The sequence below is a fragment of the Streptomyces sp. NPDC096193 genome (assembly GCF_040302905.1).
Classification (GTDB): Bacteria; Actinomycetota; Actinomycetes; order Streptomycetales; family Streptomycetaceae; genus Streptomyces.
Map to the genome: position 1 here is coordinate 1 of NZ_JBEOSJ010000012.1, position 57671 is coordinate 57671.

The window sequence follows — 57671 nt, forward strand, 5'->3', positions numbered from 1 at the left end:
GGCTACCAGGACCCCACCGGCCTCTACCACTACGCGGCCCGCTACTACGACCCCAACATCGGCCGCTTCACCCAACCCGACCCCTCCGGCCAGGAGAAGAACCCCTACCTCTACGCCGAAGGCGACCCCGTCAACCGCATCGACCCCACAGGGCTCGCAGCGTGGGACGCCCTGGGCATGGTGGGCGACGCCATTCAAGGCGTAAGCCACCTGGTTGAAGGTGACACTCGGGCGCTCTGGGGCGACGTCGCAGGGTTCGTGGCAGGCGCCGCCGTTCTAGCCGTGTGCGAGAGCATCATGCTAGGTGGAGCTATTCCCACGGCCGGCGCATCGGCAGTGGCGGGGCAAGCGGTCTGCTTTGCGGGATCCTGGGGCGCCAGCACCTTTGTTTCCAACACAGTCGGCGGATAGATGAAATGCGAGTGGGAGGGTCTTCACCGATCCTCCCACCCCTCATAACCCTGGAGAGGACTACGATGAGTCGTCTGGGATGGACTGTTGAACAGGAAGCCGGAGTAAAGCGCTATTTCGCGATTGGCTCCTTCTTCACACTTCTCGGAATAATACTCTCCGTGGTGCTCATTGCCATGGGGAACATTGGAGGATGGGCACTCCTTGCGATCGTTGTCATCACATGGAGTGCTGGTTACCTGTTTCTCAAGACGACGCGCAAAAGCCAACCTTGACGCATGCGTCGCAATGCAACCGCGCTGGGCAGTGCCCATCGGGAGCTGCAGCTTGTCCAGTTGGTAGCGGCCGAGCGGGGTGGTGATCGCATGGGCTGCGACAGCTCAAGATGCCTCCAGCGTCAGGAGGTTGTTCAGGGGGCGCAGTGGCGTTGCCAGGCCACCGACCAGCCCCGCTCGCGGGTTTCCCAGTGCGGATGGACCGCCTCGGTCCAGCTCGGAGCGGGCCGTGCCCCCGGCGGACACATGGAAATCAGAGGGGGTGTCTACGGCGCGCCCGCTTGTGTGGCCAATGGTTGGGTATGCCTTCCGGGCAATGAGGCTCTGATGCCCCTGGGCGCCGTGGCCGTCGTTCACCGGCTGAAGATGGACACTGAGGCCGACCAGGACACCTCAACACCCGCAGCGCCGAGTACAACCGGATCACCGTGTGGAAGGCAGCCTGGGTTCCGGTTGTCTCCCACGGCGCGGCTGATCGCACCTCGGGCCTGTATCTGGATGCCACGACCGGCTACCTGAGCCGCTGGTCCCGCTACAACGAACGCCCCGGCAACTGGTCGGCGCGAAGTTGGTGTGGCTCAGCAGGCTCGACTTCGCGCTGGAAGACCGGTGGCAGCCGGCTCACCGGCTGACCACATACGAGAAGGGGACCAGCCATGTGGGCCGGTCCCCCTCCTGCTTCACCTACTGGCGCTCGAGCTACGTCAGCCGATCTTGCGCCACGTGCAGGTAGTTGCGGCCGACGTGCAGTGCCCGAACCCCGGAATGTTCACGAAGAACCCGTCGCTGTCCAGCATTCGCCAGTCCGGCGCGCCCGGAACCCGCTGAACGCCTTCTGGTTCTGCAAACTCGGGATGGCACCGCTCCCTACCTCTCGGCCCTTTCGTCGCCGTGCTTCGCGGGCTTCGCCGCAGGTCTGTAGCTGGTGTCCTGTGCGATGCTGCCGTCGCCCTGACGGCCGCACCGACCATGGGAACGTCCCTCGGTGCCACTGCTGGCTGCTACGCAATCTCTTGGAGCGCGAGTCAGATCGCACAGATGCCGTTCCAGTAACCGACATGCTCCGGGGATAGGGAGCTCTGCCCCCGAAGCACATCCACCGTGTCTAGAAAGGTATGGAGAATGGAGCAGGTGAGTGTTTCGCTGCAACGTAAGGCGCGCGTCAAGAGGCTGGTGACCATCCTGCGCGTGCTGATTGTGGTGAGTGTTGCTCTATCCGTCTACTTTATGACCGCCGGCATGGTTGCCGGCGGTGGGACGCTGCTCGTCATGATGGGCATCGCATGGGCCGTGTCAGAGATCGTGATGCGGAAAGCCAGTTCGTAAAGTCGCAAGTGCCTCAGACCCCCCGCAGACGGGTCTGAAGCACTTGCCTTCCCACAGGACCGCCGATGTGGGACGCCCTCGACCGTTCGGCGATGTGGTACAGGCTGATCGGCCATGGGCAACCCAGGATGGTGGGCCCTTCATGCGCTCCTACCCACCCTGACCCTTGACTGGCTGTTCTCTATCCGTTCGCGTTCTCGGTCGGCCTCGAACAGGACCCTGGAATAGCAGCAGGCGCCGCATTCGGGGCGGTATGCGCGGCCGGCACAGCGACCACGGCTACTGCTGCCGGTGTCCCGTTCCTCATTCCCCTGAGTACCGCTGGCTGCGCTATAGCTGGCGACACCGTCAGTATGTAACCGCCGGGGCAATGGAAGACTCCCTGTAAACACACAGAAAGGCGGTGGTGGTTCCAGTGCAGAACTCGACACCAGATGGCGGAGAAATGCTGCAATCTGGCGATCCTCCAGGCAGGGAAATTGCCTCCGTCGGCCTCTGGGTCGCCCTATTCGCCGGCGTAGCTCTCGTGGTCCTTGGATTCATCGCGATACTGATGAATTTGGGTCCAGGGATCTGGATCACCCTTGTCGGTGCCCTGTTCACCGCAGGTATCGGCATGGCAATTCGGTTCCGTTCGTAGGCGCTCATACCGGTTGCCGCCCACGCATCGAATTGTCAATCGCAGACCCTACCCGCCCTCGAGGATCTGGGGCGGGTAGTTCTGTGCTGTCCGCGATAGTCCTCTGCCGAGCTCGTGGCGTGCTACGTCGGTGCGGACGTCTGCGAGCTCGCGGCGGATGCAGGCGATGCCGGTCCACAGGCAGTGGCCCATGTTGGAGGCCAGCGCGTCGATGGGGCACTTGTCGCCGTCGAGGCCGACGGCGTAGCAGCCCCGCTCGGGCAACCAGAACCGCTCGTTGAAGGCTTCCTTCAGCGCGGCGGCTCGCCCGCGCCAGTGGTCGACCGCCTCGAGGTCACCGGCCTCGTGAGCAAAGTGCGACCGGACGACGTAGGCCGCGTAGACATAGCTCTGCACCTCGCACAAGGCGATCGGCGGCTCGGCCAGGCTGCCGTCGGCGAAGTTGACACCGTCGTAGGAGTCCTTCCATCCCTGATTCAGCAGACCGTTGCTGGTCATCCGCTGGTATTCGACGAAGCCGTCACCGTCTCGGTCGCCGTGCTTCTCGACCCACTCCAGCGCCCGGTCGGCGTGAGGGAGCAGGGACTCGACGGCCTCGGGGGGCTATCCCCCAGCGGCTGAGCTCGCCGAGGACGATCACGAACAGCGGCGTGGCGTCGGCGGTGCCGTAGTACACGCTGCCACCGCCGCGTGCCAGCGGGAAGTCCAGCCCGAAACGGGTCTCGTGCAGGATGCGTCCCGGCCCTTCCTCGGTGGCGGGATCGATCCTCCGGCCCTGGGAGCGCGCCAGGGTCTGCAGGGTTCCCAGGGCCAGGTTCTGGTCCAGTGACAGTGCCATGTAGGACGACAGCAGCGAGTCCCAGCCGAACAGAGCCATGAACCAGGGCGCACCGGCGGCCACTGCCGTGTCCTCCGGGTGCGCCGGATCGAAGATGCGCAGCGCGCCGAGATCCTCCAGGCTGCGCCGCAGCGTCCGGTGCAGCTCCGGGTCCTCGATCTCCGTGATGCGCGGAGCGCTTTCGCGCCAGGCACGCAGGCGGCGTGCCGGTCCGAAGTCGCCCGGCTCCGTGCCCATCGGGAAGACGCCGTCGGCGTGCTCCTGGTCGACACCGGGGCGCACTTGCACAGTCGTGCGCCACTGGCCGCGCGCGGGCACCTCGGCACGGAAGTCCAGGCCGTCCGGCCGGGCGCGTGCGTCCTGGCTCTCCACCCGTACGCCACGCCATGCGGAGCCGGCTACGGAGGTCGAGCTCCAGGACCGGACCTTCGGGTTTGGCCGTCACTTCGCCCTGTGGGCGTACCCGGCTCTCCTTGACGGCGAAGACGTCGGCGAAGTCGGCATTCGATGTCCAGGGAGATTGTCACGGTCATCGCCCGTGCGCTCAGGTTGCGCAGGCTGAGGTCCTCGCGCATCCCCTCACCCACGTAGCGCGTGCGTTGCGTTCCACCAGCAGTTCGCTCTGTGAGACGTGGGGTGGCACGCGGGACAGGAACGTCGTGCGGTAGGGGTCGTGGGACATGACGGTCAGGTGGTGCGGGCGCAGCCTGTCCACGCTGAGCCGCCAGTCGGAGATGACCCGCATGTCGCGGAAGAACAGACCCTGCGGTGCCGCGGCCTCCATGTCCCCGGAGGCGCCTGAGACGCAGAAGGTCGGCCCCTCGACCAAGGTGACGGTGGCCGGGGTGAGTACGGCCGGTTCGCTTTCCTCGACGACCCGTCCGACCTCGTCAATCATGTCGCCTTCCTATCCCCTGGCGCCGGCGAGTTCGGCGAACTCCGAGGGCAGTTGGGCCAGTACGTGACGGAACTCGCCGTCGCTGACCGCGTCGCGCAGGGTGCTGAGTTCCGCACGCACTCCCTCGCGGGTCTTGTCCGGACTCATGCCGGAACGCCGACTCACCCTGTCGACGAACTCGTCCAGTCCGAAGCCCTCCGCTTCCGGGGTCGGGGCGATGAGGGCTGTCTTCAGCGGCTTGGGCAGCTCCGAGGCGAGATCATCCGCCTCGCCCCGGGTGAGCCGCTCGGCGAGCGTCTCCAGTGTGGCGTGCGTAAGGGCCTCAGCCTTGTCCGGTGGAACCCCGGACCGCCGGGACACCGTGTCGATGAAGGTCTCGTAATCCATGAGTTCTCTCCTCGTGCTTCTTCTCGAGCCCCAGTCCTGAACGGGGATTTGGTGCGAGCCGATGACCGCGCGGACGTCGCGGCGGGTTGGAGACAGCGGCCAGGCGGCCGACCGGGTCACGCTCGGGCCACGTCCCGATAGAGGGACGTCTGTTGCAGAAGCTGACGGTCGTCCAGGAAGCCCTCCCGGACACGGCGTCGGGCACCGGCCCCCAGTGCGTTCGCCAGGTACCGATCAGCGACCGGGCTGCTGGTCTGCGCGGCGAAGGACGCTCCGTCACGAGGATCGTCGAGCAGAATGCCGTGCAGTCCGTGCTCCATCTGGTCACGGATGCCACCGCCAGCGCTGGCGATGACCGGGCGTCCTTTCCACATGGCTTCCGTCACGGTCAGGCCGAATCCCTCCGCCAGGCTTTTCTGCGACACCACCGCCGCCGAACGCTGCACGGCATTGACGATCATCGCGTTCTCCTCGGCATCGGCCATCGGCAGGCAGGCCAGGTGCGCTCGAATGCGCACCCGATCGGCCAGCCGGTGCCACAGCGCCGCACATTCCGCGAAGACCCGCCCGCTTTCCGGGTCGTCGACGACGCCGTGGACATCCGGGCCCACCAGGGCCAGGTGGGTGCTGTCCAGCCCGCCGCCTGCATCCGCGAAGGACGTGAGCACGCCGGCCATGTCCTTCAGCGGATCCCAGCGGGAGACCTGCACGATGAGCGGCGCATCGGCAGGGGGCAGTGAAGCACTGCACACGCAGGTCGGGTCCCGCTGTATCCGGCCCATCGAACCGTCACCGCGTCGGTAGATCGCCGGGCCGTCCCGGTCCGCGGGCGCACGCAGCCCGATGCGGCTCAGGATCGCCGACGCCGTCGATGGGGCAAGGGGGCGGTTCCTGGCCGACAGCGGATCGATCGACGGCCGGATCACGGCAACGGGGCGTCCGGCGAGCCAGCCGGGAACATATTGCGCCCGAGAGAACACGTAGGCATCCGCCGTCTCCAGCCAGGGCCGCAGAAATGCCCATGCCCGCTCCGTGTACCCGTTGCGGGCGTCCGTGCCGACATGACACCGCCAGATCACCCGCGCCCCGGCCCGCTGCAGATGGGTGACGAGTCCAGCGGCCTGCGGATCGTGCAGGGTAACCACGTCTCCCGGCCGAACCGCAGACAGCAGGGTGCGCGCATTGGCCTCGCAGACCGCCGCGTAATGCCGGGCTCCGGCCCCGGTCGAGTGGTGGCCCGGAGGCGTCAGCTCCGTGCAGGAAGTGGTGCAACTGCTTGGTCAAGGCGAAGAAGGCGGGATCGCCCTGCATGGTGAACCACCGTGCGTCCAGCCCCGCCCCACGGTCGTATCGCTGCAGCCGATGCAACATCTCGGCCACACCGCCACCGTTCATCGTCGAGTTCACGTCGATGAGCCGGCGGCCGGAGAGTGCTTCTCTCACGCCGCGGAAGGCGGTGGCCAGCTCGGCGGCCCGGGCGGGCCCGATCATGTTGCCCAGAAGGATGGGATCGGCGCCCATGACGTGGGCTTCCTGGGGAACCGGTGACACGGCAACCGGTGGCTGAGGGAAGGCTGCCAGTGGCTGTGCGGTGCTGGTGTATGCCATCGTGCTGCCGCCTGCGCATCTGGTGGAACGTTCAGAAATTCGACGCTGTCCAGGTTCCGGTCACGAGCACCGCTCCTTCCTCCGCCCGGCACTACCAAAATCGAAGAACGCGCTGGACCCGCCAGGACAAGCGGCAGCCCGTTTCAGCGCGGCGAGCCGGCGTTCCAGGTCCGGTGGGTACCCGGGATCCGCAGGTGGCGACGGGCGCGGGGGCGGCAACCCGGGGCACGATGCAGATCAGATGCCCGGTGCGACGTTCCGTGCTGGTTCACCTAGACGTGCCTCGCTCCCCCCTCCCTGCTCTTCGGTGGCGCGGAACGGGTACGGACCCGGGAAGCCGGTTGCTGCGGGCAAAAATTTCTGCGGCCTGGGCGTCGGTGGTGCAGCACTCGAACCACCAGGCACAGATGCTTTCGCAATCGCTGGCTTTCCGCGCACCTCTTGTCCGGCGACAACCGCGTCACGCGGGCCGTGTGAGTTCGTGTGGCCGGCCAGGTCGGCTCGGGCTGCGCCGCGGCCTTCGCCGCTGGAATCAGCCCCTCCCGCCGTGGGGTCTGTGCTCGCAGCCTCGGCGGCCGAAGGGAACCCGCTTCCGGTCGGTGACCACTGGTTTCACTCGGCCTGGAGTAGCCCGAGCCCGCGCTGCTCTGCTCATGCATCTGCCTGCGTGAGTCTCGTGTGCTTGAAGTCGATACGGGTACGCGCAGCGCGTGACCAACGAGAGTGGAGCGCGTGACCAATGTGAGTGAGGAGTGTTTTCCATGGCACACGCGACAGTCGAAGAAGTGCTGGGGGCTCTGAAGAATGTCGACTTCCCGGCAGACAAGAACCAGCTGTTGGACGAGGCCCGTTCCACCGGCGCCTCTGACGAGGTGATCTCCGCCCTGCGCGGCATCCCACCGGAGACCTACGACAACCGTGAGGAAATCGCCCGTTCCGTCCGGACCGATCCTGACTCGGACCTGGGGCTCAGTCCGGGACAACGCGGCGAGCAGGCACGCCAGGGCGGCAAGCCCGGCATGTCGCAGCACCTGCGTGAGGTGCCCAAGCCGCCGGTGGAAGAAGAGCTGGACCGCTGATACCGGGGTGGCTGGGTAACTGGCCGAGCCGGGCGGGACAGCAGTGAGCATCGGCCGCCGAGCGACCGGTAAGTCCGGCGGCCGGCGTGAAAGCCCTGCACGTCTGACGTACTCGTGGAGCTCCAGGCGTCCGGCACGTCAGTCCCACCACCCGTGTCCGCCAAGGCCCAGCGAACTGGTCAGAAAGACCTTCTCCTGCGTGCAGCACCGGCGCGAGCACGAACGACAGATGCGGCTGGCGGACGAGGCACTCGACGCGGGGATACCCGGGAGATCGCTGGGGATGACGACACCAATCCCCTCCCGGGGCCATACCGCAGTGCTTGCCGGGTTCCATGGAACGCAATGCCTGCGGGCCGGGCGTACACGCCACCGTCAAGCGGTGCGCCGTTCGACGGCTTACGGGTTCGACACCGTTCTCGACGTACGGTTCGAGGGCCGCAACGGATTCCGTGTCCCGCCGACGCCGAACGGTTCGTGCCTCATGAGCGCCGCAAAGCCTGTGACGCCCCGGCGATCACACAGGACCGCCACGGACCGCGATGCCCGCTGGAAGCGCCAAGTCCGCGCCTTGCCGAGCCGGCCGGGTCAGACGGGCCGGATGTTCTCCGCCTGAGGACCCTTCTGGCCCTGAGTGACGTCGAACTCGACCGTCTGGCCCTCCTGCAGCTCGCGGTAGCCCTGACTGGCGATGTTCGAGTAGTGGGCGAACACGTCAGGACCGCCGCCCTCCTGCTCGATGAAGCCGAAGCCCTTCTCGCTGTTGAACCACTTGACCGTGCCCCTGGCCATGACTCTCTCCTTCGAGCGGACCGGGCCCGCGTCTTCGGCGCCCGGCAGGAGCCGCCTTGGTCCGAAGAGACGCTGAACAGCGAAAACGCCCGTGTGTGCGATCACGGGCGAATGACTTCGGAACCACGACTGCTCAACTTCGACGCTACACCCGCGGAGCCCGGGGCGCATCGGCGACAAGGTGGTCACGAGGCTCGCCTCACACCCCCTGTGGCTGGGCCTCGGCACGTCTGACGGAGACCGGTGCGGTGGTCGCCGGATGCGAGGATGGTGCGGATGACGATCTCCGATGCCGTGTACGCCGCCATAGGGGTGGGTGCCCTCGCCGCCGCCGTGCTGCCGCGGCTGGTGTTCCGTAGACCACTGTCGATGCCGATGGTGTTCCTGGCCGCGGGGACGGCCGTCGCGCTTCTGCCGCTCCCGCTGCCCGTGGTCGATCCAATGGGCCAACGGTTGTGGGTGGAGCACGCGACAGAAGTCTGCGTGATCATCTCGCTGATGGGAGCCGGCCTGGCCCTCAACCGCCCATTCGGCCTGAGGCGGTGGGCCGGTCCGTGGCGGTTGCTGGGCCTGGCGATGCCGCTGACGATCGCCGCGACCACGCTGCTCGCCATAACGCTGCTCGGGTGGCCGCCGGCTGCCGCGCTGTTGGTGGCCGCAGTGCTCGCTCCCACCGACCCGGTCCTCGCCGCCGAAGTCCGTGTCGGCGAGCCTGCTGATTCCGAGGAGGACGACGACGAGGTCCGCTTCAGCCTGACCGCTGAGGCCGGGCTCAATGACGGCCTGGCTTTCCCGTTCGTCCTCGCAGCCATCGCCCTGGCGGCAGTAGCCGGCGGTGGCTGGTCCGCCGGCTGGATCGGGCCCTGGGTTCTCGGCGACCTCCTCGCCAAAACGGCGATCGGGGTCCTCACCGGACTGGCGACCGGCCGTCTCCTGGGATGGATGTTCTTCCGCGCCAGGCCTTCCGCCGTGCGCCTGTCCGAGCACCTCGAAGGGTTCGTCGCCCTCGGCGCTACCTTCCTGGCCTACGGCATCGCCGAACTCGCCCACGGTTACGGCTTCCTCGCCGTGTTCGTCACCGCCTGCTCGATCCGGGCCGCCGAACGCACCCACGGCTACCACAAGGTCCTTCACGAGTTCACCGAACAGATCGAGCGCCTCCTGACGGCCTTCCTGCTCTTCCTCCTCGGCACCTACCTGGCCAACGGCGGCCTGAGCAGCCTCAGCTGGCCCGCCGCCTTCCTCGGGCTCCTGCTGATCCTGGCCGTCCGCCCGATCACCGCCTGGATCTCCCAGGCCCGCCTGCCGATCGGCCCCCGTGAAAGGATCGTCACCTCCGCATTCGGCATCCGCGGAATCGGCTCGCTGTTCTACTTGTCCTACGCGCTGGGACAGACCGACGCTTTCGCCGCCCTCGGCGACCAGATGTGGTCACTCGTCGCCTTCACGGTCCTCATCTCGGTCGTGGTCCACGGCACTGCCGCGGCACCCACCATCATCCGTCTGGACCGACTCCGCGGCAGAACCAACCAGCCACCCTGACACATCATGCGCGACACCCTCTCGTTCACCTGGCTGAGCCACCCGCTCACCCCGGCAGTCCGGCGTACCCGCTCTCTGCTGCGCACGGTGCCACATGACACGGCATCGGCGCGGGCCTTCGCCCAAGCGGCGGCGGGCCTGCCCTGGGTGCCCGACAACGCGAACCCGTTCCACGCGACTGGAGAACAGACCGAGCAAACTCGAGGACGCGCAACGACATTCCACGGCGCGCCTAGACATCGGCTGATCACAGCGCCCACAGTCTCCACCGGCGTCGTCGCCCAGCGCTCGCCGCACCGGAGCGCAACAGCCGCACGGTAACGCGGCCGAAGGCATGTGCTGCCGGCGACCGAGCAGCGGAGCAGTTGGATGGTGCCGACGGGTGTTTGCGCTCGGCCATGTGGGGAGGTCTGCGGCCAGTCGGAGACGTCATGTGACGCGGGTGGCGTCGCATGTGTGCGGATCAGTCCGTCTTCGCCTGGAGAACGATGTCCCTCATCATGGAGATTGCCGTCGGCCAAGGCGACCTGGTCGCGGCACGCATGCAGATGGCGCTGTCGCTGGGCTGGCACATCGTGCTGGCATGTCTGGGCGTCGGCATGCCGGCGATCACCCTCATCGCTGAGTGGCGCGGCCACCGCACCGGCGATGTGCACTATCGCCTTCTGGCGCGCCGCTGGGCACGTGCGATGGGCGTGTTGTTCGCGGTGGGGGCGGTCTCGGGCACCATCCTGTCGTTCGAGATGGGACTGCTGTGGCCAGGACTGATGGGGACCTACGGCCAGGTCATCGGGCTGCCCTTCTCGCTGGAGGGCATCGCATTCTTCATCGAGGCGATTTTCCTCGGCATCTATCTCTACGCCTGGGACCGGATGCCACCCGTGCCGCACATGTTGTCCGGTATCCCGATCGTCGTGGCCGGGGTTGCGAGCGCCTTCTTCGTGGTGACCGCCAACGCATGGATGCAGGTGCCCACCGGCTTCGAGGAAGTCGACGGCCAGATTGTGTCTGTTGACCCGTGGGCAGCGATGTTCAACCCGGCCACCCCGCCGCAGACCGTGCACATGATCCTCGCGGCGTTCATGGTGGCCGGCTTCCTGATGGCGAGTGTGTATGCGGTGGCGATGCTCCGCGGCCGCCGGGATCGCTACCACCGACTCGGCTTCCTGATCCCCTTCACCCTCGCCGCCCTGGTCACGCCCGTTCAGATCGGCGTCGGCGACTGGGCCGCGCACTTCGTCGCGGCGAACCAGCCCGTGAAACTCGCCGCTATGGAAGGCGTGTTCCACACCGAGCGCGGTGCGCCGCTGCACCTGGGTGGGGTCGCGGTCGACGGCGAGCTGCGCTATGCGCTGGAAATCCCCAACGGGCTCTCGCTCCTCGCGCACTGGTCCCCGAACTCGGAGATCGCCGGGCTGGAGAACGTGGCCGAGGCAGACCGCCCACCGGTCAACATCACACACTGGGCATTCCAGATCATGGTCGCTATGGGCTTCGCGTTGCTCGCGTTGTCGCTCTGGATGGCCCTCGCGTGGAAGCGACGGCGGGATCTGCCGGGCTCACCGTGGTTCTTACGCGCGGCGGCGCTGTCCGGAGTGGCCGCCGTCCTGGCGCTGGAAGCCGGCTGGACGGTCACAGAGGTGGGACGCCAACCGTGGATCGTCTACGGGGTGATGCGCACCTCGGAGGCAGTCAACCCCGCACCGGGTCTCGTCTGGGGATTCGTCCTGGTCTCACTGGTCTACGCGGCGCTGACCGTCGCCACCGTGTATGTACTGCGCAGGTTGGCCCGTGACCAGCCCGTGCCGGTCGCCCCGCAGGAACGCGACGTCGCCGATTACAAAGTCATCTGAGGTTCCCATGGATCTACCGGGCATCATGCTGATCGTGTTGTGGATCGGGCTGACAGCATATGTGCTGTTCGGCGGCGCTGACTTCGGGGGCGGGGTATGGGACCTGCTCGCCGGCAGCGCAGAGCGCGGTCGAGACCAGCGAGCTCTTGTCGAGCACTCGATCGGGCCGGTGTGGGAGGCGAACCACGTCTGGCTGATCTTCGTGATCGTCCTGACCTGGACCGGCGTCCCCGAGGTGTTCGCCGCCATCTGCTCCACGCTCTACATTCCGCTGACCGCCGTCGCGCTCGGCATCATCGCGCGTGGTGCGGCGTTCGCATTCCGCAAGGTCAGCGTCGGATTGTGGCGACAGAGACTGTTCGGCGCCACATTCGCGTTCTCCTCGCTGGTCACACCGTTCTTCCTCGGTACGGTCGCCGGCGCGATCGCGTCCGGGCGGGTACCGCCGGGTATCGGGGCCGGCGATCTCGTCACCAGCTGGGTCAATCCCACCTCTGTGGTCACCGGTCTGCTGGCGGTCGGTATCGCGGCGTATCTGGCCGCCGTGTATCTCACCCGCGACGCTCAGCGCACCGGCGACGAGGCACTCACCGCGCTGTTCCGGCGGCGTGCACTGGGCACCGGCATGGTCGTCGGGGTGCTGTCTGCTGTCGGTCTGGTCGTGCTGCACGCCGATGCCAGTCCCCTGTTCGACGAGCTGACGTCTGGCGCCGCGCTGCCGTTCACCATGCTGTCGGTGGCGGCCGGCGTGCTGTCCCTGGTGCTGCTGGCGTGGGGCCGCTGGTACCTGACCGTGCGTCTCACGGCCGCGCTTGCCGTGACCGGCCTGCTGTGGGGATGGGGTATCGGGCAGTACCCCCAGCTGCTGCCTGGCCTGAACCTTGAGGAGGCGGCCGCGACGGACACCGTACTCGCCGCCAGTCTGGGCGCGCTGGCCGTCGGTGCCGTACTGCTGCTGCCTTCTTTGTGGTGGCTCTACACGACATTCCAACGCGACCGTACGCGATACGAATGACACCAACTGATGTACGTGGTTGTCGAGTCGCTGCGTAAGCGCCGCAGGCGTTCATCGACCACCGGGTTCATGCGCTCACTCCTCGCGGCTCGCCAAGAACGAATGCGAATCGATGGGGGAAGGCGAGGACCGATCCGGGTGGGCGGAGGCGCTGGACCGCGTCCCCCACATCGGGGTTGTTCGTGTCACGCCTGATGCGGTGCGTGATGCTCTGTCAGTCCCGCGTGCCAGGGTGTGCGTATGGCTCTCATCACTCTGGATCTCCCCACCCCTGCTCAACTCCGTCCGCGCTGGGCCGCTTTCGCCGCGGTGGTCGCGGCACGCGGCTGGGGGGATGGCTGCCGCGCCGACGACGCCCGCTGGCACTACGACGACGCGGGCGGCAACTGGCTCGACCTGCACCACTTCGAGGACGGTCGGGCCCTGTTCGTCGGCCACGACCACGAGTACAGCAACACCTACTACGGCCCCGCCGCCGAGTACTTCCAGGAACAGGAGACGGACCTCCTGGCCGGCGCGCCCGCCTGGTGGGAGCCGCCAGTACGCGCCGTGCAGGAGGCCGGGCAGTGGGTGGGCTTCGTCTACGGCTTCGAGGACGGTCGCTGGCAGTGCGCAGAGTACGAGCCCGACGACGGCTTCGACAGCGTGGGACTGCCCGCACTCAGCGCGGAGATGACGGTGGAGTCCGTCACCGAATACACCAAGGACTCACCAGGCATGCAGACACCACCGCCGACAGCGGCGATCGAAGCGCTCGTCGCAGCGGACTGCCTGATCACGGAAGACCTGCTGACCGCCGTCATCGGCCCCCAACCCGCCACACCCCCAGCATGGAACCCATCAGCCGGAGTAGCCGCAGCACACGCCTTCCGCGCATGGCCACGCCACAGACAGTAACCAGCGGCCAGTCGCGCACCAGCACGCAAGTCAAGGTCCCCACCCGGCCGTAGAAGGCGACCGCCCCGGCCCACCCGTTCAAAGAGGCCGCCCCGAAGGCGTCCCCGTATCGGCGCTCCCAGCACGACTGGTGTCACAGGCACGTGGGCCTGGCTCAGGTGGAGACAGGCGCCGGGGACAGGGCGGTGCGCAGAGCGAAGACGCCGAGCAGGCCGCCTGCCGTGAACCGTTGGGCGGTCATGACGCGGGGCCGGGCCGCCAGAAACCCCGACACGCGAGCTGCGCCCAGCACGATCAAAGCGTTCACGGAGATCCCCACGATGATCTGCACGCCACCGAGTTGGAGCAATTGTCCCCAGGCCGGACCGGCCTGCGGGTCCAGAAACTGGGGCAGTAGGGCGGCATACACAAGAGCGATCTTGGGGTTGAGCAGGTTGGTCAGCAACCCCATCGAGAACAGGCGGGCGTCGGAGACCGGAGGCAGGTCCTGAGCCGGGGCGAAGAGCGAGCGGCCGCCGGGCTTGAGCATGCCCCAGGCGAGGTAGGCCAGGTAGGCGGCCCCGGCAAGCTTGACCACCGTGAACGCCACCGGCACGGCAGCGAACAACGCGGACAGGCCCGCAGCCGCGGCCAGCAGATAGCACACGAATCCCACGGCTGTCCCACTGAGGCTGACCAGGCCCGCTCTGCGGCCTTGGGTGATCGCGCGGGAGGCGAGGTGGATCATGTTCGGTCCCGGAGTCAGGGCCATGCCCAGTTCGACCAGGGCCACTCCCCCGACTGCTGCCAGAGTGATCACCGGTCAACCTCCTGGTCGTTCATCGAGCCCCTGATGCGGAATGGGGCCGCCCGGTTGCGACGGACGGCTACGACACATCAGCAGCGCTGTCTCGCTCTCTGGAGAATACGGCCTTGCCGTTCGGTGCCTTCATGCGCCCCCGACCCCGTTCCTCCCCGCCGACGACATCGACGACAGCCGACTCTCCACCCCCGTTTTCCTCTCGTTCAGCAACCTGCTGAATGAGAGGTGTTCGGCTCGCGGCTGAAGCGCCGACGCCCTGGATGGCGGCAGCCTTGATGCCCGCAGCGCCGTTTGAGGCAGTCGAACGGAACCGCAGTGCCCGGGGCCCGACTCCCGCCGGAGAGCGCGGCAGGCGGTGCCTGTCGATGAGGTGGCGCCGCAGGACCGGCCTCACCACCCGCAGTCGATGTCGGCCGATCCGCCACGGACAACCGGATCGGTGCTCGTACCGCTGACTCTCAGAAGGCCGCCGTCCCGTCTCCAGTCCAACTCGTATGTGCCTGCGCCGACGGGCCGGTAGCCATCGTCGACCGTCCAGGCTGCCGACTTGCCCAGGGCCAGGCCGGTCGGCCCCACCGCGTACGCCTCGCCATTGCCGATCACAAGAAAGGACGTCTCCCGCACCACGGCCGTGCAGCCCTCCGGCCCCGCAGGTCGCAGTACGTGGTACTCCGCGTCCGATATCAGATCATCCGCCGCTCCCCATGCGATGCCCAGCATCGCGGTCACGATCAGCAAACTGCCGACCAGCCGTGCTGACACGGCTCGCTTCCGCGGGAGGCTCGGAGGGTCGGCCGGGCGGTCCACCCGGGCGAGGGCCCACCGCAGAACGAGTGCCATGACAAGGAGAATTGCGCTCACCACCCAGCCGGGCACCACCCGCCCCTGCAAGACCAGCAGGAGGCTGCTCCAGATCGCCACGGCGGCGAGGGCCGGACTCCCGACGCATGCTGCTGTGAAGACGGCGGGTGACACCATCGCCCTGTGCTGTGTACGCGTTTCGATCACAGCGGGTAGGACTCTCTCCACACGCCGACCGTTGCCCTGATGGGTGGAAACGGACAGACTTTTGGGGTTTCGACCTGCGTCCATCAACGCCGGCCGAATCGGGCGCGGATGCCGTGGTGCTGGTGGCTTCCTCGGCAGCTACGCGCTCGGCTCGGGCGGAGCGTCCGCTATGCCCGTGCGGTTGCGGACAACGGCGGGGCGATCCGGGCACGCTCACGACCGGGTGTTGTTTGCGGCCCGGTGGCTTGCGGGGAACAGGGGGTGTTCACCTGTCGCCTGTAGTGCGACACCTCCTTCGCCGCCGTCGCCCAAGCAGGCGCCGACATACGGGAGATCGGCACCCTCGTCGCTGCCGGCGAACCGAACCAGGACTCCAGGATCTCGCGGATGCCGGCGGCGCAGCGGGCCCGCCCCGACAGCGAGGAGCCGGAGATGTGCGGGGATGCCATGGTGGGACATGGGGCGCCGGGATGGTCGGGCCCGGTGCCGAACGAGGCAGCCGTTCGGTTTCAGACCATGTCCGCCCCTCGCAGCAACAGCTGTGCGACCGCGATGCCGGCGACCGTGATCGCCACCCGGAACGGCCAACGGCTCCGTGTTCCCGACGGCACGGCCGTGCCTGACACCGCGATGACGACGGCAGCCGTCGCCAGCATCCAGTCCAGAGCCGCAAGCGGTCCGGGCGGCCCCGCTACAAGCACGCCCACAGCCGACAGCATCGTCATCGGGCCCAGCCACCGGCAGGCCGCCCGCCCCATCCTCTGTGGCAGTCCGCGCACGCCGGTCGCGAGATCGTCCGCAATGTCCGGAAGAACGTTCACCAGGTGCGCGCCCACGCCCAGAAGCGCGCCGGCCATCACAGCCCACCAAGCCGGCCAGGCCGGCGAGGGCAGGCCCAGGGTGACGAAGGCAGGCAGCGAGCCGAAGCCCACGGCGTAAGGCAGCGGGGAGAGCACGGTCTGCTTCAGCCGTAGGTTGTACGCCCAGCCGGCGGCGGTACCGGCCAGATGCACGGCGCCCGCGGCTGCGCCGCTGAGCAGCGACAACGGCACGCACAGCGCCAAGGCCGTGCCCGCCGCAACAGCCACCGCTCGGCGCGGGAGTTCACCGGCGGCCACCGGCTTGTCGCCGCGGCTGCACAGTGTGTCGCGTTGTGCGTCGACCGCGTCGTTGCACCAGCCGACCGAGAGTTGACCGGCCAGTACCGCTGCTGCGACGGCCGCCGAACCTGCCGGCCCGCGGCCGGAGGCCAGGGCCAGCGCGGTGACGAAGACCGTCACAGCAAGGGCCGGCTCCAGGTGGCAGGAGCGCAGCAGGGCGGGGACACGGTGTGTCGTGGGGGCAAGGGTCTCGGAGGGGTGTAGAGACACGAGTGCAGGTATAGGTCATGTGCGAGATGGAAGGCATTACCGACATGCGTGTCCCCGTCATCACCGGTGCCGATGCTTTCTCCGTCCGTACCGCGCCGAGCGGCTCGGCTGCACCCGCAACGGCCACCACGGTCGCCGCTGTGCGCACCGCACTGCCGCCGCACCGTTACGCCCAGGACGACCTCACCGAACCGATCGGTGACCTGTGCCTGCCCCCGGAGGCCGACCGCGCTGTGCTGCGTCGCCTGCATGCCTCCGCCGGCGTGCGCACGCGCCACCTCGCACTCCCGATCGAGCAGTACGCCGAGCTCGGCGATTTCGGTCAGTGCAACGACGCCTGGATGGCTGCGGGCCTCGAACTGGCCGAGGAAGCCCTCACCGGCGCGCTCGAGGAGGCGGGACTCGAGCCGGCTGACGTCGACCTACTGGTGTGCGCCTCCATCACCGGTATCGGCGCCCCGTCACTCGATGCCCGGCTGGCCGGACGCGTGGGGCTGCGGCCCGACATCAAAAGGCTGCCGGTGTTCGGCTTGGGATGCGTTGCGGGGGCAGCCGGTCTCTCCCGGGTGCACGACTACCTGCGGGGCCATCCTCACGACACTGCTGTACTCCTCACCGTAGAGCTGTGCTCGCTCACGCTCCAGCAGGGTGACGACTCCCCCGCCAACCTCGTCGCCGGCGCCTTGTTCGGTGACGGCGCGGCAGCGCTCGTTGCCCGCGGCAGTGGTTGTGGCACCGGGGCCGCCAACCGGCCCGGCCGAGCCGGGCCCTCGGTGGTCGCGACATGCAGCCGTCTGTATCCGGACACTGAGCAGCTCCTGGGGTGGGACATCGGCGCCAGCGGATTCCGCGTCGTGATCGACGCCGGTGTCCCTGGCATCGTGCGGGATCACTTCGGCCGGCATCTGCGCGCCTTCCTGGCCGAACACGGCCTCACCGTCGACGACATCGAGACGTGGATGTGTCATCCGGGAGGCCCCAAGGTGCTCTCCGCTGTGACCGACACCCTCGGACTACCCGACGACGCCCTCGACAGTGCGCGGCGTTCTCTCGCAACAGTGGGGAACATGTCGTCCGTCTCCGTACTGCACATCCTGCAGAACACCTGGCAGTCCCTTCGGCCAGAGCCCGGTGCCTGGGGCCTGCTGATGGCGATGGGCCCAGGGTTCTGCTCCGAACTCGTCCTACTGCGCTGGTGAGCGGCCACATGACCTGGTACACGCTGCTCGTTCTGGCCGTCGCCGTCGAACGCGTCGCCGAACTGATCGTCGCCCGGCGCAACGGGGCATGGACCCTCGCGCGCGCCGGCGTGGAGTACGGCCGCGGCCACTACCCGGTCATGGTCGCCCTGCACACGGGTCTGCTCGTGTGCTGTCTCCTCGAACCCACGATCACCCACCGCCCGTTCGTGCCCGCCCTGGGATGGTCCATGCTGGCGCTGACTCTGCTGGCCCAAGCACTGCGCTGGTGGTGCATCACCACGCTCGGGCCGTACTGGAACACACGCGTCATCGTCGTTCCGGGCGCGCGTCTGATCAGCGCCGGCCCCTACCGATTCCTACGTCACCCGAATTACGTCGCCGTCGTGGTGGAGATCGCCGCCCTGCCCCTGGTGCACTCGGCATGGCTGACCGCAACGGCCTTCACTCTGGCCAATGCCATCCTGCTCACGGTCCGTGTCCGCTGCGAGAACACGGCCCTCGCGCGGACGTTGCCCGCGTGAGCGGCCGGCACGACCTACTCATCGCGGGAGGAGGGCCGGCAGGACTGGCGACCGCCCTGTACGCCGCGCGCGCGGGCCTCGACACCGTCGTGGCAGAGCCACGCCAGGCACCGGTCGACAAAGCTTGCGGCGAGGGACTGATGCCCGGCGCCGTCCACGCCCTCACCGCCCTCGGCCTGCAAATTGCCGGCTACCCCATTGCCGGCATCCGCTATGTCCAGGGCACACGCCAAGTTCAGGCATCGTTCCGGCAAGGCCCCGGCCTCGGTGTGCGCCGCACCAGCCTCCACGGCGCTCTGCACCGGGCCGTTCTGGCGGAGGGGGTGCCCGTACTGCCTGTACGAGTGGAGGACGTGCAACAGGACACCACAGGTGTTTCCGTCCCCGGCACCGGTCTGCGCGCCAGATGGCTGGTGGGCGCTGACGGCCTGCATTCACCGGTACGCCGCTCTGTCGGCCTGGGAGTGCAGCCCTGCGGGGCACCCCGGTACGGACTGCGTCGCCACTACGCCGTGCCTCCCTGGACTGAGCATGTCGAGGTGCACTGGGGGCCGCATGCGGAGGCGTATGTCACCCCGATCGGCCCCGAACTCGTGGGCGTCGCCCTGCTGACCGCCCAGCGCGCCCCCTTCGACATCCAGCTGGCGCGCTTCCCCGAGCTCGCGGCCCGCCTCCCCGCTCAAGCGGCCGCGACCGTGGTGCGAGGCGCGGGGCCACTGCGCCAGACTGCCCGCGCCCGATTCCAGGGTCGGGTACTGCTCGTGGGCGATGCCGCGGGATACATCGATGCGCTCACCGGCGAAGGCATTTCCCTCGCCCTCGCCGGCGCCGAAGCCTTGGTCCGCAACGTGCGCCGAGGCACACCATGGCGCTACGAGGCAGACTGGAAAGGCGCGACCCGCCGCCACCGACTGCTGACGGAACTCCTGGTACGGGCCAGACAACAGCCGGGGCTCGCACCGCACATCGTGCCTACAGCCGAACGTCTGCCGCGAGTCTTCGCGGCGGCGGTGAACGCGCTGGCCTGAGACCCCGCCCCGACGGGATGGCCGCCGGGCCTCAGCGACAGCGCATCGGCCGCACATGTCCGACGAAGGAAAGACGGCGTACGCTGCCCCGTCGGTTTCACCACATCCTTCCGACCCCTGGCAGTCGGGCGCATGGTTGTGTGACCGGTCTCGGAAGTCGCCGTTCGGATCACCGGACGCGGCCCTTCGGGTGATGGTCGAGTGCCTCACGAGCCAAGCAGCCCATGCGGGGGTATGACGTCTGATCAGAATTCAGGCCCTGACCCGCACGAGGAGCTCGGTGATGTACGCAGCAGTCCGGCGGTACGAAGGCGTGACGGATCCGGCTGAGGCGGGACGCCGCGTGAACGAGGGGTTCGTGCCGCTCATGCGCCAGGTTTCAGGTTTCGTGGCCTATTACTGGGTTGATGCCGGGGACGGAGTGATGGTCTCGACCAGCGTCTTCCGGGACCGGGCCGGCGCCGCGGAATCGATCTCGAAGGCGGCAGACTTCGTGCGAGACAACCTCGCGTCACTGCTTCCCCACCCTCCCCAGGTCATGGCCGGGGAGGTTTTGGCTTGCTCGTGAACGACGCGGATGCGGAGGAGCTGACCACCGGCCGGGACTGGTGAACACCGACTCTGGCTGGTCACGCGTGCCACTGTCTCTCGCGTCGACACGAGTCCGCCCTTGCTCGAACTCGAACGAGAGCAGAGAGAGGGAGTTGGGCCGGAGCGTGATGGCCGTGTGCTTCCGCCCAGTCCCGAACGGGTCGGGCGTCGCGGCTCATCGCCCGGAGGACGCTCTCGTTCGCCCAGGCCGACAGCCACGAGCTCGACAAAGGACTGGAGCCGGCGAGGATCTGCGCGGGCGCCCTTGCGAGCTTCTCGGGGAAGGCCCAGGTGATGACGCCCGCCCTCTGATCCTGGCCCCGAGGTGGCCGCTCCGAGCGTAACGAGCTCCCCACATCGGAGGTGCTGTTGACGCAGCGGCCCGTAACCTCGTGATTGAGGACGCCAGAGGCCATGCGTATCCACTCGGAGGAGGCGACGGTGCTCGGGAGAGGCACGCGGTTGCTCGCGGGCGTCGTGATGGTGGCGTGCGTGGCGATTGTCGGCCCCAGTGCACCGAGCGGCGCCCTTTTCGCCAGGTCACTGCCCGTCGAAGCCGCCAAGGATGTCGTACCGAACAGGGTCATGACGTGGAACATCTGCAACCCCTGCGAGGGCAGCAACGTCGACCGGGCGGCGGCGATTGCCACATATGCGCCGCAGCTCATCGGCCTGCAAGAAGCCTGCGTGCGTGACGTCGAGAGGATCCGCGGCCACCTGAAAAGGCGGCACGGGCTGGTTTACCACGTCGAGTACGGGACGGTTCTTCGGGATTGGGACCGCTGCGGAGGTATGCCGTGGAGTCCGGGGGCTTACGGCCAGGCGATCCTCTCGGCGGCACCGATGACAGACCGCCACCACGTGGAATACCCCGACGGAGGATCCGAAGACCGGGGGTACATGGCCGTCACCACCCTGGTCAAGGGCCGGCATGTCCGGGTCTTCAATACACACCTCGCCCAACGACGTCAGGAAGCAGTCCGAGCGGAGCAGACCCGTGTACTCGCCGCAGACGTCGCCCAGCACGACCGCGCGATCGTACTCGGCGACTTCAACGCCGTGCCGGACGCTCCCGAACTCGCCCCGATATGGGCACTGGCCGCGGATGCAGACCCCCAGTGCCAGCCCTCATCCTTCGGCACCTGCAAAGTGACGACCGACTGGCAGAGCAAGTTCGACTACATCTTCCTGCGAGGCGTCGTCGCGCGTGGGCACCGCGTACAGCCCACCTCCCACTCGGACCACCACCTGCTGTACGCCGACGTGGACTCAACCTGAGCAGGCATCCTGGCCGGTCCGGCCGGTGATCGCGGAAGCCGTCGATCCGCTTCGCCTGGCCCGTGCCCACGTGGCTTGCCCAACGCCACCACCGCCCACGAGGGAACGGCGAGGCGGGCGCGCTCAGGCACACCCACCGATGGAGGCGTTCCGGCCGGCGGGGTGCGGCTGTGCGGGCCGTCCATGGCCCCTCTTCGGGAGGGACCCGCTCGAGAACGGGTTGGCGAACTCGGCAGATTCGACGTGGGCACAGTGCCATCGTCAGCGGCACGTTGAGGTGGACAACGTCCCGGCTGTCGCACGACTACCGCACCATCGGCGAGACCTCACGACCGGAACCCGCCACCGTGTTCCACGCGTCCCTATCATGGTCAACGGATGTCACGCAGGAGGGGAAAGCGGTCGTGATGGCGACAGGGACAGCGCTCACTGAGCGGATCGCCGAGAGCAGAAGAGGCGCGGGGGACCCACGGGCGCTGGTCGGTGAGATGAGGCGGTCGGTCCTGCTCGTACCGGTGTCCGGCGGCGGTCTGTGGTCGGCCCGTTCGGGCGGGGTGCGCTGGATCTGCGCCTTCACCGACGAGTCGGCGCTCGCCCTGTTCGCACGGAGCCAGGGACCCGGGGACCACCCCTGGGAGTTCGCGGCGTTGCTGGGGGCGCGCATCGTGGACGAGGTCGTGCCGTCGCTGGACGAGCCTGCCGGGCTGGCGGTCGACATCGCGACCGAGGACGGGTCGATGTTCTTCCCGCCGGTCGCTGGGATCGTGCCGGACGGTGTCGCGCTGGACGTGGACGCGGAAGGGAACGCGCGGTGAGCGGCGGGGGCGGGGAGCTCGCCTTCGACAAGGCGTCCGTCGCCAAGTTCACGAAGGGCGTGGGCGCGACCATCGACCAGCTCGGTGAACTCGGCGGAGCCACCGGTTCGGTGATGGGCAAGGGCTTCTCGGGACTGTCGATGACCGGGATGGAGGCCGGGCACCACGGGCTCTCGGTCGACTTCGAGGACTTCTGCGAGCGCTGGGAGTGGGGCGTGCGCGCCCTGGTGAGCGACGCCAGCGCGATCGCGAACCGTCTGGGTCTGGCGGCGGGCACCCAGTGGGAGCACGACCAGTACGTCGAGGGCGCGTTGAAGGTGGGCGTCAACTCCGTGATGGGTGGCAACCCGCACGCCACGGAGGAGGAGATCACCCAGCAGGGCTGGGGCGACGTGTTCACGCCGGACTACCTGAACCCGGACTGGAGCGCGGAGTCGTTCGACAAGGCCGGTCAGGAAATGGGCCAGACCTGGAAGGACACCGGCCGCACGGTGCTCACCGAGGGCCAGGGCGGCCGGCAGTCCGACATGCTCAACGACGCGCTCGGCGTATCCGACGAAGAGTTCGACCGGGCGCTGGACGACACCTTCGGCCCATCGCCGGAGGAGCGTGCCCAGCAGGCGCAACAGCAGGATGACACGGGGGGCAACTGATCATGGGCATCGGCGATCTGATCAGCGATATCACGCCGGACTCGGTCGAGGACGCGGTCGAGGACGGGGTCGAGTGGGCCGGCAACCGGGTCGAGGACGCCGGGAACTGGACCGCCGACCGGCTGGAGGACGTCGGCTGGGAGTCCGGTGCGGACTGGGTGCGCGAGCAGTCCCGTTCGGTCGCCAACCGGATGGGCGCCGAGGTCGACGAGATGGACCTCGGGCAGACCGAGGACAAGACCAAGCTGATCTACGGCAGCGCTGACACGATCCGCTCCACGGCGAAGAAGCTCCAGTCTTTCGCGACGTCCTTCGACAACGCCGGTGAAGGTCTCAAGGGCCTCAAGTCCTCCGAACTCAAGGGTGAGGCCGCCGAGGCGCTGCGCAAGACGGTGAGCACCCAGCCGCCCAAGTGGTTCAAGGGTGCCGACGCCTGCGAGAAGGCGGCCTCCGCGATGGAGGCGTTCGCCGGGACGGTCACCTGGGCACAGGGGCAGGCGCAGACCGCGATCGACAAGTGGAAGGAGGGCGTCAAGGCCTCCACCGACGCGGCCGACGCCCACCGCAAGAAGATCGACGACTACAACAGCGCGGTCGACCGCTACAACGCCCAGCCCGCCGACGAACGCAACCCCTCCACCCTGCCGCCGTGCCCAGCCCCGACCTTCACGGACCCCGGCAAGAAGCTGATGCAGGACGCGCAGGACCTCCTGGCCGAGGCCCGCAAACAGCGGAACACGGCCGCGGAGACCGCACGCACCGCGGTCCGCGCCGCCCGCGACATGGCCCCGGAGAAGCCTTCGTACGCCGAGCAGTTGGGCGACGGGCTCCAGGAGTTGCAGATCATGGGGGACCACGTCGGCGGCGGCATCATCAAGGGCACCGCGGGCCTGGTGAACTTCGTCCGCGGGATCAACCCCCTGGACCCGTACAACATCACGCACCCGGCCGAGTACGCGACCAACCTGAACAGCCTGGCCGCGGGGCTGGTTGTCGCAGCCAACGACCCGGTCGGCACGGGCAAGCAGATGGTCAGCGACTTCATGAAGGACCCGTACGAGGGCTTCGGACGTCTGCTGCCGGACGCGGCGCTGACCGTGGCCACCGGCGGTGGTGGCGCCGCGGTCAAGGCGCTCAAAGTCGTGGAGAACGCTGCGGATGCGGCGAAGGCACGGAGGCTGGCCGACAACTCCCCGAACGGCACCCACAACACCCCGGACGGGGACCGAAAGGCCGGCGGTGACCCGGTCGACCTCGCCACGGGACGGATGTATCTACCCCAGACCGACGTCGAGCTGCCGGGCATCCTGCGGCTGATGTTCACCCGCCGCACGGAGTCCGGCTGCCTGGTCGGCCGGTTCCTGGGCCCCGCCTGGACGTCCACGGTCGACGAGCGGCTGGAGATCGACGCGATCGGTGTTCTCCATGTCACCGCCGAGGGCCTCCTTGTTCCGTACCCGCACCCGGTACCCGGCGCCCCCACGCGGCCGGAGTCGGGTGGCGCCCGTACGCTGCTGGCCCGCGACGCGGACGGCCACTACACGGTCACCGCCTCCGACAGCGGCCTGACTTTCCACTTCACCGCACCGTCCGGGAGCGAACCGGGCGGTGACGGCCGTGCCTGGCTGTCCGGCGTCACCGATCGCAATGGCCACTCCGTCACCATCGACCGCGCCGAGGACGGGCTGCCGACGGCCCTGATCCACTCGGCGGGCCACCACCTGATGCTGTCGGCCGCCGACGGCCTGATCACCGCCCTGTCCCTGGCTGGCGCCGGCGAGGGCGGGGCGGACGTCCCGTTGATGAACTACGGCTACGAGGACAGGAACCTCACCACTGTCACCAGGCCCTCCGGTGCCACCACCGCCTTCGTCTACGACGACCGTCGCCGCGTCATCGCCTGGATCGACTCCAACGGAAGCCGCTACGACTACGTCTACGACGACCGCGACCGCGTCGTCTCCGAGGGCGGCGAGGCAGGACACGTCCAGATATCCCTGGCGTACACCGACCCGGACCCCGAGACGGGCCACCGCACCACCACGCTCACCACGGCCGACGGGCACACGACGCGCCATCTCTTCGGCCCCCGCTGCCGTCTGCTGGCGCTCACCGACCCCCTGGGCCACACCACCCGGTTCAGCTATGACGACCGCGGCAACCTCCTGACCCGTACCGACCCGCTGGGCCTCACCACCGTCTTCTCCTACGACGAGGACGGCCGCCTCGTGTCGGCCGTCCGTCCCGACGGCAGCGAAATGCGCACCGTGCGCGGACCGTTCGGTCTGCCGGTCGAGGTGGTCGGAGCGGACGGCACCCGGGTGCTGCACGAGTACGACGAACGCGGCAACCGCACCGCCGTCACCGACGAGGCCGGCGCCACCACCCGTCACACCTGGGACGACGCCGGTCGCCTCACCTCCGTCACCGATCCCCTCGGAGCCGTCACACGCGTGGTGTGCGACGCGGCGGGGCTGCCTGTGGAGGTGACCGGCCCGACGGGTGCCGTCACCCGCACGGAGCGCGATGCCCTCGGCCGCCCTGTGCGCACGACCGGTCCGACAGGCGAGGTCACCGTCTTCGCGTGGGACGCCGATGGCCAACTCGCCCGCCGCACGGGACCCGACGGCTCCACCGAGACCTGGACCTACGACGGCGAGGGTAACTGCCTGACCCACACCGACGCGTCCGGTGGCGTCTCCCGCTTCGAGTACACCCACTTCGACCTGCCCGTCGCCCGCACGGGACCCGACGGCGTCCGCCACGAGTTCGAGCACGACGCGGAGCTCCACCTCACCCGAGTCACCAACCCGCAGGGGTTGACCTGGGACTACGAGTACGACGCAGCGGGGAACGTCGTCCGCGAGAATGACTTCGACGGACGCACTCTCACCTACCGGGTGGACGCCGCCGGCCGCCTCGCGGCCCGCGTCGACGCGCTCGGCGGCACCATCTCGTTCGAACGCGACCGCCTGGGGCAGGTGATCCGCAAGGACGTCGACGGTCGGGTGACGACCTACGCCTACGACCGGGCCGGGCGCCTGCTGGAGGCAACCGGGCCGGACGGCGAACTCCGGTACCAGTACGACCGCCGCGGCAAGGTGAAGACCGAGCTGGTCGACGGCCGTCCCGTCATCTACGCCTACGATGCCCTGGGCCGCCGCACCCGCCGCACGACCCCCACCGGTCATGTCACCTCCTACGCCTACGACGCCGGCGGCAGGCCGGAGCACCTGACCACCGGCGGCCGTCGCATCGGCTTCACCCATGACGCCGCCGGCCGGGAGGTCTCCCGCGTCCTCGGCGACACACTCACCCTGGCCTCCGCCTGGGACGCGGCCGGCCGGCTGGCCGAACAGCACATCACGGCCGGGGTGCGGCCCGTGAGCGGCAGGTCCTACTCCTACCGCGCCGACGGCCACCTGGTCGCCATGACGGACCGGCACGCGGGCACCCGCACCTTCGACCTGGACCCGGCGGGCCGGGTCACCGCCGTACATGCCCATGGCTGGACCGAGCGGTACGCGTACGACACCGCAGGCAACCAGTCGTCCGCGACCTGGCCGTCCCGGCATCCGGGGAGCGAGTCCACCGGGGAGCGCGCCTACACCGGTACGGCGATCACCCGCGCGGGTGGGACCCGTTTCGAGCACGATGCGCTCGGGCGAGTGACCCTGCGGCAGAAGACCCGTCTCTCCCGCAAGCCCGACACCTGGCGCTACGAGTGGGACACGGAGAACCGCCTCACCTCCGTGACCACTCCCGACGGGACCCGATGGGAGTACCGCTACGACCCCCTGGGACGCCGTACCGCGAAGCAGCGCCTGGCGCCCGATGGCGAGAGCGTGACCGAGGAGACACGGTTCACCTGGGACGGGCTCACCCTGTGCGAACAGACCGACCACCGGCCCGGCGGGCCGCACACGGTCGCCCTCACCTGGGACCACCGGGACATCGTCCCCCTGACCCAGACCGAGCGCATCCTCACCGCGGACAGCCGGCAGGAGGAGATCGACCGCCGGTTCTTCGCCATCGCGACCGACCTCGCCGGCACGCCCACCGAACTGATCGACGAGTCCGGCGACATCGCCTGGCGGTCCCGCTCCACTCTGTGGGGAAGCACCGCCTGGGCCCGCGACGGCAGCGCGTACATGCCCCTGCGCTTTCCCGGCCAGTACTACGACCCCGAGACCGGTCTCCACTACAACTGCTTTCGCCACTACGACCCCGAGACCGGCCGCTACGCCTCACCGGACCCTCTCGGCCTCGCTCCCGCGCCGAATCCGGTCGCGTACGTGGGCAACCCGCACCGCGGGTGCGACCCTCTGGGCCTCATGCCGAAGTACACGAAGGAGGAGAAGGCTCAAAAGCGGGTCGACAAGGTCCTGGACGATGTCGCCCAGAGGGCGCAGGACGGCGGGTTCAAAAAGCATGCCGACTATCACGGGGACACGGGCCACGGTTTCAGCGACGAACGCGTCCTGGAGATCCTGAAGAACCCCGACGCCGTGTACCAGTCACAGGGCCAGGCAGGCAACTTCATCTATCGCAAGGACAATGACATCGCCGTGGTCTACGGCCCCGGCTCCAAGCAGGGCCAGGCCATCACGGCATACGGAGAGTCGGGTATCAAGGGTGAGTCCGGCGCCAGGGCGCTCGGTGGCAGTCCGTCGGATCCCGGCAAGCCGGTCACCCACGAGGACATTGTGGAGGGCAGAATTCCCGGCAAGTTCGGCAATCTGGCCCCCGGAGTGCAGATCAAATGAGGCGTGAATGAACACGAACCTGTCGTTCGACGACGACTGGCGTGCCACGGTGACGGGCGACCCGCTCTCCATCACCCCCCGCTTCACAGGCGACACCGTGCGCCTCGTGGAATACGCGGACGTGAAGGAGCGTGAGCAATTCACCATGGACACGTTCGGCAGCGAGCACCGGCTGTGGGACACGCCCGACGTCCTCCGGTTCGACCCGGCCAGCCGGAATCTCGTCGGGGCGGAATTCCAGATGCCGTACATCTCCGCGTCGTCCGAGACTTCCGATCGCGTTCCCACCCTGCCCGAGGTACGCCCGGGCGGGCTAAGGGCGGACGAGATCCGGGACTTCAGGCACGAGATGTGCACGGTGCTGTGCCGCGCTCCAAAGGACGGCGTGCTCATCTGCCTGCGTGGCCCCGATGTCCTCGACGAGCCGTTGGGCGCTCGTATCGGCATCGCCCCCGATGTGTCGCTTCTCGTCCAGCGCGGGGCGGTCGTCGGCTGGAGTCTCACCGACCCCGCACGCTACCTGACCACCGCCTACACCGCCCCGGATCCGGCTCCGCCGTCGCCGGCCACCCGTCGGCTGCTCACCGAATGCCTGGATCTGATCACCGAGCCGGTGGTCGACGATCTGGTGGACGGTGATCCGGCCGCCCTGGCCCGACTCCGCGCCGCCGACGCAGCTCTGCGCGCCCAGCACGAAGACCGGCACCGGGCTGACGTACTGCTGGAGCTGATCGCGACCTATGTGGACGACTACGGAAGCGCGTGACGGACGACTGTGCCTTCCGCGGAACTCAGTGCTCGCGGCCCGTAGCGGAGGCGAAGCCCAGCCAGGTGTGGCGGTTGCCCCACCAACACCAACCGACCTTCGGGGCGTTGCGCCGCTCGCGGCCGTCCCGCCCTGTGCCGTTGCTGATCCAGATCGCCGGGGTGCGAGCGTCCAGAGCACCGTTGGCTTTGCGCAGCCGGGAGCCGATGGTCATGAAGCAGCGGTTGCGCTCGAGGACCGTCGGCTGCTGAAGCACCCAGTGGATGCCTTCGGTGAGCAGTAGCGGGGTGCGGTTCTCCTTGGTGAGAGCGGGCAGTGCCTCCTCCGGGCTCCAGTTGGCCATGTGGTCGCCGCGATCGAGGCCTGCGACAAGGTAAAGAGGAGCATCGGGCAGCTCAACCGTGCAGGGCGCGAACAGGTCGACGTCAGGCATGTCGGTGATGACGAAGCCGGACTTGCCGTCGCGGCGGAGCAGCGGTGCAAGGGCGGAAGCGGAGACGCGGTCGGGATGCACGGCGAGCAGTGAACCGTCGTCTCCACGGCCGGCGGCCTCGGCGAACGTACGCAGCTCCTCAGCGGGTATCCCGGCGAGCTCGTGCACCCCAAGCTCGACCAGGCGTTCTGCCTGGATGGCCAGCGGCGGCAGAGGAGGCACGGTGACGGTAGAAGCGGTATCGGGCAACACTGTCCCTCGGTTCACGGTTGGCAGCAGCGGGCCCTGTGTCAAACGAGGCGGTGCACCGGAGTGTTCCCGGCGCAACGTAGCTGCGGCAGACGGCGCGCTCGTCCACGGCGACAACGCGCCCCCGATCAGCGGGCCACCCTGACCGAACTGGGCACCGAAGAACGCCACAGTCGGCGATCGTTGATCGGACGGAGATGCCGCACCGCACAGCCTGCTCCAAGAGGTGAAGCGCCGTCACATCAGAAGGGTCCGACGCGGGCACGCGTCGCCGGCGAACGATGAGGGCAGCGGCAGGCTGGAGCCGCGGTCGTGGCCACCTGGTGCCCAACACCCCGCACCAAGCGGCAGACCCGCTGCGCCGCCACTCGCTGAAGAAGTCGCTTCTGGCCACCAGTTGGTGCCAGAGGGCTGCCGGCTCGGCTCGTCGGCAGCTCCAGCCAAGCACTCGGCGTTCGCCATCCACTCTGCCGGAACGCCTCGTCAAGGTCACATGGCGTTCCGGCCGTCCATCGCTCCGCAAGTGATTGCCGGCGCGGCCAGGCAGGGCCACTGGGTTGCCTGCCGCGTTGTGCCACCGCACGGTCGACCAAGCCGGGCGGCACGTCGTGAGGCGCGCCCGGCTCGCACCGCCTGAACGCAGCTCAGGCGCGACCTGGACTGGCTCGTTGGTGCGGAGACCGGCTATCCGATGGGCACGACCATTTGGACCTGCGGCCCCTTGGGGCCCTGAACGACGTCGTAGTCGACCTCGGCGACCTCGGCCAGCTCCTTGAAGCCGGTTGTCCGGATCGCGGAGAAGTGGACGAACACGTCCGGGCCGCCGCCGTCTTGCTGGATGAATCCAAAGCCCTTATCCGAGTTGAACCACTTCACACAGTGCCACTAGCCATGCCTTTCCTTCATCACATGCACGTGCTGTCGCATCGCACTGGAGGGACCTCACCGTGGGAACACACTGCAGTGCTCCGAGCACCACAATTGATTCAGCAGTGCGCGACGACATCCAGAGCGATCTTCAGATGTCGCCCTGTCATGCCCTTCCCCTTGGTGATCCCGAAGGCGTACCTGTCGATGGTGGTGGTACCGGTCGCTGTCACCCGGTTGCCCTCATGGGAAACCCTGCCGATCGCGACGACGACCGGCTGTGTCACCCCACATACGGTCAATTCGCCGTGCAATGCGGCCTCGGAAGCCGATCGTTCCAGGACATGGCTGCGGAAACTGATCTCCGGATGCCGAGTCACGTCCAGGTAGTCAGCGGACTTGACGTGGTCGTCACGCTGCCGATTGCCGGACTCGAAACTACCTGTCTCCACGACGACCTGCACCGAGGACTCTTCTGCCGGGTCGGCCACGGTGATCCGGCCATGCCCGATGGCGAACGTACCTCGGACCGGGAACAGGCCGAACATGGCGCGTGCGGCGAAGCGGACCGTTGATGCCGCCTGATCGATCTCGTATGCACCTGCGGCTGGTAGGGACCAGTCTGCTGCTGCCATCAACTCGTAGCCTCCGTCTGCTGGAAATCAATCAGTGATGGGCAAGCCTCTCGCAGCCGCGGCGGTGGCACCAGCGTCTGGATGCAAGATCCGCCGCCGCTGAGACCGCACCGCCCGCGCTACGAGGTCACGCGTCGCTGGCGTAGAGGGCTGGCGCCCCCGGCATTGCTCACCGTCGATGTCAGGACCTACCGCCCAAAGCTCGCATCGCGGGCACCCGCTGGGCTGTCGAGTGCTTCCGGGCCGCGAAGCAGCAGTGCGGCCCGGACGACCATCAGATCCACCGCTCCCCGGCCGGCACCGTCGCATGAGTACGGCCCCAGGTCGGACGGCACAATGGCGCGGCGCCGCCGATCAGCTCCCGAAGGCGACGCCGGGCAGCCCCTCGCCGGCGTCCGGCAGCACCAGGAGCGAGCCCGACAACGGGTGCGGTCGGGCCAAGCCGGTTCGAGCCGTAGTGATGTAGAGGTCGCGCAGGCCCGGGCCGCCGAAGGTGCAGGCGGTAGGGCGGCGGACCGGGAGGTCGAGGGTGCGGTCGAGTGCGCCGGCCGGGGTGTAGCGGCGCAGTTGGCCGCCGTCCCACAGGGCGACCCATACACAGCCGTCGACGTCGACGGTCAGGCCGTCCGGGAAGCCGGCGCCTTCCTCGATGGTGGCCAAGGGGCGTCGGTCGACGGGGAGTTGCCCGTCCCATCGGCAGACGTCGATACGGCGGGTGGGGCTGTCGATGTAGTAGACGAGGCTGCCGTCGGGACTCCAGCCGGTGCCGTTGCTGACAGACACGGTGGGGAAGAGCTCGGTGGTGGTGCCGTCGGGGGTGACGCGGAAGAGGTTGCCGCCGCCAGTTTGCTCGTCATAGCGCATGGTGCCGGCCCACAGGGAGCCGTCCGGTGCGACGGCCGCATCGTTGCCGCGGCGACCGGGTACGGGGTCGCGTACGAGCCAGGAGAACGCGCCGTCCGCGTCGTAGAGTGCCACTCCGTCGCGGAGGTTGACCACCAGCCCACCGTTCTTGCGCGGCTTGGCCGCGCCGACGTGCTGTTCGGTGGCCAGCATCGTACGGCAGCCGCTGACCGGCTCGTAGGTGTGGATGCGCGAGCTCAGGATGTCCACCCAGATCAGCCGTTCGGTCGCCGGGTCCCAGGTGGGCCCCTCGCCCAGCACAGCGGACTCCCTGACCGCGACCTCGATGGCCGTCACCGGGTGCCGGCGCGATGTCCGAGGCTCAACGACAGGTCACCCGCGCCCTTGACCGCCAGCTCCGCAAGTTCGGCTTCGCGCTCCTGCGACCAGCGGATCATGGGTACCGAGATGGACAGGGCGGCGACGGTGCGGCCCGAGCTGTCGCGGACGGGGGCAGCCACGCAGCTCACATCCGGATTCGATTCCCGATGTTCGACGGCTGTGCCTCGCCGGCGGGTCTCGGCGAGGACGGCGAGCAGTTCATCGGGATCGGTGATGCTGTTGTCGGTCATCGCGGGCAGTTCGCCCGCCTCCTCGATCCTGCGACTCAACTCGTCGGTCGGGAGCGCGGCGAGGAGCATCTTGCCGACGGATGTGCAGTGTGCCGGGAGCCTGCGTCCCGCGGCCGAGACCATGCGGACAGCGTGGGTCGAGTCGACCTTGGCGATGTAGATGACGTCCAGGTTTTCGAGGATCGCGACATGGACCGTCTCGTCGCAGGTCCCGGCGACTTCACGGGCCACCCGCTGGCCTTCGGCGGCAAGGTCGAGCTGTTCCGCGTACCGGCTGCCCAGTTGGTAGCTGCGCACCCCTAGGCGGTAGCGGCCCGGCTGCCCGGGGACGACAACGAGATACGAACGCGCCACCAACGTCGTGACCAGCTCGTGCACCGTGGTGCGGGGCAGCTGGAGCTTGCGGGTGATGTCCGGTGAGGTGAGGGTTCCGTCGCCGTCCAGGAACAGTTCGAGTACGTCCAGCGCCCTGGTCACCGCGGGGACAAGTCGTCCCATGCTCCTCACCCATCCCTGCTGTTCGAAACTCCGGCCATTGCCCGGTATACCGAACACAGAGTAGGCACAGCCCCGTTCGGCGGGCAATGGTCATGCCGGTTCACCGAACGACGATCCTGCGGACATGTCTCTTGCGCAGTCCATTGACACTGCCGAGAGAGCTTGTCTACGGTCACGCCAACATTTCGAACGTGTGACGAAATCTCGAACAAGCAGATCCGGACTCTAGGGGCAACTGCCGTGCGCATCACGGGAATCAGTACTCATGTCGTCGGGACGCCCTGGCGCAATCTCACCTACGTTCTCGTGCACACCGACGAGGGCCTCACCGGAGTCGGCGAGACTCGCATGCTGGGCCGCACGGACGCATTGCTCGGCTACCTCCGCGAGGCGGAGGCGAACCACATAGCCGGTTCTGACCCGTTCGCCGTGGAAGATCTCGTGCGTCGGATGAAGTACGGCGACTACGGCCGGGCCGGCGAGATCGTCATGTCCGGCATCGCCGTCATCGAGATGGCGTGCTGGGACATCAAGGGCAAGGCCCTCGCCGTACCGGTGTGGCAGCTGCTCGGCGGTCAGGTGACCGACAGGGTCAAGGCGTACGCCAACGGCTGGTACACGACCGAGCGCACCCCGGAGGCGTACCACAAAGCGGCCCGGGAGGTCGTCGCACGTGGCTACCGTGCGCTGAAGATCGACCCGTTCGGCACCGGACACTTCGAGCTGGACCACGAGCAGAGCCTGTACGCCGTGTCCCTGATAGAGGCCGTACGCGACGCCATCGGGCCCGACACCGAGCTGATGCTGGAGATGCACGGGCGGTTCAGCCCCTCGACGGCGGTGCGGCTCGCCCGCGAGCTGGCACCGTTCAAGCCGGCCTGGCTCGAGGAGCCGGTGCCGCCGGAGAACCTCAAGGCCCTGGAGAAGGTCGCCGCGAAAGTGGACATCCCCATCGCCACCGGTGAACGGATCCATGACCGGATCGAGTTCCGGGAGCTCTTCGAGTCGCAGGCCGCCGACATCATCCAGCCGGACATCGGGCACATGGGCGGCATCCTGGAGACCCGCAAACTGGCGGCGACCGCCGAGACGCACTACGTGCTGGTCGCCCCGCACAACGTCGGCGGCTCGGTACTGACCGCGGCCTCGCTCCAACTGGCCGCCTGCACACCGAACTTCAAGATATTGGAGCACTTCAACGACTTCGCCGACGCGGAAATCAAGAAGGTGGTCAAGGGCGCGCCCCAGGTCGACCCGCAGACCGGCAGCTTCGAGGTCTCGCACGCTCCTGGGCTCGGTGTCGAGCTGGATGTGGACGCGGCGGCCGAGTTCCCGCAGCAGAAGGCCCGCTTCGACCTGTGGGCCGAGGGCTGGGAGCAGAGGGCGCCCCGGTGAGCCGCGTCACGAGTCCCCACCCCGGCGGGGCCGGCCGCTCGCCTGACGGCGTCAACCGCTCCCTGGTGATCGAGCGGCCCGGCGAACACCGCCTGATACACGGCGAGTTGCCGGTACCGGGCCCCGGCGAGGTACTGGTTCAGGTCGCAGCGGCGGGCATCTGCAGGAGCGACCGCGAGATCTACGACGGGCGCCGCGACGCCGCATTCGTCAGCTATCCCGTAATCCCTGGGCACGAGTGGTCCGGGACCGTCGGGGCGGTCGGTGAGGGCGTCGACTCCGCACTCGTCGGCCGTAAGACGGTGGCCGAGGGATTCCGGGCATGTGGGGTCTGCGGGCGTTGCCGGTGCGGAGAAACGAGCCTGTGCACGGGCGGTTACGCCGAGACCGGATTCACCGAACCGGGGGCGTTCGCCGACTGGCTCATCGTGCCCGCACGCTTGCTGCATTTGCTCGACGACGACGCCGATCTACGGGCCGCAGCCCTCCTCGAGCCCGCAGCTGTGATCGCAGCGGCAGTGCGCGCCGGGCGCCCGACGCCGGGAGAACGGATCGCCGTTGTCGGCGCGGGCACCCTCGGGCTGCTCACGGTCCAGTTGCTTGCCGCCTGCTCGCCCGCCGAGTTGACCGTGATCGATCCGCGCACAGAACGCGGCGAGCAGGCACGGCAGTTCGGGGCGACCGAGAGTCTTGTGCCGGGCGCTGACGAGGCTGCGGCGCACGGCCGCTTCGACCTGGTCGTCGAGACCGCGGGGGCGCCCACCACGGCCGCGTCGTCCTGCCTCCTCGCACGCCGGGGTGGCCGGGTGGTGCTCACCGGGATGTTCACACCGGGGGCCACCGGTATCGACCCGGTACATCTGTCGCTGAGCCAGTTGGAGATCCGCAGCGTTTTCGGGGCCTCCTCCTCCGCCTGGTCCGACGCGGTACGGGCCTTCGGCCTCGGACTGTTCGATCCCGCACCACTGATCACCCACGAATTCCCGCTGGAGCGGTTCGACGAGGCCATCGCACTGGTCGGCGGCACCGACCCGAAGACAGGGAAGGTGCTGCTCCGCCCCTGAGCCCAAGGCACCTGGACGGGTGTGCCTCGAACGGACCGACCCCACACACGCAGCCGTCTGATGCGCCGCGTGCCGCCGCACACCCATCAACTCGAACATTGTCCGATATCTCGAACATAGGAGCCCCGTGAACGCCCCGTCCTCACCCCGTCGCCCAGGCGCCGGCGCGCTGGCCGATATCGGTCACACCGTGCCCGCCCTTGACCCGGCCGACACCTCCGCGCACTCCTTCCCCGACGGCGGCACCTGGCGCACCGAGATTCCCTCGGTGGAGGGCCCCGAGGCACTGTCCGTCGTTCTCAAGGAAAGCTCGCGCCTCGACGTGCCGATCCACCGGATCAGCCAGGGCAGCGGCATCTGGATGCTGTCCGACAGCGAGATCACCGAGATGGTCGAGGGGACAGGCGAGCGCAACATCGAGCTCTGCCTGTTCACCGGCCCCCGCGGCACCTGGGACACCGGGGCCTCCGTCCGCACCGACTCACACGGCGCCGGACTGCGCGCCCGCGGGCACGACGCACTCGCCGGCTGTGTCGAAGACGCGGTACGTGCCACGGAGTTGGGCGTCACCTGCCTGCTCGTCGCAGACGAGGGCGTGCTCTGGACGCTGCATCGGGCACGCCTGGCGGGCGTCATACCGAGCGACACCACGCTCAAAGTCTCGGCCCTGATCGGCCCCGTCAACCCCGCCTCGTACGCCGTGTACGAGCAACTCGGCGCGGACTCGCTCAACGTCCCCTCCGACCTCACGCTCGCCCACCTCACCGAGATCCGCCGAGTCTCCGCCGCACCCATGGACCTGTACGTCGAGGCGCCGGACGACCTGGGCGGCTATGTGCGGATGTACGAGATCGCCGAACTGATCCGGCGCGGCGCACCGCTGTATCTCAAGTTCGGACTGTCGAAGACGTCCGGAATCTATCCCTACGGGGCGCATCTGCGCGATCTCACTCTCGACACTGCCCGCGAGCGCGTCCGCCGTGGCCGTCTCGCCCTCGACCTGCTGGCCCGGCACGGAGCGGACGGTGGCATGTCACCGCTCGGCTCGCGCCTGCACGGCCCGCTGAACCGGTTCAGCACGACCACCCCCGTTCACGTTCCAGGCGACGCGACCGAGAAGGACTCCTGATCATGCGCATACATACCGCGGCAACCACAGCAGCCTGCTTCGCCCTCAGCCTCTCACTCACCGCCTGCGGCCAGGACAGTTCGGGCGGCAGCGAGGAGAAGAAGGACCCCAAGGACGCCACCATCGGCATCGCGATGCCGACCAAGTCGTCCGAACGCTGGATCTCCGACGGCAACAACGTCGTCAAAAACCTCAAGGCCAAGGGATACAAGACGAAGCTCGTCTTCGGCGAGGACGACCCGGACCAGCAGGTCTCACAGATCGAGAACATGATCACGCAGGGTGTGGACGCTCTGGTCATCGCAGCCATCGACAACAAGTCCCTGGACAACGTGCTCCAGCAAGCCGCCGACGCCAAGATCCCCGTGATCTCCTATGACCGCCTGATCCTCAACTCGGCGCACGTCGACTACTACGCGTCCTTCGACAACGAGAAGGTCGGCAGGCTGCAGGGCACGTACATCGTCGAACAACTCGGTCTGGACAAGGGCGAAAAGGGCCCGTTCAACATCGAGCTGTTCGCCGGCTCCAACGACGACAACAACACCCGGTACTTCTTCGGCGGCGCGATGAAGGTGCTGCAGCCGTACATCGACAAGAAGCAGCTCGTCGTACAGTCCCGGCAAACCGAGCTCAACCAGGTCACCACTCTGCGCTGGGACGGCGGAACCGCCCAGCGGCGCATGGACGACCTGCTCACCTCCTCGTACGGCGGATCCAAGCGCGTGGACGCCGTGCTCTCGCCGTACGACGGCATCTCCATCGGCATTCTCTCCGCTCTCCGCGGCGACAGCTACGGCACCACGACCAAGCCGTGGCCCGTCGTCACCGGCCAGGACGCCGAGGTCGCCTCCGTGAAGTCGATCATCGCGGGCGAGCAGCGGCAGACCGTCTACAAGGACCTGCGCCAGCTCGCCAAGGTCGCCACCGGCATGGTCGACGCCGCACTCAAGGGCGACAAGCCCGAGACCAACGACACCAAGTCGTACGACAACGGCGCGAAGGTCGTCCCCGCCTATCTGCTCAACCCGGTCAGCGTCGACAAGAAGAACTACAAGAAGGAGCTGATCGATACCGGCTATTACAAGGTGAGCGACCTCAAGTAGCCACCGCCGTCGACCTTCCGCGCTCCGGGGCTTCGCGCCCGAGCCGGGGAGGGTCCCCATCAGCCACAGAGAAAGGCACGACCATGGCGGGACCCGTCCTGGAAATGCGCTCGATCAGCAAGACCTTTCCCGGAGTCAGGGCGCTCTCGGACGTCACCCTGACCGTCCGCCCGGGCGAGGTCCATGCCATCTGCGGGGAGAACGGCGCCGGCAAGTCGACCCTCGTGAAAGTCCTCTCCGGCGTCCATCCGCACGGTACCTACGAAGGGGACATCCTCTTCCAGGGCGAGCCGTGTCGGTTCAAGGACATCAGGGCGAGCGAGCAGCGCGGCATCGTCATCATCCACCAAGAGCTCGCCCTGGTGCCCTATCTCTCCCTCGCGGAGAACATCTTCCTCGGCAACGAGCACGCCACCCGCGGCGTGATCAGCTGGGACGAGACGCTGCGGCACGCCTCCGAACTCCTGCGCAGGGTCGGCCTCGACGAGAATCCGCAGACCCGGGTTGCCGACATCGGTGTGGGCAAGCAGCAGCTCGTGGAGATCGCCAAGGCGCTCTCCAAGAAGGTGAGGCTACTGATCCTCGATGAGCCGACGGCGGCGCTGAACGACGAGGACAGCGGCAAACTCCTCGACCTCATGCTGGAGTTGAAGAACCAGGGCATCGCCTCGATCATCATCTCGCACAAGCTGAACGAGATCGCGCGGGTCGCCGACTCCGTGACCATCATCCGCGACGGGCGCTCCATCGAGACCCTGGACGTGAGGGCGACGGAGACCACCGAGGAGCGGATCATCAGCGGCATGGTCGGCCGCGACCTCGACCATCGCTTTCCCGAACGCACCCCGCACCAGCCCGAGGAAGGCGCGTCGCCGGCCCTGGAGATCCGGGACTGGACGGTGCATCACCCGATCGACCGGCATCGCAAGGTCGTCGACAACGTCACGATGCATGTACGCCGCGGCGAGATCGTGGGAATCGCCGGCCTCATGGGGGCGGGCCGCACCGAACTCGCAATGAGTGTCTTCGGCCGCACGTACGGGCGCTACGCGGGCGGCACGGTCCTCAAGGACGGCCAAGAGATCCGCACCAAGACCGTCCACGAGGCGGTCCAGCACGGGATCGCCTACGTCACCGAGGACCGCAAGCACTACGGGCTCAACCTCATCGACACGATCGCCCGCAACATCTCGCTCAGCGCACTCGGCAAGGTCGCGCGGCGCGGCATCGTCAACGAACACGCGGAGCGGCAGGTCGCCGAGGACTACCGCACAAGCATGAACATCAAGGCGCCGACGGTCGCCGAGCCCGTCGGAAAGCTGTCGGGCGGCAATCAGCAGAAGGTCGTCCTCAGCAAATGGATCTTCGCAGGTCCGGACGTGCTGATCCTGGACGAGCCGACCCGAGGCATCGACGTGGGCGCCAAGTACGAGATCTACACGGTGATCGACAAGCTCGCCGCCCAGGGCAAAGCCGTCGTCTTCATCTCCTCGGAACTTCCCGAACTGCTCGGCATGTGCGACCGCATCTACACGATGTCCGCCGGCCGGCTGACCGGTGAGGTGCCGCGGGCGGAGGCCACCCAGGAAGCGCTGATGCGCCGGATGACGAAGGACAAGAGGTAGCAGGATGAGTACGAATCTGACGGCCGAGACGCCGGCGGACGCCCCGCTCCCGTCCGGTGACGGCAAGAATCGCGACACGGCGGAAGGCGGCGGCCTGCTCGGCCTGGTCCTCGAGGGCCTGCGCCGCAATATGCGGCAGTACGGCATGCTGATCGCCCTCGGCCTGATCGTGGCCCTGTTCGCCGTGTGGACGGGCGGCGACCTGCTGCTGCCGCGCAACGTCTCCAACCTGGTACTGCAGAACAGCTACATCCTGATCCTCGCGATCGGCATGATGCTCGTCATCATCTCGGGCCATATCGACCTGTCGGTCGGCTCGCTCACCGCCTGCGTGGGTGCGGTCGCGGCCGTACTGATGGTGCAGCACCATGTCGCCTGGCCGCTTGCGGTCGTCCTGTGCCTGGTCCTCGGCGCTGCCGCGGGCGCGTTGCAGGGCTTCTTCATCGCGTATCTGGGGATACCTTCATTCATCGTCACGTTGGCAGGGATGCTGCTTTTCCGCGGCGTCACCGAGATCGTGCTCAAGGGACAGACACTCGGCCCCTTTCCCAAAGGACTGCAGACCATCGCCAACGGCTTCCTGCCGGAGGTCGGTCCGGACAGCAACTACCACAATCTCACCCTGCTGCTGGGCTTCGTCCTGATCACGTTCGTCATCATCCAGGAGATGCGCGACCGACGGCGACAGCAGCAGTTCGCCCTGGATGTGCCACCCGCGAAACTGTTCGTGCTCAAGCTGATCGCACTGGTCGCCGCAGCGCTGACGGCCACCCTGATGCTCGCCAGCTACAAGGGCGCCCCCGTGGTGCTGCTGATCCTGGCCGTCCTGGTCGTCGGCTTCGGCTACGTGATGCGCAACGCCGTCGTCGGACGCCATGTCTACGCGATCGGCGGCAACCTGCCCGCGGCCAAACTCTCCGGCGTCAGGGACAAGAAGGTCACCTTCCTGGTCTTCCTGAACATGGGCATGCTGGCCGCCCTCGCCGGGCTGATCTTCGCTGCCCGCTTCAACGCCGCCTCCCCCAAGGCCGGCACCAACTTCGAACTCGAGGCGATCGCAGCCGCGTTCATCGGCGGCGCCTCCATGAGCGGCGGCGTCGGCACCGTCCTGGGGGCGATCATCGGCGGCCTGGTCCTCGGTGTGCTCAACAACGGCATGAACCTCGTCGGCGTCGGTACGGACTGGCAGCAGGTCATCAAGGGCCTGGTGCTGCTCGCGGCGGTCGGCTTCGACGTGTGGAACAAGCGCAAGGTCGGTTCGTAGAGCTCTCACGAAGTATCCAGCCTCATTCACCGGAGCCGCAGATGAACACGAGTAGACGCACAGTGATGGCAGCCGCCGCGGCGGGACTCGCCGCGACCACGGTCGGCGCCACAACCGCTCACGCCCACTCCCACGGTTCGGAGGGCGGAAGGCCCGTGAGGGAGCTGTTCGGCAGGCTCGCCGACGGCACGAAGGTGTACCGATGGTCCCTGGCCAACGGCGGCACCCGGCTGAAGGTGCTGTCGTACGGCGGCATCGTGCAGTCCCTGGAGATACCCGACCGGCACGGCCGGTACAAGAACGTCTCGCTGGGCTTCGACACCCTTGAGGAGTACGTCGCCTCCAGTCCCTACTTCGGCGCGCTCATCGGCCGGTACGGCAATCGCATCGCCAAGGGCAGGTTCACCCTTGACGGCACGGCCCATCAGGTGTCGGTCAACGACGGCGAGAACAGCCTGCACGGCGGATCCAAGGGCTTCGACAAGCGGGCATGGAACGTCGAGAGCTTCACCTCCGGCTCGGACATCGGCCTGGTTCTCCACTACACCAGCGTCGACGGCGAGATGGGCTACCCCGGAACCCTCAGGGTCAAGGTGACGTACACGCTGACCCGGCGGGGCGACTGGCGCGTCGACTACGCGGCCACCACCGACAAGGCCACCGTCGTGAACCTCACCAGCCACGTCTACTGGAACCTGGCGGGCGAGGGCAGCGGATCGGTCCACGACCACGAACTGAGCATCGACGCCTCCCGCTACACCCCGGTCGACTCCGGCCTCATCCCCACCGGCGCATTGGCAAAGGTCGCGGGCACGCCCTTCGACTACCGCCAGTCCAAGACCGTCGGCGAGGACATCCGGGTAGCGCACCAGCAGCTGCTGTACGGCCAGGGATACGACCACAACTGGGTTCTAGACAAGGGCCCCACCACCGCGCCCCAGCAGATCGCCACGCTGCGCGACCCGGCCTCGGGCCGGATCCTGGACATCGCGACGACCGAGCCCGGCCTGCAGTTCTACTCCGGCAACTTCCTGGACGGGACACTGGTCGGCTCGGGCGGCACCATCCACCGCCAGGGCGACGCCCTGTGCCTGGAGACCCAGCACTTCCCGGACTCCCCCAACCAGCCGTCCTTCCCGTCCACGGTGCTACGCCCGGGCGACACCCTCCGCTCGACGACGGTGCACAGATTCTCGGCGCGCTGACGTCACGGCGACCGCTCTTCGTTCCGTGGTCCCCGCCCCCGCCCCGCCACCGGGCGGGGGCTCCCCGGCTTCCTGGCCGATCAGACCTGGCCGCGGGGAGCATCGCATCGAGCGGGCAGCCGCCCGGGAGGTGAACCTCGACGACGCCGGGCGCCGGGTCCGTGTCGGCCACCCGCCTTGTTCGGGTTCAGCAGCAGAGGCGAACACGGCCGGCGGCGATTGTGCTGCCGATCCTCTCGGACACGCTGTGCGCCGACGCCACGACCATCCGCTGGGCGACCGCCGTCGCCGTCGCCGTCGCCGATACGCGAGACCAGCCGAACCTTCCTCGAAGCTCCCTGGCCACCGGCCGTCGCCCCGGAAGCGGCCGACGCCGAAGCCCTGGCTGCCACCAGGCGGCGGCACTCACACGCCCCGCCTGACCGCCCGCCCCGACCCCATCAGAGGTGGCCATCGACGGCCCGGCCCCGCAGACGCTACGCATGTGCACCCCGACCTGAACGGCGACACAGGTCCCACTTCGCCCGGATATGATGCATTTCGTGATCACGCCCGGGCGGCTGCGGCGCCGTCCTCCCTACGGCGGCCGGTGGAAAGCTGCCCTGCTGTCACCGGTGATCCTCACCGTCTTCATCGTCGGCCTGGCGTTCTCCACACCGAGAGAGATCGCGTTCAGCCGCCTTCTGCCCGCCGCGCCCGCTCTCGCCGCCGCGATGTGGCCTGTGCTCCCCACGCTCCTGCTGGGGGCGTTCTGTCTGCTGGTCATGATCGGCCTCAGCTTCGTCTACACCGACCTGGGGACGCCGTACACAGTGGCCGCGATCGTCGCGGTCACCTTGGCGGCCGCGTACGCGAGCCATGTCCGACTCCAGCGGGAGGAGACCCTCTTCCACGTCCGACTCGTCGCCGACGCAGCCCAGAGGGTGCTGCTGCGCCCCCTGCCGCAGCTTGTCGCGCACATGGAAATCGAGTCGCTGTATCTGGCAGCTCAGGAGCAGGCCCGCATCGGCGGCGACTTCTACGAGGTGGCCGACACACCGTACGGGGTCCGGCTGCTCATCGGCGATGTACGGGGCAAGGGCCTTCCCGCGGTCGGAGCGGCTGCGGCGGTGGTCAGCAGCTTCAGGGAGGCCGCGTACGACGAACCAGACCTGACGGGCCTCATCCATCGCCTGGAGACCAGCATCACCCGTCACAGCGCCACGTTCCCCGCCCAGGACCTGCCGGAGCGCTTTGCCACCGCCCTTCTCATCGAGATCCCCCACGGCCGCGGCCACGTCAGACTCCTCAACTGCGGGCACCCCCCGCCGCTGCTCGTGCACCGCGGGGAGATCCACGTCCTGGAGCCCAGCGCCCCCTCACCACCCCTCAACCTCGCGATGCTCATCGGAGACCGCTACTGCGTCGACACCGTCGCCTTCGCCCCGGGCGACCAGCTGCTGCTCTACACCGACGGAGTAACGGAGACCCGGGACAGGGCCGGCGTGTTCTTCCCCCTGCCGGACTGGATGCGGAGGCAGGGCCCGGTGCCGCCTCGCGAACTGCTCGGCCGACTCCACCGGGACCTGCTCCACTACAGCGGCGGAAGGCTCAACGACGACATCGCGGCCCTCGCCGTGCGGTGCCCGAATACCGGGGCCAGGGAGCACCTGGCGTAGGTGGCCCACCAGCGGGCCGGTGCGGCACAGGTGGACCAGGGCATCGGCGCACGGCGTGGCGTACGAGGCAGGCATAGCGTCGCTCGGGGGCGAGAGGGGGCACGTGGACTCCTCCGTGCTCCGAGCGTCTTGCCGGAAGGTTGCGGACGCGACAGCTCGAAAGAGCGCCGTTGTGCGGGTTCACTCAGCAACGCCTCGCGTCCGCCTTCCTCGGCACCGGCCGCCGGGTTCTCCCACCGTCGGTCCTGCGGGCCGGCATCAGGTTGCGGCATACAACTACGCCGAGTCACAACAGGGACAGCAACGGCCCGTCGGATCGGCCACCAGTTAGAGGATGCGCTGGTCAGCAGCGCCAATGCACGCCGCAGTACACCCGCACCAGGGGGGCGGCTCGGTGCCGGCGGCGGCATTGAACACCACCGAGTTCGCCACCGCCGGGTTTCCACGAATGGGCCGCGCGAGCCGGGCGAGCCCACAACCGGGACGTGACGTACGCCAACACCGGCTACACGCCGGTGAGCCTCGACCCGGCGCTCAACGCGATCGGCCTCGCTGAGGTGTTCACCCCGCCCTATGGGTCGGGCTGTCCTACGAAGCGGGTCACCCTTCCCGATTCATCCCGGCCCGGAATGCCGACTCGCACCGCCTGTTGTCAGACCCGGGTGGGAGAGTCGGGCAACGGCTCCAGTCAAGAGCCCGTCAAGGAGGCTGTCATGAAGGTGTCGCTGCGCGAGGTGCAGGACGGTGACCTCATCCTCTTCTTCGCTCACTCAAACGATCCCCACGGGATCCGAATGGCGGCGTTCACCACAGATGACCCGTCGGACCGCGCTCGTTTCGATGCCCATTGGGCGCGCATACGCCACGATTCGTCGGTCGTTGTGCGCACCGTTGCGGAAGAGAGCAACAAGGTGGTCGGCCACGTGGCCGTGTTCGGCCCGCCCGGTGAGCGCGAGGTCACCTACTGGATCGCTCGGGAGCACTGGGGCCGTGGAGTTGCCACCGCCGCGCTGCGGCAGCTCCTCGAAGCCGTTCCGGAGCGTCCGCTCCGTGCACGTGCGGCTGCGGACAATGGGGGGTCGATCCGCGTGCTGGAAAAGTGTGGATTCGTGGTGACCGGCCATGAGCGCGGATTCGCGAACGCACGAGGTGAGGAGATCGACGAGGTCGTCCTCGCCCTGGACCACTGACCCGCTCCGACACCGTTACCAGTCACCATGGTCGAGCCGCCCGACCCGTACATCCGGTCACGGGCCCGCTCTTCCCCCGCGCTTGACCGGCCGCGCCGTCTGACGTTGCTCGCCGGGCACCCGGACGACGGCGGCCCATCAGCGCGCTTCCGGCGAAGACCTTGGCTGCCTGGTAGTAGCCGGTCGCCAGGTTCTCCGGGGTGCCGGGCAGCCGGAGGAAGACCCACGCCGCCGAGGGAACCCGCAAGACGATCCGAAGGCACCAACCGGGCCATCAAGACAATCGCCCGCGACACCTACGGCTTCCGCAACCCCAGCAACCGGCGCTACGCACCCGCTGCCCGACCACCCGTCGAGCCCGTGGACACCTCGACGCCCGCTAATGTCGTTGAGCCCGCACCCTGCAATCGTGTTGGCTAGCGGCACCGAACTGTCAGTACCGCAGGTGTCCGCTTGGCTGTAGCAGGGAGTTGAACGTGCAGGACATTGTTGTCGACCCGGTTGCCCACAATCGGGCAGCCTGGGACAAGTATGTCCAAGAGGGCAACGAGTGGTCGAGGCCGGTGAGTGCTGAGGATATCGAGCGCGCCCGCATGGGCGACTGGTCGATTGTTCTCGTCGGGCGTGAGCCAGTGGACCGCTCCTGGCTGCCGACGGACCTGACCGGCAAGGACGTGTTGTGCCTGGCCTCCGGCGGTGGCCAGCAGGGTCCGATCCTCGCCGCCGCAGGGGCGCGGGTCACCGTATTCGACAACTCACCCCGCCAGCTCGGCCAGGACCAGATGGTGGCGGCGCGCGACGGACTCGATCTGCGCACCGTCCTAGGCGACATGCGCGACCTCAGCGCCTTCGGCGACGCAACATTCGACGTCGTATTCCATCCGGTCTCCAACCTATTCGTACCAGACTTGGCGGCGGTGTGGCGGGAGTGCTTCCGCGTCCTGCGACCGGGCGGAACTCTGCTCGTGGGCTTCCTCAACCCCGATGTGTACTTGTTCGACCACGAGGCGCTCGACGAGCGCGGCGAGCTGATCGTCGTGCACAAGCTGCCCTACAGCGATGTCACGCAGTACTCCGCCGAGGAACGCGCCACGAAGTTCGGCGCGGATGCCGCTCTTGAGTACAGCCACACCCTCACCGACCAGATCGGCGGGCAACTCGCCGCGGGGTTCGTCCTCACCGCCTTCGCGGAAGCGCCGCACCAATCCAACGCATCCGCTCAATACATGTCGAACTATTTTGCCACGCTGGCGGTCAAGCCGGGCTGACCCAGCCGTGGGGCCGGCCGAGACGGCCACGTCTCCGAATGGCCAAGCGGAGCACAGCGCCAGCCCGACCCCCACCAACTCAGCTGAGCCCACATCCCGAGATCCGCCCACCAGGCCCCGGGCCGTAACCTCGTTCGTCAGTTTCCTCAGCATCCGTGTCGATCAACCGTCTCTTCTCTCCTGCGCGGGTAGTAACGATCAAGACAGGACGCAGACCCCAGGGGAGGTTCACCGAGCCGAACGTTCGTGCTGGGATCCGGCATCCTTCGACGGGCCGAACTCCTTGGTCGGTCGGAAGTGTTCGTGCGTGTGCAACACACGTGACGGTAGCCCGCCACGGTGACAGAGATACAGCACAAGAGGCAATGCAGGGCGGGCCCTCATAGTTCCGGGGGGGGTGGAAGGCGTTCGCTCAGGTCCACGACCAGGTTTCCTGGATCACGGTCGGCCGGTGACGCCCCGTACGTCCAAGTGCCGTCTCTCGACCACGTCATCGTGGTGCACACCCGAAGTGGCAGGCGGCGGGCTTAGTCTCCTCGCATGACCGACCACTCCCTGCGTTCCGTCACCGTCGAACGAACCGCCCCCGGATCCTTCCGCGCCACGAACACCCGCGGAGGCACAATCGTCTTCGGCGGCAGCGCCCCCGACGAGGGCACCGAGTTCACGCCGGTCGAGCTGCTGCTGGCCGCGCTCGGCGGCTGCACGGCCGTGGACGTCGACGTCGCCACTACCCGGCACAGCGAGCCCACTGGATTCACCGTCGCCGTGACCGGCCAGAAAGTCAGCGACGAACTGGGCAACCGGATGACCGAGCTCGAGCTGGTCTTCGCTGTCACCTTCCCGGAAGGTGAAGCCGGGGACCGGGCCCGCGCCATCCTCCCGCGCGCGGTCAAGATCTCCCACGACAAGCTCTGCACCGTCAGCCGAACCGTGGAGATCGGCACCCCCGTTGCGGCGAAGGTCACGTAGAACCACCCGACATGGCTCGAACTCCACCGGTGGAGTCCAACGTATTCGACAACACGCCAGACCCCTCTCCAGCCCCCGACCCAACCGGAGCGGCAAGGTCGGCTGCGTGCCCCCTCCGTCGAGAGGTTCGTCGAGGCCCACTGGCAGGGCACTGTCGCAGGAACCAGCCGATCCCGTAGCGGGCATGCGATGCCGCCCTGGGCCCACCGACTCGACGCAACTCGTCCGGGTGTCGGTCCAACGCCCCGCGCTGAGTGACCGAGCGCATGTACGACCAGCACCGGGCAGCCGGCAACCCAGGGAAATCCACCTCATCCGGAGGCCCGCCCCGCGCCGGTAAGCGTGAGCGGGGCGGGCCTCCGGTTTTCACATCGCTCAAGACGACGCGTCGTCCACGACCCGGGCCCTGCCTACGATGCCTTCCACCACGCGGCCGACGCGTCCCGCAGCGTGTTCGTCCCGCAGTGCACCTCGCCCGCGCCGAGGTGGTACGTGTACCAATCGTCGATGTACGACACCTTCATGCCCGCCTGCGTGTACGCGGCAGTCACGGCCTCGGTGAAGACGTCCTTCCCGCCGATGACCGGCCCCCACTGCTTCGGCGCGAGATACCGGTTCCGGCCGAGCAGGATGCCGTTGACCGCCCCCGGGACGTACGCGCTGGTCATGACGGTCTCCACCACCCCGTCCCGCGCGGACTTCGAGGGCTTCGCGTCGTCATGGCGGCCGAGCCTCTTCTGCTGTCCGTACTCGCGCACGGACTCCGGCATCTCGCCCGGTCCCAGCCGCTTCAGCCGCGGCATCATGCTCTCGCCCCGCGGGCCGCCGTTACCGCGCGTGTAGAGCGCGGGCACGCGTACGACCTCGGCGTCCGTCACTCCAGTCTCACGCTGGAGAATCGCCAGGTTCGCGGCGATCCGCTCCGCGGCCAGCCTGTTGTCCTTCACCAGGTACTTCGAGGCGAGTGCCTGGGCGATGGTCTCCTTGGGGGCGAGCATCTCCTCGCTGTCCGGCACCGAGAACATGCGCGTGGCCCCATGCCCGGACCTCTGGGCCTCGCGCAGCAGCCGAAGCCCGGCCTCCGGATCGGCGATCCCGATCTTCCAGCCGCACGGAGTGTCGGCGGGCAGGAACTGTACGAACTCGTCCACATGCCCCACATGCAGCCACGACGTGTCCAGCAGCAACGGATCTTGCAGACCCTGAGAATTCAGCAGCGTGCGCATCGCCAGAGCGGGCTTCGATCCGCTGTCCTTGCGCTCGCCCTGGATGATCCGCCCGGCGGGGAAGCTGCGGCCGTTGTGAGCGTACGGCGGGATGGTCTCCAGGTTCCCCATGGAGTTGAGCGTCCACTCCTCCGAGTCGCGCACCCCGGCCACCTGGACCACGCCGACACCGTTGCCGCGCATCTTCTCGAACAGCTCGCGGCCGGCCACGCGGTCCGGCTGGGCGCTGCGCAGCATCACGCGCATGACCTGACGTCGTCCGCCGGGCCCGGTCATACTCACGTATCCGGGCTCGACGAAGTCCTGCGCCCAGATGTCGGAGTACTTGTCGAAGGTCACCAGCGGCGTGTTGATCCCGGCTGACTTGGCCTCGGTCGCAAGCCCTTTGACGAATGCCTACTGACGCCTGGCCCAGTCGTCCTTTCCATCGATCTTGGTCACCATCAATTGCTGCGCGTTCTGCAGATGGTGGTGGGTGAGGAGCGGGGCGACGCGCAGGGTGATGTCGTCCGATGTGCTCTTCCCGGATGCGGTCACGGTCAGGCGTATGACCGCCCGTCCGTCCCAGACTTTGGTGTCGCGTATGACGTCATTGCTCTCCACCGCGAACTCGACGCCTGCACGCAGCTCGGCAGCGGACAGCCGGGTGGCGGGGGTGACCATGGCCCACCCGCCAGGGCGCTTGACGAAGACCCGCGTTCTGCGGGCCCCATCGACCTGCACGGTCCCGGTCGCGCCGGCGGGTATCGCGGCCATGGGCACGGACCGCACCCGCGCGAGATCGGCGAGGTCAGCACCACCGTTGATGATGTTGTCGGCCGCGTCGTTGCAGGCGGCGAGCCCGGCGTCCGAGAGCGACTTGCCGTTCGGTGCCCTGGTCGGGCACCGCTTGGTGTCGTCGTCGATATTGGGGAGGAAGACGGCTCCCCTGCCGGCCGTCCACGTGTCCTCACCGGCGGTATCGGTGCCGCCGGTGACGTCGACCTGCCCGTCCCGGTTCACATCCGCCCGCAGATCCACCCGCGGCGGCCCGGCGGCGAACGCCGGGCCGGCGGGGGCGATGACGGCCCCGATGACGGTGAGGGCGAGCGCGGTGTGTCGTGCGTGGCGCACGTGTCTCGTACCCAAGGTGTATACCTTCCCGAAGAGTTGAGGTTGGCTCTCGGGACGGAAGAGGGCGGGGAGGGGATGGACGTTGCCTGGGGCAGACGGGTTCCCTGCCGCGTGAGGCGGAGCGAGTTGGACGGTGCCCTGCGAGGTGCGCACCTGCCTGCCCCGAACTGTGCCGTCGAAGCCGATGGAAGGTAAATACGTCGACAGCGCCCCTCGGAGCCCGGCAAAGTGGCCGTCCGTGACGAGCAGTGAACTGTGGACCCGTGCAACCGCCGACCGCTACGACGCCGAGGAGACGGAAGCGTCCTCGGCCGCCGTTCTCGGACCCACTCTCGCCTTCCTCGCCGAACTCGCCGGCAGCGGCCGGGCACTGGAATTCGCCATCGGAACCGGACGGGTGGGCGTCCCGCTCCGTGAACGCGGCGTCCCGGTGGTGGGCATCGAATTGTCCGAGCACATGGCAGCCGTCCTGCGGCGCAAGATCGACGAGAGGACGCTCCCGGTCACCATCGGAGACATGGCTTCCACCGTCGTCCCCGGCGAGTTCACCCTCGTCTATCTCGTCTACAACACGATCACGAACCTGCTCACGCAGGACGAGCAGGTCGAGTGCTTCCGCAACGCCGCACGTCATCTGGAGCCCGGCGGCCGATTCGCCATCGAGCTTGGCGTGCCACCGCTGCGATTCCTGCCGCCCGGCCAGGTCGCGGTGCCGTTCGACGTCTCTGAGCAGCATCTCGGCTTCGACACGTTCGACCTGGTCGAGCAGATCCTCGTCTCGCACCACTTCACCCGCGACGGAGACAACGGCCACTACCGTCGCGCCGACTCCCGGCACCGGTACGCCTGGCCGGCGGAACTCGACCTCATGGCACGAATTGCCGGTCTCGAGCTGGAACGTCGCGTCGCGGACTGGGACGGGGCGCCGTTCGCCCAGGACTCGGCGAAGCACATCTCCGTTTGGCGCAAGCCGACCTGAGGTCGGCCACCGGACTGCCAGAGCGGCGCGTGCCCGCCGTGAAACCCATCGAGAGCTCGGGCGTCTTCGGCAGGTGCGCATCCGAGGGTGAGAAAGACTTCGTGGAGGCCGTCGCGCATCTACCGACGGGATCCGCAGACAACACGTCCGGTGCAGGTGGAGCGGCCGTCGGGTGAGGCCGACGTGTCCCTACTGTGGACACGGACGTGCTCACCGCGCTGCCGGCGGGCCTGCTGAGGTGGCGGATGCCCTTACGGCCGAGCTTGGCCTCGGACACCAGTGACCACAGGCTTCCAGAGCGCGCCGTCCGGCCGGACACCGAGCCCGTCGAAGCGCGGCCGCATCAGCTCCGGACCGTGCTCGGCCCGTTCAGCACCGGATGACGTCACTCTGCTCCGCCGCGCGCATCGCCGGAGCCCGGTCAGCGCCGACAGTGACACGACAGCTCCCTGACTGGCGATGCATCAGGGATGCTCCACCAAATCGCCCCGGCGGCCCCCGCGACTCAGCGGTGTGTGTGCCGTGTCACGTATTCAGTCGGCGCCCACGTTGTCTACATCACAGCGCAAATGTCCATTTGGCGCCATGCTCGAAACAGACTTCGGAACGGACCTCGTAACGGACACGCACCACCCGAAGTGGAGCCCGTCTCCACCCTGTTGGGGTCGAAGGACCGACTCGGCCCATGGCACAGCACGTGTGTCCCTTCCCGTCGTCCCTCCTTTGATTCCCCCGTTTCCCCTTGGAAGGTGCTCCACCATGGCCGCATATCTCTGCCCTCCTGCCGTGATACACGGCGAGCACGCCGTGAAGACCGGCCAGATCGTGGCGGAGGTCAGCGACCGGCACCCCCACGCGGCATGGGCGCCGCGGATCGACGGCATCGCGGCCAGTACGGGCATCGAGACGCGCGGGTGGATGCTGCCGCTGGAGACCACCGTCGCGCCCGGCAACGGCAGCGGCCTGCGGACCATCGGCGTCGAGCCGACCCAAGAGGCGCTTGTACGCGACGGGTTCACCCAGCAGGACGTGGACCGCGTGGTCGCCGCCCTCGAGAGCATTCCCGCGCCGCAGACCGTCCAGGAGCGCACGGCGCCGGCCTGGGAGGCCGTGCAGTCCTACGGCGAGCGTGCGGCACGGGGGGCCCTGCAGACAGCCGGGCTGGACGCATCGGACGTCGACTGCCTGATCACCAGTCACTCCACCACCCCGGCGCTGCCCGGACTGGACATATCCCTGGCCAACAGGCTTCCGCTGCGCAGCGATGTGATGTTGCTGCCGGCCACGCAGTGGGCCTGTGTCGCGGGGACCCGCTCCCTGGCACTTGCGGCGGATCTCGTGGCCGCAGATCCCGATCGGGTGGTCCTGGTCGTCATCGCCGAAGCCCTGAGCACGACCTACCAGCCCGCCGACGACACCCTCGAGTCTCTGATCGTCCGGTTGCTGTTCGCGGACACGGCGGTCGCCACGGTGGTCACCGGCCGCCAGAAGCCCGAGTCGGTGCTGCGGCTCAACGCCGCCTGGCATCTCACCCTGCCCGGCACCCAGGACCTGCACCGCCTGGAGACACGGGCGGACGGCACCCACTTCGTGATGGACCGGCGCGGGCCGCGCGCCGTACAGGAGACGGTCACCGCTATGTGGGACTGGCTGCGCATCCGCTATCAGGACTGCCCCGACGCCTGGCACCCGGACATACTGCTCGCCCACCCCGGCGGGACCCGGGTGCTGGAGTACATGGAGCAGACGATGCCCGACGCGTGGCCCGAGGGCCTGCTCGACTACAGCCGGGACAGCTACACCAGCGGCAACCGCGGAGGCGCCGCCGTGTTCGACATCCTGCGGCGGGCGCATGACGCCGGGCAGCAGAAGCCCGGCAATCGCGCCGTTCTGTACGCGGCGGCACCCGGTCTCACCGCCACCGCCCTGGAAGGACAGTGGCTGTAGCACGAGGCGGCGCCACCCCTACCGGAAGAATCTGCCGCGCCCCCGGCACAGGACCGCGTCATCTACCGACTTCCGCCCAGACGACCTTCCCGGTGTCCGTCCACCGCACCCCCCACCGGGTGGTGAGCCCGTGCACGACGCTCAGGCCACGACCGCTGTCATCGAGCAGGTCGCCCCGCCTCAGGCGTGGTCTGCCGTTGCCGGTGTCACCCACTTCGCACAGCAGGCCGGCGCCGGACCTGATCAGCCGTACCGTGATGGGACCGGTAGCGAAGCGGACCGCGTTCGTCACCAGCTCGCTGACCAGCAGCGCCATCTCGTCCCGGGTGTCGTCCCGGGTGCGCCACTGCCTCAGCAGCGCGAAGACCTGCGCGCGGGCGCGGGCGGGGGCGTCGAGGCGGGCGGGCAGCCGCCAGGTCGCCGTGTCCCCCTCGCGGTAGCCGATCATCCGCGCGAGCAGCAGGGTCACATCGTCGCGCTGGCGTGCGGGCGCCAGGGTGGAGACGACGTGCCGTGCGGCCTGCTGCAGGGCATCCCAGGGGTGCACCGTGGACACGGCGTCCGCCAGCCTGTCGATGCCCTCGTCGATCGACAGGGCGGGATCCTCGACCAGGCCATCGGTGTAGAGAGCGAGCAGGGAGCCCGGAGGGGCGACGAAGGTGTGCACGTCGAACGGTTCCCGCAGCGCGAACTCGGCGCCCAGTCCGGGGTGAGGGCGCAGCGCGAGCGGGCCCGCGTGCCCGTCCGGAGTGACCAGAACCGGGGGAAGGTGGCCGGCGCTGGACAGCGCCACGTGGTGGCTGACAGGGTCGTAGAGGGCGATGCAGCAGGTCGAGCCGAGGGCGCTGTAGCCGGCCGTCAGCCCGGACTCCGCGTCGTCCAGCATCGTCACGGTCTCGTCCAGGTGCTCCAGGACCTCGTCGGGGGCGAGCCCCGCGGACAGCAGCGCGCGGGCCTCCATACTCAGCTGACCCATGGTTGCCGCAGCTCCGAGGCCATGGCCGACGACGTCACCGACCACCAGCGCGGTACGGCCGTCCGGCAGCGGAAAGCTGTTGACCCAGTCGCCGCCGACGCCCGCGCTGTCGGGGGTGGCGGGCTGGTAGACGCTCGCGATCGCGATGGTGTCGCCGCCGCTCCGTGGCAGGAGCCGGCGTTGCAGGGCCAGCACCTGCGTGTGCTCTCGCTGGTGCTGACGGGCCAGGTCGACGTGGTGGGCGGTCCTGGCCACCAGTTCCTGCAGGTCGAGCAGCTCGCTGTCGCGGAAGGGGCAGTCCGCTCGCCGCCAGACCTCCGCCACGCCCAGGACGACGGGCGGCACGCCGTCCAGAACCAGCGGTATGCACGCCACACCCGCCGACCGGTCGACGGGCACGAGGGCACGCACAACTCGTGGGCTCGCCAGTACCCGCTCGACCGCCTCCCGGTCGGGTATCACGATGGTCTGCGGAGCATCGTTCGGCAGCACCGCCTGCGCCAGCAGGCGACTCGCGTCGCTGGGAAGGTCGTCGCCCAGCGTTATGTAGCCCTCGGGCCATGCCCGGTCCGGAACCAGGGCTGCCCGCCGCAGCCGGATGCGCCTCTGCACCTGACCGGTCACTCCCTCGCCCGACCACACGGCGTAGTCGAGATCGACGGCGGCCACGTCTCCCCAGGCCAACAGGGACTCCGCCAGCGACTGCGCGGTCTCGCCGATGTCCAGCGACGTGCCGATTGCGGTCTCGGCGGCGTACAGGTGCAGCCTCCTGGCCATGGCGATCAGGGAGACGGTCAAACCCTCCTCAGGCGCCGCAGCAGGCAGGATGCTCAGCGAGACCACGAGCTCCGACCCGTCACGGCGGCGCAGGCGCTGGATGCGGGCGACGTGCGCCTCACCGGTCTCGACGACCTGCCGCAGCCGCCGCGTGACCGTCGGTACATCCCAGGGGGGCAGGAGATCGACGAACAATTTCCCGACTGCGGCGTCCAGGCCCGCGAAAACGGGGGCGTCCAGATTGCAGCGGGTGATCATCAGATCCTGGTTCAGGGCGACCGCGCCGAGGATCTGCTCCCGTTGGCCGGCTGCCAGGTCGTCGGGTACGGGTTGGTGCGTGATTCGGCGGTCCTGCGCGTCGGCGGGACCGGCGGCCGCTCCACCGCGTGGGAGGTAGCGCCCCAGGGCTCGACTGACCAGGTCGAACGCCGACGACGACGATGAGGGGACAGGTGTGGAGTCCATACGACTCTCTCAGCAATCCCCGGCACAGCACCGGGGCTGTAGTCGGACCGTGCGAAGGGCCCCGAGCTCCCTGACCGCACACCTCATTCAACAACACCGGGGGCAGCATCGCCCACGCCAGCAAATGGCGCGGTGACAGGGAACACGGAGGAGTGCGGCGGCCGTAGTTACGGCGCCGGCTGCGGCAGCACGACGCCACCGCCCACATCGCCTCGGATCAGAACCGTTCGCAAGGGATTCGAGATGGCCGGCGCCACCGGTCTGCGCTCTGGTTCGGGCATGAGCAGAATCGGACAGGTCATCGTCTTGGCTTCGTACCCGGACGAGGTGAAGGGCCCCGCTGACCCGGTCGATCCCTCGCGGACCTGGCAAAGCCTTCACGGGGCTTCCAGATGAAATCCCGTGGCGCCGTCCGCCTCTGCCCTGTCAAAGTGATGAGCACCGAAGGGGTATAGCTCAGCCCGGCCAGAGCAACGGACTCCAAACCCGTACGCCGCAGGTTCGAATCCTGCTACCCCTGCACAGCCACTTCTCGACCAGGACAATCCCGTCGGCCTTCTCGACGATCTCGGATCGCGGGTTACCGGCTAGGGACCGTTCGATGTAGTCCGGCAGCCCCTGGGTTGGGGTGTGGGCCGCGGGCGACTCGTAGGTGTGATCTACGGTGCTGGGTTCAGGTACCGGTTGCTCGGGACGAGCGGGCTTGAGCGCGCAGGGCAGGCAGTCGAGCACAGTCTTCAGCTCCAGCCAGGCCCTCGGCCAGGGCCAGGAGTGAGAGGAGTTGCACCGGGCGGCCGGCTGTGGCCGCAGCCTCCAGTTTGTGGTGGCCGTCGAGGAGGAAGTGCGTGAGACCCCAGTGCCGGGAGTGGTCGTGCCCCAGGCCGGCAGCGGGCTCACACACGTCCAGCGTTGAGACCGCGACAGCCGTCGGGACCGCTTCCCCGGCCATGAGCGTGACGTACTCCTCGACGCGCTCCCTCGTGTTCCACGTCGGGGGAACCATGGGCACGACGAACTCATAGAGGTGAGCGGACGCGTCGACTGCGGTCTCGAAGGTCCGGTAGTACGGCGTGTGCGGGTACTCCGGGAGGCCCCAGAACTGGTCGATCCCCCACGTGGCCACCTGCTCGCCGCTGAAGTAGTCGCCTTCCCGGCCGGGGATGACCAGACGGGGCTCCACGCGCAGCAGCATCGGAAGGTAGTCGCCCTGAGGCAGCAACGCACCGAACTCCTCGATCACGCCCCCGTCGCCCGGATCAGCCAGCGTCCCCGTGAGCCGCTCCTGCACACCCTCCAACGACAACGTCTGCTTCGCGGTCTCCAACCGGCGGAACAGCAAGGGGCACGTTCCACACCAGAAGCTGAGCTCGAAGGCAGGCTCCCCCTCGACAACGAGCAACCTGCGCCCCGGCCCGCCCCCGCGCTCTCGCTGCCCCGCCTCGAACCGCAGTCGCGCCTCGGGCACCGGGACGCCGAACCTGCGCGGCTCACCAAATCTGATCAACACGGACCGACCGTATGGGACTCTGCGGATCGGCACCACCGACTACTGAGAGTGCATCCGGCCGGTCGGGCCGACTACAGCGCTGAGTCACAGCAGCCCAAAGCCGGCCGCCGACTCCGGGCCGGCGCATACGGATGCACAGCGCGGCCCGACGCGGGGCGAGGCTCTCTGTAGTGGACGGCGTGACGTGGGGTCAGGAACGGCGCATCAGGACGGCCCGGCAGGTGCGCCGCAGTTCCCTCGTCGTGGGCGAGGCTTCTGAAACGACCGCTTCTCGGTGGTGCCTTCTCCATACCCGTTTCGAAGGGACGCTCTGCGTATGAGGTGGGAGGGCAGCGGGGAGGTGACGGATGCGGTCCTGTCCAGTGGAGCCGATGGGTGCGGTGCCGCCGCATTGCTCGGCCAAACAGCGCGTCTGAGCGCCGGCCGACTTGGGGATGGGGCGTGAGAATTCCGCACTCCTGCGCAAGTCCGTCTCCTCACGTGGCCACGATCGGCTGCTCCCCCGCGTTCCTTCGGTCCGAGGCCCGTACGCCGTCCTCCTCGCGCCGGAGAGGACTCCCCCGTGTCAGAAGCCGCTTCCCTTCACTTTGCTTTGTATCGAGCATTTGACACAAGATCCCGACCCACGGCATCTTGTACCCACCGCTTGATACAAGATGATCTGGGGGGATCTCCATATGCTCGACACCGCCCCGCTCCAGTCCCGGTTCCTCGACCACGCCGACCACTACGCCCGCTGGTCCGGCCTGGCCATCGGCATCGTCCTCGCACAGCAGTTGGTCATGATGGACAGCGACGACATCACGATGCCCCTCGTATGCGCCGTCACCGCTTTCGGCCTGTGTGCGGTGGGCGGTGTCCTGCTCGGCGACGCGCTGACCCTGCGCCCTCAGGAAGCGGTACGCACTGCGAGTCTCGCCCCGCGCCTGGTCCGGGACCATGTGCCGCCCCGCATGGTGCCACTGCTTCTGCTGCAGGCGGGCTCGCTCGTCACCCTGCTCGCGATCGCAGCGATCACGGCCTCCTCCGGCCGTGACCACGCAGGCAGAGCGGGGCGTGTCATCACCGTCACCTGTGAGGGTATGCCCGCGTCCCTCGGCCCCTGGCCCGGCCTGTACTACAGCGGCCCCATGTTCGCCGCCCTCGCGGTCGGAACCCCCGTCTGCTTCTGGGCCCTGCGCCGCATCGCCCACGGCCCCGGCGACGACCAGCAGCGCCGCGACCGCGCGTGGGCGGTCACAGGGGCCTGGGGGCTGCTGGTGTCGAGCCAGGTGCTGCTCGTCGTGTTGATGATCTTCGTCGCGCTCACGGAGAAGGCTTGCGCCGGCCCGCTGGGCGTCGCCACCATCGCGGTGATCTGCCCCCTGGGTCTGCTGGGCCTGTTCACCTTCTACTGGTCCCTGGTCACCGTGGTGGCACCCCGGGCGGTCGCAGACAAGACAGCGGATGATGGGACCTTCTCCTATGAGTGACCCCGCCGTCCGCGTCGACACCACCAGCCAGGTACCGCCGTACGAGCAGGTCCGCGCCCAGCTGGCCGCGCTGATCCGCGCCGGCCGGCTTGTCGAGGGTGAACGCCTGCCGACTGTGCGTCAGCTCGCCGCCGACCTCGATCTGGCGCCGGGCACTGTGGCCCGCGCCTACCGCGAGCTGGAGGCCGCCGAGCTGATCCGCACCCGCCGTGGCGCGGGCACCCGGGTCGCGGCGCTCCCGACCGGGCCTCACGCACACGATGCGAACCAACTCATCACCCTTGCCCGGGACTTCAGCTCCGCCGCCCGAGCGCTCGGTGCCGACACCGAAGACATCCTGACGGCCGTCCGTGACGCCCTGGACCCCGGGGGGCCCGCCTCCCCTTTGTCAACCGCCGACACCAAAGCGGGTAACCCCAAGACGGCCAAGGCGTCGGCGCGCTCACAGACGTGAGGAGGCGTCCACGGTCTGCCACGCGACGGCGCTGCACGCGCTGGTCCCTGAAGTGCGTCGACGCGCCGTCCTACAGTCGCCTGATCCTGGGATGGCCCTACCTCTCGTCCCAGCCCGTACCCGCTGAGCGCCGGGCCCCTCCGAACAGCGTCGGATAGAATCTTCACGACATACCCGTCATTACGGTCGCGCAACGTACCCCCGGTGAACGACGTGGATGTGGTCCTCCCGAGGCGCTGCCCAGGAAGGCTGCGGAAGATCCAGAAGCGGTGCGATAAGGGATGATTCTGGCAGTCCTGTTTGCCCTCTTGTCCGCGGTCAGCAATGCGCTGGGCACCGTACTGCAACGGCGCGCGGTGCT

At 68.3% G+C, this 57671-nt stretch carries 50 protein-coding genes, 1 tRNA gene and 2 pseudogenes (1 of these 53 running past the window's edge); 34 read left to right on the forward strand and 19 right to left on the reverse strand.

The annotated features are described in order from the left end of the window. On the forward strand, nucleotides 1–411 hold a 411-nt coding region (locus tag ABTX78_RS18770), incomplete at its 5' end, for an RHS repeat-associated core domain-containing protein (RefSeq protein WP_352207880.1). A gap of 1397 nt (nucleotides 412–1808) precedes the next feature. Then, a complete protein-coding gene (locus ABTX78_RS18775; RefSeq protein ID WP_352207881.1) occupies nucleotides 1809–2012 on the forward strand; it encodes a hypothetical protein in 204 nt (67 codons plus the stop codon). A gap of 688 nt (nucleotides 2013–2700) precedes the next feature. On the opposite strand, the gene ABTX78_RS18780 is transcribed toward ABTX78_RS18775, so the two are convergent. From ABTX78_RS18780 to ABTX78_RS36155, 6 genes are all read right to left on the reverse strand, one after another. Next, entirely contained in the window at nucleotides 2701–3234 is a 534-nt protein-coding gene (locus ABTX78_RS18780) for an amylo-alpha-1,6-glucosidase (protein WP_502993901.1), read from the reverse strand. Continuing rightward, entirely contained in the window at nucleotides 3173–3862 is a 690-nt protein-coding gene (locus ABTX78_RS18785; RefSeq protein ID WP_352207883.1) for a glucosidase family protein, read from the reverse strand. Before ABTX78_RS18785 ends, ABTX78_RS18780 begins: the two co-directional genes overlap by 62 nt. 172 nt (nucleotides 3863–4034) lie before the next feature. Further along, entirely contained in the window at nucleotides 4035–4388 is a 354-nt protein-coding gene (locus ABTX78_RS18790) for a glycogen debranching N-terminal domain-containing protein (protein ID WP_352207884.1), read from the reverse strand. Between the two features lie 9 nt (nucleotides 4389–4397). After that, entirely contained in the window at nucleotides 4398–4775 is a 378-nt protein-coding gene (locus ABTX78_RS18795) for a DUF2267 domain-containing protein (RefSeq protein ID WP_352207885.1), read from the reverse strand. Nucleotides 4776–4891: 116 nt separating this feature from the next. Beyond that, nucleotides 4892–5557, reverse strand: coding sequence for a glycosyltransferase (locus ABTX78_RS36150; RefSeq protein WP_502993897.1), 666 nt, complete (start codon nucleotides 5555–5557; stop codon nucleotides 4892–4894). A gap of 7 nt (nucleotides 5558–5564) precedes the next feature. Next, nucleotides 5565–6146, reverse strand: a complete 582-nt coding sequence (locus tag ABTX78_RS36155) for a hypothetical protein (RefSeq protein WP_502993902.1) — start codon at nucleotides 6144–6146, stop codon at nucleotides 5565–5567. On the opposite strand from ABTX78_RS36155, the gene ABTX78_RS36160 reads away from it, so the two are divergent. Further along, nucleotides 6030–6323 (forward strand): hypothetical protein, encoded by a 294-nt coding sequence (locus ABTX78_RS36160; RefSeq protein WP_502993905.1) that lies wholly within the window; start codon nucleotides 6030–6032, stop codon nucleotides 6321–6323. The genes ABTX78_RS36155 and ABTX78_RS36160 overlap by 117 nt on opposite strands. An 821-nt stretch (nucleotides 6324–7144) precedes the next feature. Continuing rightward, on the forward strand, nucleotides 7145–7462 hold the full coding sequence (locus ABTX78_RS18810; RefSeq protein ID WP_352207886.1) for a DUF2795 domain-containing protein: 318 nt from the start codon (nucleotides 7145–7147) through the stop codon (nucleotides 7460–7462). Between the two features lie 588 nt (nucleotides 7463–8050). Here the strand turns inward: ABTX78_RS18810 and ABTX78_RS18815 are convergent. Further along, nucleotides 8051–8254, reverse strand: a complete 204-nt coding sequence (locus ABTX78_RS18815; RefSeq protein ID WP_352207887.1) for a cold-shock protein — start codon at nucleotides 8252–8254, stop codon at nucleotides 8051–8053. Between the two features lie 276 nt (nucleotides 8255–8530). Here ABTX78_RS18815 and ABTX78_RS18820 point away from each other — a divergent pair, with 276 nt between their 5' ends. The 4 genes from ABTX78_RS18820 to ABTX78_RS18840 all read left to right on the forward strand — a co-directional run bounded on the left by ABTX78_RS18820 (nucleotide 8531) and on the right by ABTX78_RS18840 (nucleotide 13561). Further along, complete coding sequence (locus ABTX78_RS18820) at nucleotides 8531–9796, forward strand: cation:proton antiporter (RefSeq protein WP_352207888.1); 1266 nt, start codon at nucleotides 8531–8533, stop codon at nucleotides 9794–9796. Between the two features lie 500 nt (nucleotides 9797–10296). Continuing rightward, nucleotides 10297–11649 carry a cytochrome ubiquinol oxidase subunit I gene (locus ABTX78_RS18830; RefSeq protein WP_352207889.1) on the forward strand — a complete coding sequence of 451 codons (1353 nt, stop codon included), beginning with the start codon at nucleotides 10297–10299 and terminating at the stop codon, nucleotides 11647–11649. Further along, nucleotides 11588–12664 (forward strand): cytochrome d ubiquinol oxidase subunit II, encoded by a 1077-nt coding sequence (locus ABTX78_RS18835; protein ID WP_352207890.1) that lies wholly within the window; start codon nucleotides 11588–11590, stop codon nucleotides 12662–12664. Before ABTX78_RS18830 ends, ABTX78_RS18835 begins: the two co-directional genes overlap by 62 nt. A 240-nt stretch (nucleotides 12665–12904) precedes the next feature. Then, nucleotides 12905–13561, forward strand: a complete 657-nt coding sequence (locus ABTX78_RS18840; protein WP_352207891.1) for a proteophosphoglycan 5 — start codon at nucleotides 12905–12907, stop codon at nucleotides 13559–13561. Between the two features lie 154 nt (nucleotides 13562–13715). Here ABTX78_RS18840 and ABTX78_RS18845 read toward each other — a convergent pair whose 3' ends face one another. From ABTX78_RS18845 to ABTX78_RS18855, 3 genes are all read right to left on the reverse strand, one after another. Further along, nucleotides 13716–14360, reverse strand: coding sequence for a LysE family translocator (locus ABTX78_RS18845; protein ID WP_352207892.1), 645 nt, complete (start codon nucleotides 14358–14360; stop codon nucleotides 13716–13718). Nucleotides 14361–14753: 393 nt separating this feature from the next. Next, on the reverse strand, nucleotides 14754–15203 hold the full coding sequence (locus tag ABTX78_RS18850) for a hypothetical protein (RefSeq protein WP_352207893.1): 450 nt from the start codon (nucleotides 15201–15203) through the stop codon (nucleotides 14754–14756). Nucleotides 15204–15880: 677 nt separating this feature from the next. After that, nucleotides 15881–16741 carry a UbiA family prenyltransferase gene (locus ABTX78_RS18855; RefSeq protein WP_352207894.1) on the reverse strand — a complete coding sequence of 287 codons (861 nt, stop codon included), beginning with the start codon at nucleotides 16739–16741 and terminating at the stop codon, nucleotides 15881–15883. Nucleotides 16742–16785: 44 nt separating this feature from the next. Here ABTX78_RS18855 and ABTX78_RS18860 point away from each other — a divergent pair, with 44 nt between their 5' ends. The 4 genes from ABTX78_RS18860 (at nucleotide 16786) to ABTX78_RS18875 (ending at nucleotide 20060) form a co-directional block, all read left to right on the forward strand. Continuing rightward, entirely contained in the window at nucleotides 16786–17940 is a 1155-nt protein-coding gene (locus ABTX78_RS18860; RefSeq protein ID WP_352207895.1) for a type III polyketide synthase, read from the forward strand. An 8-nt stretch (nucleotides 17941–17948) separates the two neighbouring features. Then, nucleotides 17949–18464, forward strand: coding sequence for an isoprenylcysteine carboxyl methyltransferase family protein (locus ABTX78_RS18865; protein WP_352207896.1), 516 nt, complete (start codon nucleotides 17949–17951; stop codon nucleotides 18462–18464). Next, nucleotides 18461–19492, forward strand: coding sequence for an NAD(P)/FAD-dependent oxidoreductase (locus tag ABTX78_RS18870; RefSeq protein WP_352207897.1), 1032 nt, complete (start codon nucleotides 18461–18463; stop codon nucleotides 19490–19492). The genes ABTX78_RS18865 and ABTX78_RS18870 overlap by 4 nt, the downstream gene beginning before the upstream one ends. 283 nt (nucleotides 19493–19775) lie before the next feature. Continuing rightward, nucleotides 19776–20060 (forward strand): hypothetical protein, encoded by a 285-nt coding sequence (locus ABTX78_RS18875; RefSeq protein WP_352207898.1) that lies wholly within the window; start codon nucleotides 19776–19778, stop codon nucleotides 20058–20060. A 61-nt stretch (nucleotides 20061–20121) separates the two neighbouring features. Here the strand turns inward: ABTX78_RS18875 and ABTX78_RS18880 are convergent, their stop codons facing one another. Then, the gene (locus ABTX78_RS18880) at nucleotides 20122–20499 is read right to left on the reverse strand and encodes a DUF6882 domain-containing protein (protein WP_352207899.1); all 378 of its coding nucleotides are present in this window, start codon (nucleotides 20497–20499) and stop codon (nucleotides 20122–20124) included. On the opposite strand from ABTX78_RS18880, the gene ABTX78_RS18885 reads away from it, so the two are divergent. The 5 genes from ABTX78_RS18885 to ABTX78_RS18905 all read left to right on the forward strand — a co-directional run bounded on the left by ABTX78_RS18885 (nucleotide 20498) and on the right by ABTX78_RS18905 (nucleotide 28361). Then, nucleotides 20498–21361 (forward strand): endonuclease/exonuclease/phosphatase family protein, encoded by an 864-nt coding sequence (locus ABTX78_RS18885; RefSeq protein ID WP_352207900.1) that lies wholly within the window; start codon nucleotides 20498–20500, stop codon nucleotides 21359–21361. The genes ABTX78_RS18880 and ABTX78_RS18885 overlap by 2 nt on opposite strands. 407 nt (nucleotides 21362–21768) lie before the next feature. Continuing rightward, nucleotides 21769–22176 (forward strand): hypothetical protein, encoded by a 408-nt coding sequence (locus ABTX78_RS18890; protein WP_352207901.1) that lies wholly within the window; start codon nucleotides 21769–21771, stop codon nucleotides 22174–22176. Next, nucleotides 22173–22829, forward strand: coding sequence for a hypothetical protein (locus ABTX78_RS18895; protein ID WP_352207902.1), 657 nt, complete (start codon nucleotides 22173–22175; stop codon nucleotides 22827–22829). The genes ABTX78_RS18890 and ABTX78_RS18895 overlap by 4 nt, the downstream gene beginning before the upstream one ends. Nucleotides 22830–22831: 2 nt before the next feature. Beyond that, on the forward strand, nucleotides 22832–27595 hold the full coding sequence (locus tag ABTX78_RS18900) for a putative T7SS-secreted protein (RefSeq protein ID WP_352207903.1): 4764 nt from the start codon (nucleotides 22832–22834) through the stop codon (nucleotides 27593–27595). Between the two features lie 7 nt (nucleotides 27596–27602). Beyond that, nucleotides 27603–28361, forward strand: a complete 759-nt coding sequence (locus ABTX78_RS18905; protein WP_352207904.1) for a hypothetical protein — start codon at nucleotides 27603–27605, stop codon at nucleotides 28359–28361. A 25-nt stretch (nucleotides 28362–28386) separates the two neighbouring features. On the opposite strand, the gene ABTX78_RS18910 is transcribed toward ABTX78_RS18905, so the two are convergent. The 5 genes and pseudogenes from ABTX78_RS18910 to ABTX78_RS18930 all read right to left on the reverse strand — a co-directional run bounded on the left by ABTX78_RS18910 (nucleotide 28387) and on the right by ABTX78_RS18930 (nucleotide 32518). Continuing rightward, nucleotides 28387–29043 (reverse strand): DUF5701 family protein, encoded by a 657-nt coding sequence (locus ABTX78_RS18910; RefSeq protein WP_352208068.1) that lies wholly within the window; start codon nucleotides 29041–29043, stop codon nucleotides 28387–28389. Nucleotides 29044–29727: 684 nt separating this feature from the next. Continuing rightward, nucleotides 29728–29936: pseudogene (locus tag ABTX78_RS18915) on the reverse strand (cold-shock protein). 93 nt (nucleotides 29937–30029) lie between these two features. Further along, on the reverse strand, nucleotides 30030–30545 hold the full coding sequence (locus tag ABTX78_RS18920) for a YceI family protein (protein ID WP_352207905.1): 516 nt from the start codon (nucleotides 30543–30545) through the stop codon (nucleotides 30030–30032). Between the two features lie 354 nt (nucleotides 30546–30899). Beyond that, entirely contained in the window at nucleotides 30900–31745 is an 846-nt protein-coding gene (locus tag ABTX78_RS18925; protein WP_352207906.1) for an SMP-30/gluconolactonase/LRE family protein, read from the reverse strand. Further along, nucleotides 31742–32518, reverse strand: a complete 777-nt coding sequence (locus ABTX78_RS18930) for an IclR family transcriptional regulator (RefSeq protein ID WP_352207907.1) — start codon at nucleotides 32516–32518, stop codon at nucleotides 31742–31744. Before ABTX78_RS18930 ends, ABTX78_RS18925 begins: the two co-directional genes overlap by 4 nt. 240 nt (nucleotides 32519–32758) lie before the next feature. Between ABTX78_RS18930 and ABTX78_RS18935 the strand changes: the two genes are divergently transcribed. The 11 genes from ABTX78_RS18935 to ABTX78_RS18985 all read left to right on the forward strand — a co-directional run bounded on the left by ABTX78_RS18935 (nucleotide 32759) and on the right by ABTX78_RS18985 (nucleotide 46394). Further along, nucleotides 32759–33913, forward strand: a complete 1155-nt coding sequence (locus ABTX78_RS18935) for a mandelate racemase/muconate lactonizing enzyme family protein (RefSeq protein ID WP_352207908.1) — start codon at nucleotides 32759–32761, stop codon at nucleotides 33911–33913. Then, complete coding sequence (locus tag ABTX78_RS18940; RefSeq protein ID WP_352207909.1) at nucleotides 33910–34977, forward strand: zinc-dependent alcohol dehydrogenase; 1068 nt, start codon at nucleotides 33910–33912, stop codon at nucleotides 34975–34977. Before ABTX78_RS18935 ends, ABTX78_RS18940 begins: the two co-directional genes overlap by 4 nt. A 127-nt stretch (nucleotides 34978–35104) precedes the next feature. After that, nucleotides 35105–36106: a hypothetical protein gene (locus ABTX78_RS18945; protein WP_352207910.1), complete on the forward strand. Its 1002-nt coding sequence runs from the start codon at nucleotides 35105–35107 to the stop codon at nucleotides 36104–36106. Nucleotides 36107–36108: 2 nt separating this feature from the next. After that, nucleotides 36109–37212: a multiple monosaccharide ABC transporter substrate-binding protein gene (gene chvE, locus ABTX78_RS18950; protein WP_352207911.1), complete on the forward strand. Its 1104-nt coding sequence runs from the start codon at nucleotides 36109–36111 to the stop codon at nucleotides 37210–37212. Between the two features lie 83 nt (nucleotides 37213–37295). Beyond that, on the forward strand, nucleotides 37296–38837 hold the full coding sequence (gene mmsA, locus ABTX78_RS18955; RefSeq protein WP_352207912.1) for a multiple monosaccharide ABC transporter ATP-binding protein: 1542 nt from the start codon (nucleotides 37296–37298) through the stop codon (nucleotides 38835–38837). A gap of 4 nt (nucleotides 38838–38841) precedes the next feature. After that, the gene (mmsB, locus tag ABTX78_RS18960) at nucleotides 38842–40101 is read left to right on the forward strand and encodes a multiple monosaccharide ABC transporter permease (RefSeq protein ID WP_352207913.1); all 1260 of its coding nucleotides are present in this window, start codon (nucleotides 38842–38844) and stop codon (nucleotides 40099–40101) included. Between the two features lie 41 nt (nucleotides 40102–40142). After that, on the forward strand, nucleotides 40143–41306 hold the full coding sequence (locus ABTX78_RS18965) for an aldose epimerase family protein (RefSeq protein WP_352207914.1): 1164 nt from the start codon (nucleotides 40143–40145) through the stop codon (nucleotides 41304–41306). A gap of 533 nt (nucleotides 41307–41839) precedes the next feature. After that, nucleotides 41840–42964, forward strand: coding sequence for a PP2C family protein-serine/threonine phosphatase (locus ABTX78_RS18970; protein WP_502993903.1), 1125 nt, complete (start codon nucleotides 41840–41842; stop codon nucleotides 42962–42964). 713 nt (nucleotides 42965–43677) lie between these two features. Next, complete coding sequence (locus ABTX78_RS18975) at nucleotides 43678–44154, forward strand: GNAT family N-acetyltransferase (protein WP_352208069.1); 477 nt, start codon at nucleotides 43678–43680, stop codon at nucleotides 44152–44154. Between the two features lie 476 nt (nucleotides 44155–44630). Beyond that, entirely contained in the window at nucleotides 44631–45422 is a 792-nt protein-coding gene (locus ABTX78_RS18980; RefSeq protein WP_352207916.1) for a class I SAM-dependent methyltransferase, read from the forward strand. Between the two features lie 540 nt (nucleotides 45423–45962). Next, entirely contained in the window at nucleotides 45963–46394 is a 432-nt protein-coding gene (locus ABTX78_RS18985; protein WP_352207917.1) for an OsmC family protein, read from the forward strand. Between the two features lie 410 nt (nucleotides 46395–46804). On the opposite strand, the pseudogene ABTX78_RS18990 reads toward ABTX78_RS18985, so the two are convergent. After that, nucleotides 46805–48748: pseudogene (locus ABTX78_RS18990) on the reverse strand (protein-arginine deiminase domain-containing protein). Between the two features lie 223 nt (nucleotides 48749–48971). Here ABTX78_RS18990 and ABTX78_RS18995 point away from each other — a divergent pair. Both ABTX78_RS18995 and ABTX78_RS19000 read left to right on the forward strand, forming a co-directional pair. Next, nucleotides 48972–49712 (forward strand): class I SAM-dependent DNA methyltransferase, encoded by a 741-nt coding sequence (locus ABTX78_RS18995; RefSeq protein WP_352207918.1) that lies wholly within the window; start codon nucleotides 48972–48974, stop codon nucleotides 49710–49712. 759 nt (nucleotides 49713–50471) lie between these two features. Continuing rightward, the gene (locus tag ABTX78_RS19000) at nucleotides 50472–51659 is read left to right on the forward strand and encodes a type III polyketide synthase (protein ID WP_352207919.1); all 1188 of its coding nucleotides are present in this window, start codon (nucleotides 50472–50474) and stop codon (nucleotides 51657–51659) included. Between the two features lie 58 nt (nucleotides 51660–51717). Here the strand turns inward: ABTX78_RS19000 and ABTX78_RS19005 are convergent, their stop codons facing one another. After that, nucleotides 51718–53877 (reverse strand): ATP-binding SpoIIE family protein phosphatase, encoded by a 2160-nt coding sequence (locus ABTX78_RS19005; protein WP_352207920.1) that lies wholly within the window; start codon nucleotides 53875–53877, stop codon nucleotides 51718–51720. Nucleotides 53878–54322: 445 nt separating this feature from the next. Here ABTX78_RS19005 and ABTX78_RS19010 point away from each other — a divergent pair. Beyond that, nucleotides 54323–54397: transfer RNA gene (locus ABTX78_RS19010), tRNA-Trp, on the forward strand. 153 nt (nucleotides 54398–54550) lie between these two features. Here ABTX78_RS19010 and ABTX78_RS19015 read toward each other — a convergent pair. Next, entirely contained in the window at nucleotides 54551–55384 is an 834-nt protein-coding gene (locus tag ABTX78_RS19015) for a hypothetical protein (protein ID WP_352207921.1), read from the reverse strand. 677 nt (nucleotides 55385–56061) lie between these two features. Between ABTX78_RS19015 and ABTX78_RS19020 the strand changes: the two genes are divergently transcribed. The 3 genes from ABTX78_RS19020 to ABTX78_RS19030 form a co-directional block, all read left to right on the forward strand. Continuing rightward, the gene (locus tag ABTX78_RS19020) at nucleotides 56062–56856 is read left to right on the forward strand and encodes a hypothetical protein (RefSeq protein WP_352207922.1); all 795 of its coding nucleotides are present in this window, start codon (nucleotides 56062–56064) and stop codon (nucleotides 56854–56856) included. Beyond that, entirely contained in the window at nucleotides 56849–57310 is a 462-nt protein-coding gene (locus ABTX78_RS19025) for a GntR family transcriptional regulator (protein WP_352207923.1), read from the forward strand. The genes ABTX78_RS19020 and ABTX78_RS19025 overlap by 8 nt, the downstream gene beginning before the upstream one ends. A gap of 281 nt (nucleotides 57311–57591) precedes the next feature. Beyond that, nucleotides 57592–57671: the 5' end (the start) of a DMT family transporter gene (locus ABTX78_RS19030; protein ID WP_352207924.1), read on the forward strand. It continues 835 nt past the right edge of the window; 80 of the gene's 915 nt are visible here — the first part of the coding sequence; its start codon is at nucleotides 57592–57594; the stop codon falls past the right edge of the window.

Coding starts and splice junctions, on each gene's coding strand:
- ABTX78_RS18775 (WP_352207881.1), top strand. CDS start 1,809: ATGGAGCAGGTGAGTGTTTCGCTGCAACGTAAGGCGCGCGTCAAGAGG.
- ABTX78_RS18790 (WP_352207884.1), bottom strand. CDS start 4,388: ATGATTGACGAGGTCGGACGGGTCGTCGAGGAAAGCGAACCGGCCGTA.
- ABTX78_RS18795 (WP_352207885.1), bottom strand. CDS start 4,775: ATGGATTACGAGACCTTCATCGACACGGTGTCCCGGCGGTCCGGGGTT.
- ABTX78_RS36150 (WP_502993897.1), bottom strand. CDS start 5,557: ATGGGCCGGATACAGCGGGACCCGACCTGCGTGTGCAGTGCTTCACTG.
- ABTX78_RS36155 (WP_502993902.1), bottom strand. CDS start 6,146: ATGTTGCATCGGCTGCAGCGATACGACCGTGGGGCGGGGCTGGACGCA.
- ABTX78_RS18810 (WP_352207886.1), top strand. CDS start 7,145: ATGGCACACGCGACAGTCGAAGAAGTGCTGGGGGCTCTGAAGAATGTC.
- ABTX78_RS18815 (WP_352207887.1), bottom strand. CDS start 8,254: ATGGCCAGGGGCACGGTCAAGTGGTTCAACAGCGAGAAGGGCTTCGGC.
- ABTX78_RS18820 (WP_352207888.1), top strand. CDS start 8,531: ATGACGATCTCCGATGCCGTGTACGCCGCCATAGGGGTGGGTGCCCTC.
- ABTX78_RS18830 (WP_352207889.1), top strand. CDS start 10,297: ATGGAGATTGCCGTCGGCCAAGGCGACCTGGTCGCGGCACGCATGCAG.
- ABTX78_RS18840 (WP_352207891.1), top strand. CDS start 12,905: ATGGCTCTCATCACTCTGGATCTCCCCACCCCTGCTCAACTCCGTCCG.
- ABTX78_RS18850 (WP_352207893.1), bottom strand. CDS start 15,203: ATGGCACTCGTTCTGCGGTGGGCCCTCGCCCGGGTGGACCGCCCGGCC.
- ABTX78_RS18860 (WP_352207895.1), top strand. CDS start 16,786: ATGCGTGTCCCCGTCATCACCGGTGCCGATGCTTTCTCCGTCCGTACC.
- ABTX78_RS18865 (WP_352207896.1), top strand. CDS start 17,949: ATGACCTGGTACACGCTGCTCGTTCTGGCCGTCGCCGTCGAACGCGTC.
- ABTX78_RS18875 (WP_352207898.1), top strand. CDS start 19,776: ATGTACGCAGCAGTCCGGCGGTACGAAGGCGTGACGGATCCGGCTGAG.
- ABTX78_RS18885 (WP_352207900.1), top strand. CDS start 20,498: ATGCGTATCCACTCGGAGGAGGCGACGGTGCTCGGGAGAGGCACGCGG.
- ABTX78_RS18880 (WP_352207899.1), bottom strand. CDS start 20,499: ATGGCCTCTGGCGTCCTCAATCACGAGGTTACGGGCCGCTGCGTCAAC.
- ABTX78_RS18890 (WP_352207901.1), top strand. CDS start 21,769: ATGGCGACAGGGACAGCGCTCACTGAGCGGATCGCCGAGAGCAGAAGA.
- ABTX78_RS18900 (WP_352207903.1), top strand. CDS start 22,832: ATGGGCATCGGCGATCTGATCAGCGATATCACGCCGGACTCGGTCGAG.
- ABTX78_RS18905 (WP_352207904.1), top strand. CDS start 27,603: ATGAACACGAACCTGTCGTTCGACGACGACTGGCGTGCCACGGTGACG.
- ABTX78_RS18920 (WP_352207905.1), bottom strand. CDS start 30,545: ATGGCAGCAGCAGACTGGTCCCTACCAGCCGCAGGTGCATACGAGATC.
- ABTX78_RS18930 (WP_352207907.1), bottom strand. CDS start 32,518: ATGGGACGACTTGTCCCCGCGGTGACCAGGGCGCTGGACGTACTCGAA.
- chvE (WP_352207911.1), top strand. CDS start 36,109: ATGCGCATACATACCGCGGCAACCACAGCAGCCTGCTTCGCCCTCAGC.
- mmsA (WP_352207912.1), top strand. CDS start 37,296: ATGGCGGGACCCGTCCTGGAAATGCGCTCGATCAGCAAGACCTTTCCC.
- mmsB (WP_352207913.1), top strand. CDS start 38,842: ATGAGTACGAATCTGACGGCCGAGACGCCGGCGGACGCCCCGCTCCCG.
- ABTX78_RS18965 (WP_352207914.1), top strand. CDS start 40,143: ATGAACACGAGTAGACGCACAGTGATGGCAGCCGCCGCGGCGGGACTC.
- ABTX78_RS18970 (WP_502993903.1), top strand. CDS start 41,840: ATGCATTTCGTGATCACGCCCGGGCGGCTGCGGCGCCGTCCTCCCTAC.
- ABTX78_RS18975 (WP_352208069.1), top strand. CDS start 43,678: ATGAAGGTGTCGCTGCGCGAGGTGCAGGACGGTGACCTCATCCTCTTC.
- ABTX78_RS18985 (WP_352207917.1), top strand. CDS start 45,963: ATGACCGACCACTCCCTGCGTTCCGTCACCGTCGAACGAACCGCCCCC.
- ABTX78_RS19000 (WP_352207919.1), top strand. CDS start 50,472: ATGGCCGCATATCTCTGCCCTCCTGCCGTGATACACGGCGAGCACGCC.
- ABTX78_RS19005 (WP_352207920.1), bottom strand. CDS start 53,877: ATGGACTCCACACCTGTCCCCTCATCGTCGTCGTCGGCGTTCGACCTG.
- ABTX78_RS19020 (WP_352207922.1), top strand. CDS start 56,062: ATGCTCGACACCGCCCCGCTCCAGTCCCGGTTCCTCGACCACGCCGAC.
- ABTX78_RS19025 (WP_352207923.1), top strand. CDS start 56,849: ATGAGTGACCCCGCCGTCCGCGTCGACACCACCAGCCAGGTACCGCCG.